Annotated in this window: 53 protein-coding genes and 1 pseudogene (2 of these 54 cut by a window edge); 34 read left to right on the top strand and 20 right to left on the bottom strand. The window is 51.7% G+C overall.

What is annotated here, in order from left to right; translation table 11 throughout:
• From ravA to phoU, 23 genes and pseudogenes are all read left to right on the top strand, one after another.
• Positions 1 to 436: the final stretch of an ATPase RavA gene (ravA, locus tag ACMV8I_RS17465; protein ID WP_498866468.1), read on the top strand. 1,073 nt of this gene lie to the left of the window's left edge; 436 of the gene's 1,509 nt are visible here — the last part of the coding sequence; its start codon lies beyond the left edge, outside the window; the stop codon is at positions 434 to 436.
• 3 nt (positions 437 to 439) lie between these two features.
• Positions 440 to 1,909: an ATPase RavA stimulator ViaA gene (gene viaA / locus ACMV8I_RS17460; RefSeq protein WP_498866467.1), complete on the top strand. Its 1,470-nt coding sequence runs from the start codon at positions 440 to 442 to the stop codon at positions 1,907 to 1,909.
• Between the two features lie 148 nt (positions 1,910 to 2,057).
• Entirely contained in the window at positions 2,058 to 2,519 is a 462-nt protein-coding gene (gene asnC, locus ACMV8I_RS17455) for a transcriptional regulator AsnC (protein WP_140475459.1), read from the top strand.
• A gap of 89 nt (positions 2,520 to 2,608) precedes the next feature.
• Entirely contained in the window at positions 2,609 to 3,052 is a 444-nt protein-coding gene (gene mioC, locus ACMV8I_RS17450) for an FMN-binding protein MioC (RefSeq protein WP_498866466.1), read from the top strand.
• 379 nt (positions 3,053 to 3,431) lie between these two features.
• Positions 3,432 to 5,321: a tRNA uridine-5-carboxymethylaminomethyl(34) synthesis enzyme MnmG gene (gene mnmG, locus ACMV8I_RS17445; RefSeq protein ID WP_498866465.1), complete on the top strand. Its 1,890-nt coding sequence runs from the start codon at positions 3,432 to 3,434 to the stop codon at positions 5,319 to 5,321.
• Positions 5,322 to 5,453: 132 nt separating this feature from the next.
• Positions 5,454 to 6,074 (top strand): 16S rRNA (guanine(527)-N(7))-methyltransferase RsmG, encoded by a 621-nt coding sequence (gene rsmG, locus ACMV8I_RS17440; protein WP_498866464.1) that lies wholly within the window; start codon positions 5,454 to 5,456, stop codon positions 6,072 to 6,074.
• Between the two features lie 648 nt (positions 6,075 to 6,722).
• Positions 6,723 to 7,121 carry a F0F1 ATP synthase subunit I gene (atpI, locus tag ACMV8I_RS17435; RefSeq protein WP_498866463.1) on the top strand — a complete coding sequence of 133 codons (399 nt, stop codon included), beginning with the start codon at positions 6,723 to 6,725 and terminating at the stop codon, positions 7,119 to 7,121.
• Positions 7,122 to 7,143: 22 nt separating this feature from the next.
• Positions 7,144 to 7,926: a F0F1 ATP synthase subunit A gene (gene atpB / locus ACMV8I_RS17430; protein ID WP_498866462.1), complete on the top strand. Its 783-nt coding sequence runs from the start codon at positions 7,144 to 7,146 to the stop codon at positions 7,924 to 7,926.
• Between the two features lie 49 nt (positions 7,927 to 7,975).
• Positions 7,976 to 8,215: a F0F1 ATP synthase subunit C gene (gene atpE, locus ACMV8I_RS17425; RefSeq protein WP_004093904.1), complete on the top strand. Its 240-nt coding sequence runs from the start codon at positions 7,976 to 7,978 to the stop codon at positions 8,213 to 8,215.
• A 65-nt stretch (positions 8,216 to 8,280) separates the two neighbouring features.
• The gene (gene atpF / locus ACMV8I_RS17420) at positions 8,281 to 8,751 is read left to right on the top strand and encodes a F0F1 ATP synthase subunit B (RefSeq protein ID WP_498866461.1); all 471 of its coding nucleotides are present in this window, start codon (positions 8,281 to 8,283) and stop codon (positions 8,749 to 8,751) included.
• Between the two features lie 15 nt (positions 8,752 to 8,766).
• The gene (gene atpH, locus ACMV8I_RS17415; RefSeq protein WP_498866460.1) at positions 8,767 to 9,300 is read left to right on the top strand and encodes a F0F1 ATP synthase subunit delta; all 534 of its coding nucleotides are present in this window, start codon (positions 8,767 to 8,769) and stop codon (positions 9,298 to 9,300) included.
• Between the two features lie 12 nt (positions 9,301 to 9,312).
• On the top strand, positions 9,313 to 10,854 hold the full coding sequence (atpA, locus tag ACMV8I_RS17410) for a F0F1 ATP synthase subunit alpha (RefSeq protein ID WP_498866459.1): 1,542 nt from the start codon (positions 9,313 to 9,315) through the stop codon (positions 10,852 to 10,854).
• Between the two features lie 71 nt (positions 10,855 to 10,925).
• A complete protein-coding gene (atpG, locus tag ACMV8I_RS17405) occupies positions 10,926 to 11,789 on the top strand; it encodes a F0F1 ATP synthase subunit gamma (protein ID WP_498866458.1) in 864 nt (287 codons plus the stop codon).
• 32 nt (positions 11,790 to 11,821) lie between these two features.
• Positions 11,822 to 13,204, top strand: coding sequence for a F0F1 ATP synthase subunit beta (gene atpD / locus ACMV8I_RS17400; RefSeq protein ID WP_498866457.1), 1,383 nt, complete (start codon positions 11,822 to 11,824; stop codon positions 13,202 to 13,204).
• A gap of 27 nt (positions 13,205 to 13,231) precedes the next feature.
• The gene (locus ACMV8I_RS17395; protein WP_498866456.1) at positions 13,232 to 13,654 is read left to right on the top strand and encodes a F0F1 ATP synthase subunit epsilon; all 423 of its coding nucleotides are present in this window, start codon (positions 13,232 to 13,234) and stop codon (positions 13,652 to 13,654) included.
• Between the two features lie 272 nt (positions 13,655 to 13,926).
• The gene (gene glmU, locus ACMV8I_RS17390; RefSeq protein ID WP_498866455.1) at positions 13,927 to 15,297 is read left to right on the top strand and encodes a bifunctional UDP-N-acetylglucosamine diphosphorylase/glucosamine-1-phosphate N-acetyltransferase GlmU; all 1,371 of its coding nucleotides are present in this window, start codon (positions 13,927 to 13,929) and stop codon (positions 15,295 to 15,297) included.
• Between the two features lie 132 nt (positions 15,298 to 15,429).
• Positions 15,430 to 17,259, top strand: a complete 1,830-nt coding sequence (glmS, locus tag ACMV8I_RS17385) for a glutamine--fructose-6-phosphate transaminase (isomerizing) (RefSeq protein WP_498866454.1) — start codon at positions 15,430 to 15,432, stop codon at positions 17,257 to 17,259.
• A gap of 110 nt (positions 17,260 to 17,369) precedes the next feature.
• Positions 17,370 to 18,095: pseudogene (gene rluF / locus ACMV8I_RS17380) on the top strand (23S rRNA pseudouridine(2604) synthase RluF); the annotation flags it as partial.
• Between the two features lie 195 nt (positions 18,096 to 18,290).
• On the top strand, positions 18,291 to 19,331 hold the full coding sequence (gene pstS / locus ACMV8I_RS17375; RefSeq protein ID WP_498866453.1) for a phosphate ABC transporter substrate-binding protein PstS: 1,041 nt from the start codon (positions 18,291 to 18,293) through the stop codon (positions 19,329 to 19,331).
• 94 nt (positions 19,332 to 19,425) lie between these two features.
• Positions 19,426 to 20,382: a phosphate ABC transporter permease PstC gene (pstC, locus tag ACMV8I_RS17370; RefSeq protein WP_498866452.1), complete on the top strand. Its 957-nt coding sequence runs from the start codon at positions 19,426 to 19,428 to the stop codon at positions 20,380 to 20,382.
• Complete coding sequence (gene pstA / locus ACMV8I_RS17365) at positions 20,383 to 21,270, top strand: phosphate ABC transporter permease PstA (RefSeq protein ID WP_498866451.1); 888 nt, start codon at positions 20,383 to 20,385, stop codon at positions 21,268 to 21,270.
• Between the two features lie 107 nt (positions 21,271 to 21,377).
• Positions 21,378 to 22,145 carry a phosphate ABC transporter ATP-binding protein PstB gene (gene pstB / locus ACMV8I_RS17360; protein WP_498866450.1) on the top strand — a complete coding sequence of 256 codons (768 nt, stop codon included), beginning with the start codon at positions 21,378 to 21,380 and terminating at the stop codon, positions 22,143 to 22,145.
• Positions 22,146 to 22,155: 10 nt separating this feature from the next.
• Positions 22,156 to 22,887, top strand: a complete 732-nt coding sequence (phoU, locus tag ACMV8I_RS17355) for a phosphate signaling complex protein PhoU (protein ID WP_498866449.1) — start codon at positions 22,156 to 22,158, stop codon at positions 22,885 to 22,887.
• Between the two features lie 58 nt (positions 22,888 to 22,945).
• Here phoU and yieH read toward each other — a convergent pair whose 3' ends face one another.
• Positions 22,946 to 23,611, bottom strand: coding sequence for a 6-phosphogluconate phosphatase (gene yieH / locus ACMV8I_RS17350; RefSeq protein ID WP_498866448.1), 666 nt, complete (start codon positions 23,609 to 23,611; stop codon positions 22,946 to 22,948).
• A 173-nt stretch (positions 23,612 to 23,784) separates the two neighbouring features.
• Here yieH and ACMV8I_RS17345 point away from each other — a divergent pair, with 173 nt between their 5' ends.
• Positions 23,785 to 25,122 carry an NCS2 family permease gene (locus ACMV8I_RS17345; protein WP_498866447.1) on the top strand — a complete coding sequence of 446 codons (1,338 nt, stop codon included), beginning with the start codon at positions 23,785 to 23,787 and terminating at the stop codon, positions 25,120 to 25,122.
• Between the two features lie 65 nt (positions 25,123 to 25,187).
• Here the strand turns inward: ACMV8I_RS17345 and ACMV8I_RS17340 are convergent, their stop codons facing one another.
• Together ACMV8I_RS17340 and ACMV8I_RS17335 are read right to left on the bottom strand one after the other, a co-directional pair.
• Positions 25,188 to 25,760, bottom strand: a complete 573-nt coding sequence (locus tag ACMV8I_RS17340) for an NADPH-dependent FMN reductase (protein ID WP_498866446.1) — start codon at positions 25,758 to 25,760, stop codon at positions 25,188 to 25,190.
• Positions 25,761 to 25,858: 98 nt separating this feature from the next.
• Positions 25,859 to 26,584, bottom strand: a complete 726-nt coding sequence (locus ACMV8I_RS17335; protein WP_498866445.1) for a 4'-phosphopantetheinyl transferase family protein — start codon at positions 26,582 to 26,584, stop codon at positions 25,859 to 25,861.
• A gap of 322 nt (positions 26,585 to 26,906) precedes the next feature.
• Here ACMV8I_RS17335 and ACMV8I_RS17330 point away from each other — a divergent pair, with 322 nt between their 5' ends.
• A complete protein-coding gene (locus ACMV8I_RS17330; RefSeq protein ID WP_498866444.1) occupies positions 26,907 to 28,802 on the top strand; it encodes a methyl-accepting chemotaxis protein in 1,896 nt (631 codons plus the stop codon).
• Between the two features lie 110 nt (positions 28,803 to 28,912).
• On the top strand, positions 28,913 to 30,199 hold the full coding sequence (locus ACMV8I_RS17325; protein ID WP_498866443.1) for a c-type cytochrome: 1,287 nt from the start codon (positions 28,913 to 28,915) through the stop codon (positions 30,197 to 30,199).
• A gap of 74 nt (positions 30,200 to 30,273) precedes the next feature.
• Here the strand turns inward: ACMV8I_RS17325 and mnmE are convergent, their stop codons facing one another.
• From mnmE to rpmH, 5 genes are all read right to left on the bottom strand, one after another.
• Positions 30,274 to 31,638: a tRNA uridine-5-carboxymethylaminomethyl(34) synthesis GTPase MnmE gene (mnmE, locus tag ACMV8I_RS17320; protein ID WP_498866442.1), complete on the bottom strand. Its 1,365-nt coding sequence runs from the start codon at positions 31,636 to 31,638 to the stop codon at positions 30,274 to 30,276.
• 128 nt (positions 31,639 to 31,766) lie between these two features.
• Entirely contained in the window at positions 31,767 to 33,401 is a 1,635-nt protein-coding gene (yidC, locus tag ACMV8I_RS17315) for a membrane protein insertase YidC (RefSeq protein ID WP_498866441.1), read from the bottom strand.
• Positions 33,402 to 33,403: 2 nt separating this feature from the next.
• Positions 33,404 to 33,661: a membrane protein insertion efficiency factor YidD gene (gene yidD, locus ACMV8I_RS17310; RefSeq protein WP_072009927.1), complete on the bottom strand. Its 258-nt coding sequence runs from the start codon at positions 33,659 to 33,661 to the stop codon at positions 33,404 to 33,406.
• The gene (gene rnpA, locus ACMV8I_RS17305) at positions 33,625 to 33,984 is read right to left on the bottom strand and encodes a ribonuclease P protein component (protein WP_034794314.1); all 360 of its coding nucleotides are present in this window, start codon (positions 33,982 to 33,984) and stop codon (positions 33,625 to 33,627) included. Before rnpA ends, yidD begins: the two co-directional genes overlap by 37 nt.
• 18 nt (positions 33,985 to 34,002) lie before the next feature.
• On the bottom strand, positions 34,003 to 34,143 hold the full coding sequence (gene rpmH / locus ACMV8I_RS17300) for a 50S ribosomal protein L34 (protein WP_140475521.1): 141 nt from the start codon (positions 34,141 to 34,143) through the stop codon (positions 34,003 to 34,005).
• Between the two features lie 699 nt (positions 34,144 to 34,842).
• Between rpmH and dnaA the strand changes: the two genes are divergently transcribed.
• The 6 genes from dnaA to ACMV8I_RS17270 all read left to right on the top strand — a co-directional run bounded on the left by dnaA (position 34,843) and on the right by ACMV8I_RS17270 (position 43,408).
• A complete protein-coding gene (dnaA, locus tag ACMV8I_RS17295) occupies positions 34,843 to 36,240 on the top strand; it encodes a chromosomal replication initiator protein DnaA (protein WP_498866440.1) in 1,398 nt (465 codons plus the stop codon).
• Between the two features lie 4 nt (positions 36,241 to 36,244).
• The gene (gene dnaN, locus ACMV8I_RS17290) at positions 36,245 to 37,345 is read left to right on the top strand and encodes a DNA polymerase III subunit beta (protein ID WP_498866439.1); all 1,101 of its coding nucleotides are present in this window, start codon (positions 36,245 to 36,247) and stop codon (positions 37,343 to 37,345) included.
• 149 nt (positions 37,346 to 37,494) lie between these two features.
• Positions 37,495 to 38,583 (top strand): DNA replication/repair protein RecF, encoded by a 1,089-nt coding sequence (gene recF / locus ACMV8I_RS17285; RefSeq protein WP_498866438.1) that lies wholly within the window; start codon positions 37,495 to 37,497, stop codon positions 38,581 to 38,583.
• A 19-nt stretch (positions 38,584 to 38,602) separates the two neighbouring features.
• Complete coding sequence (gyrB, locus tag ACMV8I_RS17280) at positions 38,603 to 41,017, top strand: DNA topoisomerase (ATP-hydrolyzing) subunit B (protein ID WP_498866437.1); 2,415 nt, start codon at positions 38,603 to 38,605, stop codon at positions 41,015 to 41,017.
• Positions 41,018 to 41,288: 271 nt separating this feature from the next.
• Entirely contained in the window at positions 41,289 to 42,104 is an 816-nt protein-coding gene (yidA, locus tag ACMV8I_RS17275) for a sugar-phosphatase (RefSeq protein WP_498866436.1), read from the top strand.
• Positions 42,105 to 42,133: 29 nt separating this feature from the next.
• Positions 42,134 to 43,408 (top strand): YidR family protein, encoded by a 1,275-nt coding sequence (locus ACMV8I_RS17270; RefSeq protein ID WP_498866435.1) that lies wholly within the window; start codon positions 42,134 to 42,136, stop codon positions 43,406 to 43,408.
• 19 nt (positions 43,409 to 43,427) lie between these two features.
• Here ACMV8I_RS17270 and ACMV8I_RS17265 read toward each other — a convergent pair whose 3' ends face one another.
• Positions 43,428 to 43,805, bottom strand: a complete 378-nt coding sequence (locus tag ACMV8I_RS17265; protein WP_498866434.1) for a YceK/YidQ family lipoprotein — start codon at positions 43,803 to 43,805, stop codon at positions 43,428 to 43,430.
• A gap of 418 nt (positions 43,806 to 44,223) precedes the next feature.
• Between ACMV8I_RS17265 and ibpA the strand changes: the two genes are divergently transcribed.
• Positions 44,224 to 44,634, top strand: coding sequence for a small heat shock chaperone IbpA (ibpA, locus tag ACMV8I_RS17260; RefSeq protein WP_498866433.1), 411 nt, complete (start codon positions 44,224 to 44,226; stop codon positions 44,632 to 44,634).
• Positions 44,635 to 44,757: 123 nt separating this feature from the next.
• The gene (ibpB, locus tag ACMV8I_RS17255; protein WP_498866432.1) at positions 44,758 to 45,192 is read left to right on the top strand and encodes a small heat shock chaperone IbpB; all 435 of its coding nucleotides are present in this window, start codon (positions 44,758 to 44,760) and stop codon (positions 45,190 to 45,192) included.
• 108 nt (positions 45,193 to 45,300) lie between these two features.
• Here the strand turns inward: ibpB and ACMV8I_RS17250 are convergent, their stop codons facing one another.
• The 11 genes from ACMV8I_RS17250 to ACMV8I_RS17200 all read right to left on the bottom strand — a co-directional run.
• A complete protein-coding gene (locus ACMV8I_RS17250) occupies positions 45,301 to 46,554 on the bottom strand; it encodes a valine--pyruvate transaminase (RefSeq protein WP_498866431.1) in 1,254 nt (417 codons plus the stop codon).
• A 153-nt stretch (positions 46,555 to 46,707) separates the two neighbouring features.
• Positions 46,708 to 47,685: a glyoxylate/hydroxypyruvate reductase GhrB gene (gene ghrB, locus ACMV8I_RS17245; RefSeq protein WP_498866430.1), complete on the bottom strand. Its 978-nt coding sequence runs from the start codon at positions 47,683 to 47,685 to the stop codon at positions 46,708 to 46,710.
• A gap of 42 nt (positions 47,686 to 47,727) precedes the next feature.
• Positions 47,728 to 48,996: an MFS transporter gene (locus ACMV8I_RS17240; RefSeq protein WP_498866429.1), complete on the bottom strand. Its 1,269-nt coding sequence runs from the start codon at positions 48,994 to 48,996 to the stop codon at positions 47,728 to 47,730.
• A gap of 66 nt (positions 48,997 to 49,062) precedes the next feature.
• On the bottom strand, positions 49,063 to 49,812 hold the full coding sequence (locus ACMV8I_RS17235) for a sugar phosphate isomerase/epimerase family protein (RefSeq protein ID WP_498866428.1): 750 nt from the start codon (positions 49,810 to 49,812) through the stop codon (positions 49,063 to 49,065).
• Positions 49,813 to 50,032: 220 nt separating this feature from the next.
• Positions 50,033 to 51,067, bottom strand: a complete 1,035-nt coding sequence (locus ACMV8I_RS17230) for a LacI family DNA-binding transcriptional regulator (protein ID WP_498866427.1) — start codon at positions 51,065 to 51,067, stop codon at positions 50,033 to 50,035.
• An 81-nt stretch (positions 51,068 to 51,148) separates the two neighbouring features.
• The gene (locus ACMV8I_RS17225) at positions 51,149 to 52,435 is read right to left on the bottom strand and encodes an MFS transporter (RefSeq protein ID WP_498866426.1); all 1,287 of its coding nucleotides are present in this window, start codon (positions 52,433 to 52,435) and stop codon (positions 51,149 to 51,151) included.
• An 81-nt stretch (positions 52,436 to 52,516) separates the two neighbouring features.
• The gene (locus ACMV8I_RS17220) at positions 52,517 to 54,640 is read right to left on the bottom strand and encodes an alpha-galactosidase (protein ID WP_498866425.1); all 2,124 of its coding nucleotides are present in this window, start codon (positions 54,638 to 54,640) and stop codon (positions 52,517 to 52,519) included.
• Between the two features lie 139 nt (positions 54,641 to 54,779).
• Complete coding sequence (locus ACMV8I_RS17215; RefSeq protein WP_498866424.1) at positions 54,780 to 55,787, bottom strand: substrate-binding domain-containing protein; 1,008 nt, start codon at positions 55,785 to 55,787, stop codon at positions 54,780 to 54,782.
• 98 nt (positions 55,788 to 55,885) lie between these two features.
• Complete coding sequence (locus tag ACMV8I_RS17210) at positions 55,886 to 56,548, bottom strand: OmpA family lipoprotein (protein WP_498866423.1); 663 nt, start codon at positions 56,546 to 56,548, stop codon at positions 55,886 to 55,888.
• Positions 56,549 to 56,771: 223 nt separating this feature from the next.
• The gene (locus ACMV8I_RS17205; protein ID WP_498866422.1) at positions 56,772 to 57,215 is read right to left on the bottom strand and encodes an N-acetyltransferase; all 444 of its coding nucleotides are present in this window, start codon (positions 57,213 to 57,215) and stop codon (positions 56,772 to 56,774) included.
• Positions 57,212 to 57,671, bottom strand: partial view of a DNA-3-methyladenine glycosylase I gene (locus ACMV8I_RS17200; protein ID WP_498866421.1) — the 3' portion only. The gene runs 110 nt beyond the window's last position; 460 of the gene's 570 nt are visible here — the last part of the coding sequence; its start codon lies beyond the right edge, outside the window — the gene reads right to left on this strand; the stop codon is at positions 57,212 to 57,214. Before ACMV8I_RS17200 ends, ACMV8I_RS17205 begins: the two co-directional genes overlap by 4 nt.

Here is a 57,671-nt window from a genome sequence, read left to right as displayed (position 1 = left end):
GGCCACCAACCTGACTTTATTGCTGCAAATGCCACTACATCTGCATGATATCCAGGTCTCTCATTTACTGGTCGAGCGGCCGGTGCTGGAAGAGTGGCTCAATAAAGGTGGCGCGCTGAAAGCGAAACTCAACGGTATAGGGTTTGCACAAAATATTGATGCTGAAGTCGATGAAAAACTACAGCTGGTGGTGAGGGATATCAGCCGCCAGGCAACTCCGCTGACACTGCCGGGTAAAGAGCATATTGCCGTACCTGATGAGATGAAAAATACCCTTGAAGCGCTCACAGCTAAACTCAATCAGCAGAGGCATGAATTTGGCCAGCAGCAGAACTGCCTGTTTGTCGCCGCTACCTGGACGGCAAAAGTTGAAGCCAGTCTGGTCGCTGTCTCCGAACAATTACTTCACCAGCAACAGCTGTTCAGCGGGCACTGACCGATGCTCAGCCTGGAGTCTCTCGATATTTTACTGTCGATCAGCGAAGGCGAACTGATCGACGAGTTAATCATTGGTTTATTGGCGACGCCACAGTTGGCGATTTTCTTTGAAAAATTTCCACGGCTTAAGCGGGCACTAACCAAGGATCTCCCCGAATGGAAATTCCGCCTGCGCCAGAGGATCCATGAAACTACGGTTCCGCCAGATCTGGCCAAAGAGTTCTATCTTTATCAGCATTGTCAGCAAATAGATGCTGCCACTTTTCAGTCTGAACTGGCAGGGCTGGTGGATTCACTCGATACGCTGAACTCTCCTTTTATTACCGAAGCCCGCACGCTGCAGCAAAATGCCGATGAGAGGCGCAGCCCGCGAACCGGAAACAGCTTTCACACGCTGTTTCTACAGCGTTGGCGGCTGAATCTTACTTTCCAGACGGTGACCGTTCATCATCATCTGCTCGAACAGGAGCAGGAACAACTGCAGGAAGAGTTACAGCAGCGGTTGGAACTGAGCGGCGAACTCTCCCCTTTATTGGCCGAAAATGATGCAGCTGCCGGACGTCTCTGGGACATGAGTAAAGGACGACGTCAGCACGGTGAGGTGCAATCACTGGCGCGTTATGGCAGCTTTTTGCAGCAACAACCTGAACTGCAAAGGCTGGCAGAGCAACTTGGGCGCAGCCAGAGAACCAAAACCAGCACGCAGGATGACGCAAAAATGGAAGAGCACCGGCTGATGGTGCGTGAGCCCGCCACCGTGCCAGAAGAGGTCAATGGCATCCATCAAAGTGATGACATTCTGCGTCTGATGCCAACCGAGCTCGGCACGCTGGGCATCCCGGAATTGGAGTATGAGTTTTACCGGAGATTACTGGAAAAGCGCTTGATGACTTATCGCCTGCAGGGGGACGTTTGGCGGGAAAAAGTGGTTAAACGCCCGGTAGTGCATCAGCAGCAGGAACCCCAACCGCGCGGGCCGTTTGTCGTGTGTGTGGATACCTCGGGATCGATGGGTGGGTTCAACGAACAGTGCGCCAAGGCGTTCTGTCTTGCGCTACTGAGGATCGCGCTGGCGGACAACCGCCGCTGCTACATTATGTTATTTGCCAGCCAAGTCATTCACTACGAGCTGACCTCTTCCAGCGGTCTTGACCAGGCGCTGCGCTTTCTCGGTCAACATTTTCGCGGAGGCACCGATCTGGCAGCCTGCCTGAATGCCACCCTGGATAAGCTCTCTTCACCGGAATGGCAAGATGCAGATGCGGTGATCATTTCCGACTTTATCGCGCAAAGGCTCCCGGAGGAGGTTAAGAAGAGGGTGAAACAGTTGCAGCAGGATAAACATCACCGCTTTCATGCGCTGTCCATGTCGCAATATGGCAAGCCGGCTATTATGCGTATTTTCGATCATATCTGGCGTTTTGATACCGGAATGAAAAGCCGCGTCCAGCGCCGCTGGCAACGTCCCTAGACCTGCTGATGGAAAGTACGTCTTGTGATTGTTCCATCAACAAAACCATCCTTACACACAATATTCAACAATAAATATTGCCTCGAGATTCTTATTCCTTCATTTTCAGGATGAAATTGTTATGAAATAAGAATAACTGAGGATAAAAATGACTGAAATTTATCAGATCGATAATCTCGATCGCGCCATTCTTAACGCCTTGATGGAAAATGCCCGCACAGCCTATGCCGAACTGGCGAAGGTGTTTGCCGTCAGTCCCGGAACTATTCACGTTCGGGTAGAAAAAATGAAGCAGGCTGGGATTATTACCGGTGCCAACGTCACGGTGAACCCGAAACAACTGGGCTATGACGTATGCTGCTTTATCGGCATCATTCTCAAAAGCGCCAAAGATTATCCGTCCGCGCTAAAAAAGCTGGAAAGCATTGAAGAAGTGGTCGAAGCCTATTACACCACCGGGCATTACAGTATCTTCATCAAGATAATGTGCCGCTCTATCGATTCACTGCAACACGTACTTATCAACAAGATCCAAACCATCGATGAGATCCAGTCGACAGAGACGCTGATCTCCCTGCAGAACCCCATTATGCGCACCATCAAGCCATGACGGCCAATTTCTATACCCCTATTATCCACAGGTAGATCCCAGCTGATTCACAGCGTACAATGCCGTTTCTTTTATCGGGTGAGAGCATTATGTCTGACATTACCCTGATCAGTGGCAGTACGCTTGGCAGTGCTGAATATGTAGCAGAACACGTCGCAGAGAAATTGGAAGATGCGGGTTTCAGCACCCAAACGTTTCATGGTCCTGAGCTGTATGAAGTGCCAACTGAGGGCATTTGGCTGGTGGTGTGTTCAACACATGGTGCCGGTGATGTTCCCGATAACCTTCAGCCTTTCCTGGAACAGTTGGAAGAACAGCAACCGGACCTATCAAAAGTCCGTTTTGGTGCTCTGGGATTAGGCAGCAGTGAATACGACACGTTTTGTGGTGCGATCCGATCTTTGGATCAAAAACTGATCTCGTTAGGAGCAAAACGTATCGGTGATCGCGTGGAGATCGACGTCACTCAACATGAGATTCCTGAGGATCCCGCAGAGATTTGGGTGCTCGATTGGATTAATTTGCTCAAATAAGTGTAAATTTCAAGCGATCAGATGTGGATAACTATGCTTATAAGCAGGGTAAAAGCAGTAGTTACCCCTCTAACAACTGATGGTGGCAATTCATGCTGTGGATAACTCTCTATTTTGATCCCAGCTTATACTGAACAGGATCACCGATCATTCACAGCATTCGATCGTCAGTAGTACTTTGATCCTTATAGTGAATAATCACTTATGCACAGAGGATCGCGATCTTAATAGAAGTAATAGTAAGGGATCTTTAAATAAAAAAGATCTTCTTTTTATTAGTGACGATCCCCCGGGACTTGTGGAACCTCTAAACTTGAGTAGAATCCTTCATCCCAACACCACACATCATTTCATCGCATGAACTCCGAGGTGCAGTACCATGTTTTATCCGGAACAATTTGACGTCATCATCATCGGTGGAGGCCATGCGGGCACAGAAGCCGCGATGGCTTCTGCCAGAATGGGACGTCAAACCCTGTTATTGACCCACAATATCGACACGCTTGGGCAAATGTCGTGTAACCCTGCGATTGGCGGGATCGGGAAAGGACATCTGGTTAAAGAAGTGGATGCACTCGGTGGATTAATGGCGACAGCCATCGATCACGCAGGGATACAGTTTAGGATACTAAACGCCAGCAAAGGTCCTGCCGTCCGTGCCACCCGAGCCCAGGCTGACCGAGTACTCTATCGACAGGCGATCCGAACGGCACTGGAGAACCAGCCAAACCTGATGATCTTCCAACAGCCGGTTGAAGACCTGATCATGGAAAATGATCGTGTCGTTGGCGCAGTGACTCAAATGGGTCTTAAATTCCGTGCCAGGGCAGTTGTACTGACAGTCGGTACCTTCCTGGATGGCAAAATCCATATAGGCCTGGAAAATTACAGCGGCGGCCGTGCAGGGGATCCTCCAGCGATCTCGCTTTCACAGCGTCTGCGTAAATTGCCATTGCGGGTCAATCGCCTCAAAACCGGTACACCACCGCGTATTGACGCTCGCTCTATCGATTTCAGCTCCCTGGCGCCACAGCACGGCGACAGTCCGGCTCCAGTATTCTCTTTCATGGGCAACCGGTCTCAGCATCCACGTCAAATCCCGTGTTACATGACCTATACCAATGAAAAAACGCATGATGTGATCCGCGAAAATCTGGATCGCAGCCCAATGTATGCCGGAATTATCGAAGGGATCGGCCCGCGCTACTGTCCGTCGATCGAAGATAAAGTTATGCGTTTTGCCGATCGTACTTCTCACCAGATCTTCCTTGAACCTGAAGGACTGACCAGTAACGAAGTCTATCCAAACGGGATCTCCACCAGCCTGCCTTTTGACGTACAAATAAAGATCGTGCGTTCAATGCAGGGTTTGGAAAATGCGGTGATCGTTCGACCGGGCTATGCGATTGAGTATGATTTCTTTGACCCACGTGATTTAAAACCAACCCTGGAGAGCAAATTTATTCCAGGTTTATTCTTCGCCGGTCAGATTAACGGCACCACAGGATATGAAGAGGCAGCAGCGCAGGGGTTACTCGCCGGTCTGAATGCTGCTCGTCATGCATCAGAACAGGAAGGATGGGCACCACGTCGTGATCAGGCTTATCTCGGTGTTCTGGTTGACGACCTTTGTACTCTTGGAACCAAAGAACCGTACCGCATGTTTACATCACGTGCTGAATACCGACTGATGCTGCGTGAAGACAATGCTGATTTGCGACTGACTGAAAAAGGTCGTGAGCTAGGTCTGGTCGATGATGCCCGCTGGGAACGCTTCAATCAGAAGCTGGAAATGATCGAGCTAGAACGTCAACGTCTGCGCGGAATTTGGGTAAATCCTCGCTCTGAGCAGGTCGAACTGGTAAACGCCAATCTTTCAGCTCCGCTTTCGAAAGAAGCCAGTGCTGAAGAATTGCTGCGACGCCCTGAAATGACTTATGCGCTGTTGACCAGTCTGACACCGTTCGCACCCTCAGTACCTGATGTTCAGGCTGCCGAGCAGGTGGAGATACAGGTTAAATACGAAGGTTATATCGCTCGCCAGCAGGATGAGATCGAAAAACAGCAGCGTAACGAAAATACGTTGTTACCGCTGGATCTGGATTATCGCCAGGTAAATGGCCTGTCAAACGAAGTGATCGCCAAACTTAACGATCACAAACCAACGTCAATCGGCCAGGCTACGCGTATCTCCGGTATTACACCCGCCGCTATCTCTATTTTGCTAATCTGGTTGAAAAAACAGGGTTTGCTGCGCCGCAGCGCCTGAATGATCTCGCCTTCTGGCCGCTGAATGATTTCTGTTCAGTGGCCAAATCCCCCTTTTTCCGCCTGTCAGGCTGTTTTATTATTACCATTCCGGGCTTCTCCGGGACTTCGTTTTCGTCAGAGGACCTTAACTGTGCATAAGAAATTAGACTCGCTGCTTGCTGCGGCAGAATTAACGCTACCCGATCAGCAAAAACTGCAGTTAGTCGCTTACGTCGAGATGCTGCACAAGTGGAATAAGGCCTATAACCTCACATCAGTCCGTGATCCCATGCAGATGCTGGTACGTCACATCATGGACAGCATCGTAGTGAACGCTCACCTGACCGGTTCACGCTTTATTGATGTTGGGACCGGGCCTGGCTTACCGGGTATTCCGCTGGCTATCGTACGCCCTGACTCACATTTCACTCTGTTGGACAGCCTGGGCAAGCGCGTACGTTTTCTGCGCCAGGTGCAGCACGAACTGGGGCTGACCAATATAGAACCTGTGCAAAGCCGCGTTGAAAAGTTCATTCCAGAACTTCCTTTCGATGGTGTCATCAGCCGGGCCTTCGCCTCGCTGCAGGACATGCTGTCCTGGTGTCATCACTTGCCCGCGAAAGGTCAGGGACGTTTTTATGCCCTTAAAGGTGTGCGTCCGAATGACGAACTAGAGTCACTTGGGCAAGATGTTGTATTGGAAAAAATCGTAAAATTGCGGGTGCCAGAACTTGATGGAGAGCGTCATTTGGTGATCCTTAACGCAAAATAAGTTTGCGGTGAGTCAATAAATATTCAGAATTCAGATGTGTGCGAAAAGTAAAATAAGCACGCTAAGTGAATGAGCAATTTGCTTGTTAATTCACCTAATTACTACATCTTGATAGCATTTCAATGACATTTTTTTATTTTATCAGGTCCGAAATAATGACTTTTGAGAATGAATTGCTCTTCACACCACATTAATCAATATGTAATGAAAATGTTGTTATTTGTTGGGTTATTGTTTCACATGAGTTCCACTATTTGCCTTTCTACTCTAATAATCAATATGGTGAAGTTATCTTAATGATTATTAAGGTTTTTAAAAGGCTTCTTTAGCTTAAGAGAATCCATGCTACTGGGGTATAGGGGATTAAAAAGAGCAATTTTGTGATCGGGCGCACGCTTCTTTGTTTATCGACAAAATACTAAGACAAGTGCGCGGGGTCGATTCTTGGCTATAGTTTCCTTACAAAAATAGCGATAAATGGTAAAATTTAAATAATTGTTCACCTTTTCGCTACTTATCCATTGAATTCGTTTGAGTGGCCCGTATAATTTGCTCGTTTTTTGCTGCTTGACTCAAAACCGTAAAGGCTATGATATACGGCACTCAGCATACCTCTAGCTAGGTACTTGAACCGAGAGAACAAACGTCATGTCTGTACCGGGTATTTTGAACAGTAAGAACGGCGCGAAGATGGCCAGAAAACTGTTAATACTGCAGTTACTGACCTTTGTTCTGCTCAGTGTGCTACTTGGCTTTAAAAGCCTGACATGGACGACGTCAGCCTTGATGGGAGGGATGGCCGCTTGGCTACCCAACGTACTGTTCATGCTATTTGCATGGCGTCATCAGGCGCAAACAACGGTATCTGGACGAGTTGCCTGGACTTTTGCCATCGGAGAAGCGCTGAAGGTTCTGATAACGATTATCTTGATGATTATCGCGCTGGGCCTGTTCAAGGCGGTTTTTGCTCCGCTGGGTTTTGCTTATTTATCGGTGTTGATAACACAGATTTTAGCACCGGTCGTTATTAACAGTTACCGTACTTAACTACTAAAGGGTAAGAGGCATCATGTCTGCATCAGGAGAAATCTCTACTCCACAAGAGTATATCGGTCACCATCTGACTCAGCTTCAGGTAGGGACGGGATTCTGGTCGATTAACATCGATTCGATGTTTTTCTCCGTGGTCCTCGGGGTACTCTTTCTGGTTATCTTCCATCGCGTCGCTAAAAACGCCACTAGTGGTGTCCCAGGAAAGCTGCAGACGGCCATCGAGCTGGTTGTGGGCTTTGTTGATAGCAACGTGCGTGACATGTATCACGGCAAAAGCAAGGTCATTGCTCCTTTGGCTCTGACTGTCTTCGTCTGGGTGTTCATGATGAACATGATGGATTTGCTGCCAATCGATTTGCTGCCTTACATAGGCGAACATCTCCTTGGTCTGCCGGCTCTGCGTGTTGTACCAACGGCTGACGTGAACATCACGTTATCCATGGCGCTCGGCGTATTCATTCTGATTCTTTTCTATAGCATTAAGATGAAAGGTATTGGCGGTTTCGTTAAAGAACTGACAATGCAGCCATTCAATCATCCGGTTTTCATTCCGATTAACCTGATTCTTGAAGGTGTCAGCCTGCTGTCCAAACCAGTTTCACTCGGTCTGCGACTGTTTGGCAATATGTATGCGGGTGAGTTGATCTTCATCCTTATTGCTGGTTTGCTGCCGTGGTGGTCACAGTGGATCCTAAGTGTGCCTTGGGCCATTTTCCACATCCTGATCATTACGCTGCAAGCTTTTATCTTCATGGTTCTGACGATCGTCTATCTCTCGATGGCATCTGAAAAACACTGATTTTCTTTCAACACTACTGCGTTTTAACTGAAACAAACTGGAGACTGTCATGGAAAACCTGAGTATGGATCTGCTGTACATGGCTGCCGCTGTGATGATGGGCCTGGCGGCAATCGGTGCTGCAATCGGTATCGGCATCTTGGGTGGTAAATTCTTGGAAGGTGCTGCACGTCAGCCTGACCTGATCCCTCTGTTGCGTACACAGTTCTTTATCGTTATGGGTCTGGTCGATGCAATCCCAATGATTGCTGTTGGTCTGGGTCTGTACGTGATGTTTGCTGTCGCTTAACTCCGGGCTTGCTCGCGGTTAAACGAACTACATCAAATATTTCACTTTGAAAGAGGCATTGTGCTGTGAATCTTAACGCAACAATCCTCGGCCAGGCTATCGCGTTTGTCCTGTTTGTCTTGTTCTGCATGAAGTACGTATGGCCGCCAATTATGGCTGCCATCGAAAAACGTCAGAAAGAAATTTCTGAAGGTTTGTCTTCCGCAGAACGTGCCAAAAAAGAGCTGGATTTAGCGCAAGCCGATGCGACCGACCAACTGAAGAAAGCCAAAGCTGAAGCTCAGGTAATCATCGACCAGGCGAACAAGCGTAAAGCCCAGATCGTCGACGAAGCGAAAACCGAAGCCGAGCAGGAACGTAACAAGATCGTAACGCAAGCTAAGGCAGAGATTGACGCCGAACGCCAACGCGCACGTGAAGAGTTACGTAAACAAGTCGGGATTTTGGCTATTGCTGGCGCCGAGAAGATCATCGAACGTTCCGTAGATGAAGCTGCTAACAGCGACATCGTTGATAAACTGGTCGCTGAACTGTAAAGGAGGGAGGGGCTGATGTCTGAATTTGTAACTGTAGCTCGCCCCTACGCCAAAGCAGCTTTTGACTTTGCCGTTGAGCACCAAAGCTTAGATCGCTGGCAGTCCATGCTGGCGTTCACTGCTGAAGTCACGCGCAATGAACAGATTGAAGAACTGCTTTCCGGGGCCCTGGCACCAGAAACAATGTCTCAAACTTTTATTGCGGTATGTGGTGACCAACTCGACGACGCAGGCCAAAATCTGATTAAGGTTATGGCTGAAAATGGGCGTTTACGCGTTCTTCCGGAAGTGCTGCAACAGTTCATTGAACTGCGGGCCTCTTTAGAGGCTACTACTGAAGTAGAAGTTACTTCAGCGGCGCCACTGTCCGAAGCGCAGCAGGCAAAAATTGCTGCTGCCATGGAAAAACGTCTGTCTCGCAAAGTTAAGCTGAATTGCAAAATTGACAAGTCTGTACTTGCCGGTGTCGTAATACGTGCAGGTGATATGGTGATTGATGGCAGCGTTCGCAGTCGTCTTGAACGCCTGGCAGACGTATTGCAGTCTTAAGGGGACTGGAGCATGCAACTGAATTCCACCGAAATCAGCGAACTGATAAAGCAGCGCATTGCACAGTTCAATGTAGTGAGCGAAGCTCACAATGAAGGTACTATCGTTTCCGTCAGTGACGGGATCATCCGCGTGCACGGCCTGGCCGATGTCATGCAAGGCGAAATGATTGCGTTGCCGGGTAACCGTTACGCGATCGCCTTGAACCTGGAGCGTGACTCTGTAGGTGCCGTTGTCATGGGCCCTTACGCTGACCTCGCCGAAGGGATGAAAGTAAAATGTACTGGCCGTATCCTGGAAGTTCCAGTTGGCCGTGGCCTGTTGGGTCGCGTTGTTAACACCCTGGGTGCGCCAATTGACGGCAAAGGTCCGGTAGAGCATGACGGCTTCTCTGCTGTTGAAGCAATCGCACCTGGCGTTATTGAACGTCAATCCGTAGACCAGCCTGTGCAGACAGGTTACAAATCCGTTGATGCCATGGTCCCAATCGGTCGTGGTCAGCGTGAATTGGTCATCGGTGACCGTCAAACCGGTAAAACTGCTCTGGCAATTGATGCGATCATCAACCAGCGCGATTCCGGCATCAAATGTATCTATGTGGCTATCGGCCAGAAAGCGTCCACCATTTCTAACGTGGTTCGTAAACTGGAAGAGCACGGCGCACTGGAAAATACCATCGTGGTGGTTGCTACTGCATCTGAATCTGCTGCACTGCAATACCTGGCACCGTACTCCGGCTGCGCAATGGGTGAGTATTTCCGTGACCGCGGTGAAGACGCACTGATCGTTTATGATGATCTGTCTAAACAGGCTGTTGCTTACCGTCAGATTTCCCTGCTGCTTCGTCGTCCACCAGGTCGTGAAGCTTACCCAGGCGACGTTTTCTATCTCCACTCCCGTCTGCTCGAACGTGCTGCGCGTGTAAACGCTGCCTACGTTGAAGCATTCACTAAGGGTGAAGTGAAAGGCAAAACCGGTTCTCTGACTGCGCTTCCGATCATCGAAACGCAAGCGGGCGATGTTTCCGCGTTCGTTCCGACCAACGTAATCTCTATTACCGATGGTCAGATCTTCCTGGAATCGAACCTGTTTAACGCCGGTATTCGCCCTGCGGTTAACCCGGGGATTTCCGTATCCCGTGTTGGTGGTGCCGCTCAGACCAAAATCATGAAAAAACTGTCCGGTGGTATTCGTACCGCACTGGCGCAGTATCGTGAATTGGCTGCGTTCTCCCAGTTTGCTTCCGATTTGGACGAAGCAACGCGTAAACAGTTGAACCACGGTCAGAAAGTGACCGAACTGCTGAAACAGAAACAGTACGCGCCAATGTCTATCTCTGCGCAGTCACTGATTATCTTTGCAGCAGAACGTGGTTATCTGGAAGACGTTGACTTGTCTAAAGTGGGTAGCTTTGAAGCTGCGCTGTTGGCTTATGCTGACCGCGAGCACTCAGAGCTTCTGCAACAAATCAACCAAACTGGTGCGTACAACGATGAGATCGAGGGGAAATTCAAAAATATCCTCGATACCTTCAAAGCAACCCAGTCCTGGTAACACTAAGCGGTCCTGCTGCCCTGCTTAATGCAGATAAGCAGCAGGCCGTTTGGTAATGAGGAGAAGCAGAGATGGCCGGCGGAAAAGAGATACGTAGTAAGATCAGCAGCGTGCAAAACACGCAAAAGATCACTAAAGCGATGGAGATGGTCGCCGCCTCCAAAATGCGTAAAACGCAGGATCGCATGGCGGCCAGCCGTCCTTATGCAGAAACTATTCGTGAAGTGATCGGTCACCTCGCGTTAGGTAATCTGGAATACAAGCACCCGTACCTGGATGAGCGTGAAATTAAGCGCGTCGGGTATCTGGTGGTGTCTACCGACCGTGGTCTTTGTGGTGGTTTGAACATTAACCTGTTCAAAAAACTGCTGTCAGAGATGAAAGGCTGGTCCGAAAAAGGTGTTGAGGTCGACTTAGCCCTGATTGGTTCCAAAGCAACCTCTTTCTTCAGTTCCGTGGGTGCCAATGTTGTTGCCCAGGTCACTGGCATGGGAGATAACCCTTCTCTGTCAGAGTTGATCGGACCGGTGAAAGTGATGTTGCAGGCTTTCGACGAAGGTCGTTTAGACAAGCTATGTGTTGTCAGCAATAAATTCGTCAATACCATGTCTCAGGAGCCACGCATCGTTCAGCTGTTACCTCTGCCACCGGCAGAAGATAGCGAGCTGGCGAAAAAGTCCTGGGATTACCTGTATGAGCCAGACCCTAAAGCACTGCTGGATACTCTCTTGCGGCGCTATGTGGAGTCTCAGGTTTATCAGGGCGTCGTAGAAAACCTGGCCAGCGAACAGGCCGCGCGAATGGTAGCGATGAAAGCCGCAACCGATAACGGCGGCAGCCTGATCAAAGAGCTGCAGTTGGTTTACAACAAAGCTCGTCAGGCCAGCATCACTCAGGAACTCACCGAGATCGTCGGGGGAGCCTCCGCGGTTTAAGCTAGGTTTACGAATTACGTAGAGGATTCAAGATGGCTACTGGAAAGATTATCCAGGTAATCGGCGCCGTGGTGGACGTCGAGTTCCCTCAGGATGCAGTACCGCATGTGTACAATGCTCTTGAGGTAGAAAACGGTACCTCCACATTGGTGCTGGAAGTTCAGCAACAACTAGGCGGCGGTGTTGTTCGTTGTATCGCAATGGGTACCTCAGACGGCCTGCGTCGCGGTTTGAAAGTGAATAATCTGGAACACCCAATTGAAGTACCAGTGGGTGTAGCAACACTGGGTCGTATCATGAACGTATTGGGCGAACCAATCGACATGAAAGGCCCTATCGGCGAAGAAGAACGTCGTGGGATCCACCGTCCAGCCCCTTCTTACGAAGAGCTGGCAAACTCCCAGGAATTGCTGGAAACCGGTATCAAAGTTATGGACCTGATGTGCCCGTTCGCTAAGGGCGGTAAAGTCGGTCTGTTCGGTGGTGCGGGTGTGGGTAAAACGGTAAACATGATGGAGTTGATCCGTAACATCGCGATCGAACACTCCGGCTATTCCGTGTTTGCAGGCGTGGGTGAACGTACTCGTGAGGGTAACGACTTCTACCACGAAATGACTGAGTCCAACGTTATCGACAAAGTTTCCCTGGTTTATGGCCAGATGAACGAACCACCAGGCAACCGCCTGCGTGTTGCACTGACTGGCCTGACCATGGCGGAGAAATTCCGTGATGAAGGTCGTGACGTGCTGCTGTTCATTGACAACATCTACCGTTATACCTTGGCAGGTACTGAGGTGTCAGCACTTCTGGGCCGTATGCCATCAGCGGTAGGCTACCAGCCAACGTTGGCGGAAGAGATGGGCGTTCTGCAAGAACGTATCACCTCAACCAAAAGTGGTTCCATCACTTCCGTACAGGCCGTTTACGTCCCTGCGGATGACTTGACTGACCCCTCTCCAGCCACCACTTTCGCCCACTTGGACGCGACCGTGGTACTGAGCCGTCAGATCGCGTCACTGGGTATTTACCCGGCTGTGGATCCACTGGACTCCACCAGCCGTCAGTTGGATCCACTGGTTGTTGGTCAGGAACACTATGATGTGGCTCGTGGCGTGCAGTCTATTTTGCAACGCTACAAGGAACTGAAAGACATCATCGCGATTTTGGGTATGGACGAGCTGTCAGAAGACGACAAGCTGGCTGTATCACGTGCGCGTAAGATCGAACGCTTCCTGTCCCAGCCGTTCTTCGTGGCCGAAGTCTTTACCGGTTCTCCGGGCAAGTTCGTATCGCTGAAAGATACCATTCGTGGTTTCAAAGGCATTATGGACGGCGACTACGATCACCTGCCTGAACAAGCGTTCTACATGGTTGGCGCCATTGAAGAAGCAGTGGAAAAAGCCAAGAAACTGTAACGCTAGTTTGTTGTGAGAGAGGATGACATGGCTGAAAAAGCTTACCATCTGGATGTAGTCAGTGCGGAAAAGAGAATGTTTTCCGGCATGGTGCAAAAGATCCAGGTGACGGGTAGCGAAGGCGAACTGGGTATTTTCCCGGGGCATGCTCCGCTGCTCACCGCCATCAAGCCTGGCATGGTGCGCATTGTTAAAGAACACGGTGAAGAAGAGTATATCTATCTCTCCGGCGGCATCCTTGAGGTGCAACCGAGCGCTACGACCGTGTTAGCTGACACTGCAATCCGTGGGCAAGACCTCGACGAAGCACGCGCGCTTGAAGCTAAGCGTAAAGCTGAGGAACACATCAGTGGTTCTCACGGCGATGTCGACTACGCTCAGGCTTCTGCTGAACTGGCTAAAGCGATCGCGAAACTTCGTGTTATCGAGTTAATCAGAAAAACGATGTAACGACATCAGTTGAAAAGGCGACCTTAGGGTCGCTTTTTTTTTACCTTTAAAAAAGCCCTATTTTCATCCCTATTCTCATGACATTGACCCGTATTAAATGAAATACTAGCAACCAAAGTAGATGCTTTGTGTTCGATTTACTCGCTATAGCCCATGAAGTGTTCATCCCTTGTGGGCTAAGGCTTGCAGGCGGTTTTTGATGCGAAATATGTAGTAATCCTGTTAGCTAACAGGTTACTTTTGTCCCTCAAATTGGATTTGTCAGGTTACCTATGTCTAACAGCGCACTGAGTGTTGTGATCCTTGCCGCAGGCAAGGGAACTCGCATGTATTCCAACCTTCCTAAAGTTCTTCATTCATTGGCCGGTAAACCGATGGTTCAACACGTTATTGATGCGGCTACTCAGGTTGGCGCGAAGAACGTGCATCTGGTCTATGGCCACGGTGGCGATTTACTGAAGAAAAATCTGGCAGGCAGTGATCTGAACTGGGTATTACAGGCGGAACAGTTGGGTACCGGCCATGCGATGCAGCAGGCGGCGCCTTACTTTGCTGATGATGAAGACGTACTGATGCTTTATGGCGACGTGCCGCTGATCAGCGTTGAAACGCTGGAAACGCTGCTCAAAGCGAAACCGGAAGATGGCATTGGTTTACTGACGGTTGTTCTGGATAACCCGACCGGCTATGGCCGTATCGTACGTGAAAATGGCGCGGTGACGGGTATTATCGAGCAAAAAGATGCCAGTCAGGAACAGCTTAAAATTCAAGAAATTAATACAGGTATCCTGGTCGCCAACGGTGCGTCATTCAAACGCTGGCTGAATCAGCTCAACAACAATAATGCACAGGGTGAATATTACATCACTGACATTATTGCTATGGCACATGCCGAAGGGCATCAGATTGCTACCGTTCATCCGGCGCGTAATAGTGAAGTTGATGGCGTGAACAACCGCCTGCAACTTTCCCGCCTGGAGCGCGTTTATCAGAGCGAGCAAGCCGAACGGTTGCTGCTTGCTGGTGTGATGTTGCTTGATCCGGCACGTTTTGACCTGCGCGGTGAACTTTCCCACGGCATTGATGTGCAAATTGATGTCAACGTGATCATCGAAGGTCATGTGACGCTCGGTAATAGGGTCAAAATTGGCGCAGGCTGCGTGATTAAAAACTGTGTGATCGGCGATGACTGCGAAGTCAGCCCCTACAGCGTCTTTGAAGATGCCGTGTTGGACAACGGTTGTACGGTCGGGCCATTCGCCCGCCTGCGTCCTGGCGCTGAGCTGGCAGAAGGTGCTCACGTGGGCAATTTCGTTGAAATCAAAAAATCGCGTCTGGGCAAAAACTCTAAAGCGGGTCACCTTTCCTACCTCGGCGACGCTGAGATTGGCGATAACGTGAATATCGGCGCGGGTACCATCACTTGTAACTACGATGGTGTGAATAAACACAAGACCGTCATCGGCAACGACGTTTTCGTGGGTTCTGATACCCAACTGGTGGCGCCGGTGACACTGGGCAACAACGTGACAATAGCTGCGGGTACCACGGTAACTCGCGACGTTCCCGACAACGGCCTGTTGCTGAGTCGCGTGCCGCAGGTACATAAACCTGATTGGCAAAAACCAGTGAAGAAAAAATAAGCATTACATAATAATCCCCAACTTCTACAAGGCTCGGGGAACCGCAGGTACACCAGAAAATGGGGCTTGCGGATAAATCAGGTCAGGCTTCAAACAAGATCTGTTAACAGATCTTAAATAGGAATAAAACTGATGTGTGGAATTGTTGGCGCAGTAGCGCAACGTGATATTGCAGAAATTCTGTTGGAAGGGTTACGCCGCCTCGAGTACCGCGGTTATGATTCGGCCGGTCTGGCCGTAATTGATGAGCAGGGAAAAATGGGGCGCTTGCGTCGTCTGGGTAAAGTCCAGATGCTGGCTGACGCGTTGGATCAACATCCCCTGCACGGTGGCACCGGTATTGCTCACACCCGCTGGGCAACGCACGGCGAACCTTCTGAAGCGAATGCGCATCCGCATGTGTCTGATTATATAGCTGTTGTGCATAACGGTATTATCGAAAACCACGAACCACTGCGGGAGTTGTTGATCGAACGCGGTTACCGTTTTGACTCCGAAACGGACACCGAAGTCATTGCGCATCTGGTGCATTGGGAACAACTTCAGGGCGGCACGCTGCTGGAAGTGGTTCAGCGCGTCATCCCGCAACTGCGTGGCGCCTACGGTGCCGTGGTGATGGACAGCCGTGACCCCAGTGTTCTGGTTGCTGCGCGTTCTGGTAGCCCGCTGGTGATTGGCCGTGGCGTAGGTGAAAACTTCATTGCTTCCGACCAACTGGCACTCTTGCCTGTCACCCGTCGTTTCCTGTTTCTGGAAGAAGGCGATGTGGCGGAAGTGAAACGTCGTTCAGTCAGCGTGTATGACAAAAATGGTCATGCAGTTGAACGCGAAGAAATTGAATCCAAAGTGCAGTATGACGCCGGTGATAAAGGCGAATACCGTCACTATATGCAGAAAGAAATCTACGAACAGCCTTTGGCGATCAAAAATACCCTGGAAGGACGTTTCAGCCACGGTGAAGTGAACCTGAGTGAGCTGGGCGAAAAGGCTGACGATATTTTGTCGCGCGTTCAGCACATCCAGATCATCGCCTGCGGTACGTCTTACAACTCTGGCATGGTAGCGCGCTACTGGTTTGAGTCTCTGGCCGGTATGCCGTGTGATGTGGAAATCGCCTCTGAATTTCGCTATCGCAAATCCGCTGTTCGCCCCGGCAGTTTGATCATCACGTTGTCGCAGTCTGGCGAAACCGCAGACACACTGGCAGCGCTGCGCCTGTCTAAAGAACTGGGATATCTTGGTTCTCTGGCGGTATGTAACGTTGCTGGCTCTTCTCTGGTACGTGAATCCGATATGGCATTGATGACCAAAGCGGGCACCGAAATCGGTGTGGCGTCGACTAAAGCGTTCACCACGCAATTGACCGTTCTGCTGATGCTGGTGGCACGTATGGGCCGTCTGAAAGGCATGGCGCCGCAGGTCGAGCACGACATCGTTCATGCACTTCAGGCTTTGCCTGCGCGTATTGAGCAGATGCTGTCGCTGGATAAGACCATCGAATCTCTGGCTGAAGGTTTCTCTGACAAGCATCATGCATTGTTCCTCGGTCGCGGTGATCAATACCCGATCGCGATGGAAGGCGCGCTGAAGCTGAAAGAGATTTCCTATATTCATGCAGAAGCCTATGCGGCCGGCGAGCTGAAACACGGCCCGCTGGCATTGATCGATGCTGATATGCCGGTGATCGTGATTGCGCCAAACAACGAACTGCTGGAAAAGCTGAAGTCGAATATCGAAGAAGTGCGCGCTCGTGGCGGCCTGCTGTATGTCTTTGCCGATCAGAACGCCGGTTTCACCGACAGCGAAGGCATGAAGATCATTCAGCTGCCGCATGTCGAAGAAATTGTCGCACCGATTTTCTACACCGTTCCATTGCAGCTGTTGTCCTACTATGTGGCGCTGATTAAGGGCACCGACGTCGATCAGCCGCGTAACCTGGCGAAGTCTGTGACGGTAGAGTAAAACTCTCAGCGGTATCACAAAGCCTCTAAGCGCCCTCCGTGGGCGCTTTATTTTTTCTGCGCTGCCAGTGGATAAGGTATAGTCCGCCTTTTACGAAGGTGCTCTGCTGAATGCTGACCAATTCATCCATTCGAATTAATAAATACATTAGCGATAGCGGCATCTGTTCCCGTCGTGATGCCGATCGTTACGTTGAGCAGGGAACGGTTTTCATTAACGACAAACAGGCTGGATTTGGCGATCAGGTATTTGCCGGAGATGCGGTGAAAGTGAATGGACAGCTTATTGGGCCGCGTGATGAAGAAGGCCTGGTGTTAATGGCACTCAATAAGCCTGTTGGTATTATTACGACGATGGAAGAGGGAGAGCGGGATAACATCAGTGGGCTGATTAACCACAGCAAACGCATTTTCCCTATCGGACGTTTAGATAAAGACTCGCAGGGGCTGATTTTACTGACTAATCACGGCGATTTGGTCAACAAAATCCTGCGTGCCGGCAACGATCACGAAAAAGAGTACGTGGTCACGGTTAACAAGCCGGTGACTGACGAATTTATTATCGGTCTGGGTGCGGGTGTGCCAATGTTAGGTACGGTGACCAAAGCATGCAAAGTGGAGAAAGAATCGGACTTTGTGTTTCGTATTACGCTGGTGCAGGGGCTTAATCGTCAAATACGCCGCATGTCTAAGCATTTTGGCTATGAAGTGACCCGGCTTGAACGCATACGCATCATGAACATCAGTCTGGAAGGATTGCCGCCGGGAGAATCGCGGGATTTGAACGCTCAAGAACTGCTTGAGTTATTTAAACGCATTGAAAATTCTGTGTCCGAATAATAGCCGGCAAAATAGTGTAGATAAATAAGCCCGCCCTGCCTGAATTGTGACGTTTGTCATAAAACTGTCATATAAAGTACATTTCACTGTCACCTAACTGTCCTATTTTCCTCCTGTGCCAAACACTTTATAAATCTCGACCTGGGTCGAATATCTTTGCTCGAACAAATAAGAAACCACTAGGAGTGGAACATGAAATTGATGCGTAACACCGTCGCCGGTATTGTGGCAGCGACTTTCTCCCTCACAGCAATGTCTGCTTTCGCTGCTAGTAATTTGACTGGCGCTGGCGGTACTTTCCCTGCTCCTGTCTATGCCAAATGGGCTGATGCTTACCAGAAGTCGACCGGCAACCAGGTGAACTACCAGGGCATCGGTTCTTCCGGTGGCGTAAAACAGATCATCGCAAAAACGGTCGACTTCGGTGCATCTGATGCGCCAATGAAAGAAGAAGACCTGAATAAAAACGGCCTGTTCCAGTTCCCTACTGTGATCGGTGGCGTGGTACTGGCTGTAAATCTGCCGGGTATCAAATCCGGTCAGCTGACGCTGGATGGCGCAACGTTGGGTGATATCTACCTCGGCAAAATTAAAAAGTGGAACGATGCGGCGATTGCTAAATTGAACCCCGGCGTGAAACTGCCAGATACCAACATTGCGGTTGTGCGCCGTGCTGATGGTTCAGGCACCTCTTTCGTGTTCACCAGCTACCTGGCTAAAGTCAGTCCTGAGTGGAAAGAAAAAATCGGTGCTGGTTCAACCGTTAACTGGCCAACGGGTCTGGGCGGTAAAGGTAATGACGGCGTTGCAGCATTTGTACAGCGTCTGCCTGGTTCAATTGGTTATGTCGAATATGCTTACGCTAAACAAAACAGCCTGGCTTACACCAAACTGGTTGATGCAGATGGTAAAGCGATTGCCCCGACTGAAGCATCCTTCAGCGCAGCGGCTAAAGGCGCTGACTGGAAAAGAACCTTCGCTCAGGACCTGACCAATCAGAAAGGTGATAACGCGTGGCCAATCAGCTCCACCACCTTCATCCTGATTTACAAAAACCAGCAAGATGCAGCGAAAGGCACTGAAGTGCTGAAGTTCTTCGACTGGGCTTACAAAAATGGCAACAAGCTGACGACCGATCTGGATTACGCAGCACTGCCTGAGTCCGTGGTTGAACAAATTCGTGCAGCCTGGAAAACCAACATTAAAGACAGTAATGGCAAAGCACTCTACTAGGATCTGACCTCCCGTCTGATATAGAGTACAAGTCTTCTGCTTCATTCCCTCTCCACCCGGAGAGGGAATTAAATCTGAATTAAAAGAGAGTGGTATGGCTGAATACAAGCCGTCTATCAAAGCACCAAGTAAAAACGGTGACATCATTTTCGGCGCAGTGGTTAAGCTGGCTGCGCTGATTGTGCTATTGCTACTGGGCGGTATTATCGTCTCGCTGTTTATTGCTTCGTTACCCAGCATTGAAAAATTTGGTTTTTCTTTTCTGTGGAGCAAAACCTGGGACGCCCCGAACGAGCAATTCGGTGCGCTGGTGCCTATTTACGGTACGGTCGTCACCTCGATTATCGCCTTGCTGATTGCAGTACCTGTCAGCTTTGGTATCGCACTGTTCCTGACTGAACTGGCGCCAAACTGGCTGCGTCGCCCGTTGGGTATTGCCATTGAACTGTTGGCGGCTATTCCCAGCATCGTTTATGGCATGTGGGGTCTGTTCGTTTTTGCCCCGCTGTTTGCTACCTATTTCCAGACCCCAGTCGGTGATGTGCTGTCCGGTATCCCGATTGTCGGCGCGCTGTTTGCCGGTCCGGGTTTTGGTATCGGTATTCTGGCTGCTGGCGTGATCCTTGCCATCATGATCATCCCGTATATTGCTTCCGTCATGCGTGACGTGTTTGAGCAGACGCCGGTGATGATGAAAGAGTCGGCTTACGGCATCGGTTGTACGACGTGGGAAGTTATCTGGCGAATCGTGTTACCGTTCACCAAAAATGGCGTCATCGGTGGCATTATGCTGGGTCTTGGTCGCGCACTGGGTGAAACCATGGCGGTGACCTTTATCATCGGTAACACCTACCAGCTCGACAGCGCCTCACTCTATATGCCGGGCAACAGTATTACTTCGGCGCTGGCCAACGAATTCGCTGAAGCCGAAGCCGGTCTTCATACCGCTGCGCTGATGGAGCTGGGGCTTATCCTGTTTGTGATCACCTTTATCGTATTGGCCCTGTCCAAAGTGATGATCCTTCGTCTTGCTAAGAAAGAGGGCCGCTAAATGACGACGATGGAAATGCAAAGTAACCAGGCTCTTTTAGAGTCTCGCCGCAAACGTCAGGCCTGGCGCCGTCAGAAAAACCGTCTGGCGCTGCTACTGTCGATGGCAACCATGGCTTTTGGCTTGTTCTGGCTGGTATGGATCCTGTTTACCACGGTAGTGAAAGGCGTCGATGGCATGTCGCTGGCGCTTTTTACCGAAAACACACCGCCACCGAATACCGCAGGCGGCGGGTTGGCGAACGCTATTGCGGGCAGCGGTTTATTGATTTTATGGTCTACGGTGATTGGTACTCCGCTCGGCGTTCTGGCGGGTGTGTATCTGGCAGAATATGGCCGTAAATCCTGGTTTGCCGAAGCGGTCCGCTTCATCAATGACATTCTGCTTTCCGCACCGTCGATTGTTGTTGGCCTGTTTGTTTACACCATTATGGTGGCGAAAATGGGGCACTTCTCCGGTTGGGCCGGTGTGCTGGCGCTGGCGCTGCTGCAAATTCCTATTGTTATCCGTACTACGGAAAACATGCTCAAATTGGTGCCTGACAGCCTGCGCGAAGCGGCGTACGCACTGGGAACGCCGAAGTGGAAGATGATTTCGGCGATTACGCTGAAAGCGTCGGTTTCCGGCATCATGACGGGCATCCTGCTGGCGATTGCCCGCATTGCCGGTGAAACCGCACCGCTGCTGTTTACGTCGCTCTCCAACCAGTTCTGGAGCACCGACATGATGCAGCCGATTGCCAACCTGCCTGTGACCATCTTCAAATTTGCAATGAGTCCGTTCGGTGAGTGGCAGCAGCTGGCGTGGGCGGGTGTACTGCTTATCACCGCCTGTGTACTGGTGCTGAATATTTTGGCGCGTGTGATTTTCGCCCAGAAGAAACAGTAAATCCTGACTGAAAACAGTAAACATTAATTGAAGGTGGCTTTGGCCGCCATCACCGTTACCCGGCGCCGCAGCTGCGGCGCGCGAAAGATAAAAGAGAGATGTATTGAATGACTGACGCATCCAACAGCAAAATCCAGGTTCGCGACCTGAACTTTTATTACGGCAAATTCCACGCGCTGAAAAATATTTCCCTGGATATCGCAAAAAACGAAGTCACGGCTTTTATCGGCCCGTCGGGCTGCGGTAAATCGACGCTGCTGCGCACGCTAAACAAAATGTATCAGCTTTATCCCGATCAGCGTGCTGAAGGCGAGATCTTGCTTGATGGCGATAATATTCTGGTCGATAAGCAGGACATCGCGCTGCTGCGCGCTAAGGTCGGCATGGTGTTTCAGAAACCCACGCCTTTCCCTATGTCGATTTACGACAACATTGCGTTCGGCGTGCGTTTGTTCGAGAAGCTGTCACGTACCGACATGGATGAGCGAGTACAGTGGGCGTTGACCAAAGCGGCACTGTGGAATGAGTCCAAAGATAAATTGCACCAGAGTGGCTACAGCCTGTCTGGTGGTCAACAACAGCGTCTGTGTATTGCGCGCGGTATTGCTATCCGCCCAGAAGTGCTGCTGCTTGACGAACCTTGCTCGGCGCTGGACCCGATTTCTACCGGCCGTATTGAAGAGTTGATCACCGAGCTGAAGTCTGACTACACCGTGGTTATTGTTACCCACAACATGCAGCAGGCGGCGCGTTGTTCTGATCGTACGGCGTTTATGTATTTGGGCGAACTGATCGAATACAGCGATACCGACTCCCTCTTTACTTCTCCTGCCCGTAAGCAGACGGAAGATTACATCACTGGCCGCTACGGTTGAGGTAAGAAAAATGGATAACCTGAACTTAAACAAACATATTTCCGGCCAGTTCAATGCAGAGCTTGAGCACATCCGGACCCAGGTTTTGGCGATGGGTGGGCTGGTGGAACAGCAACTGACTGATGCGATCACCGCGATGCACAATCAGGACCCTGAGCTGGCACAGCAGGTCATCAAAGGCGATGACAAAGTGAACATGATGGAAGTGGCGATTGACGAAGCCTGTGTGCGTATTATTGCCAAGCGTCAGCCCACCGCCAGTGATTTACGTTTAGTTATGGCGATCATCAAAACCATTTCTGAGCTGGAACGCATCGGCGATGTAGCGGACAAAATCTGCCGCACGGCGCTGGAAAAATTCTCGCATTTGCATCAGCCTCTGCTGGTCAGCCTTGAGTCTCTGGGGCGCCACACCGTGCAGATGTTGCATGACGTGCTTGATGCCTTTGCGCGCATGGATCTCGACGAAGCGGTGCGTATTTACCGTGAAGATAAGAAAGTTGATCAGGAATATGAAGGCATCGTGCGTCAGTTGATGACCTACATGATGGAAGATCCGCGTACCATCCCAAGCGTGCTTACCGCGCTGTTCTGCGCGCGTTCGATTGAGCGCATCGGTGACCGTTGCCAAAATATTTGTGAATTTATCTTCTATTTCGTCAAAGGCCAGGATTTCCGCCACGTCGGCGGCGATGCGCTGGACAAATTACTGACTGAAAATAAAACCGGCAAAAAAGAGTAAATTTTTTGTTCGCGTTAAAAAAGCAAAAGGCCTCGGATGAGGCCTTTTGCTTTTGCGCTTATCGGGTGATCTGGTAACCCTTCTCACGCCACAGTTCGGGCAGTTCCTGCATATCATAGAACACGGTGACTAACGGATGGTCAATCGACTGATTATGCGGATCCGCGCAGTAGTAAAACACCGGGATCCCGGCGGCGATACCCGCCTGTGCGCCTGCGGCGGAATCCTCTACCAGAATGCAGCGATCGATATTAACCTGCATCACTTCTGCTGCTTTATACAGTACCGCCGGGTCTGGCTTCCAGCGCTGCAAATCGTAGCCACTGAATAGGTTATTACCCATAAAGTGCAGCAGACCGGTTTTCCCGAGCGACTGCTGCATTTTGCTTACGGGGCCATTGGAGACTACGCACATCGGGATAGTGATTTGTTCCAGCAGTTCGTGTGCACCGTGTATCGGTTCTAATTTGCTGTCGAAGAGTCGTGCGACATGCTGACGGAACACGACCTCCATCTCCTCTTTGGCGACTTCCAGCCCGTGTTCTTTATTGATAATGGCGATGATCTCGTAAAGTTTGACGCCCTTATAGGTTTTGTACATCTCATCAAAAGAGACCGTGACGCCGAAGTGTGCGAACATTTCTACATAGGCTTCACAACACAGCAATTCGCTGTCGACCAGAGTACCGTCGCAGTCAAAAAGGACACATTCGATCCGGGGCATAGTTCCTCCGTAGTGAGATTGAGTAAATTGGGCCAGCTCACCTCAACTTTACCCCACGACGATCAAAACATGGGCTTTAATTGCCATAAAAAAGAGCGTGACCCACGTCAAAAAGTGTACTTTTTGGTATAGGATAGCCTTCGACCGTTATTTCCCTTTTTCGGAACTCACTAATGAACCAACCACACAGCAATGTCTCCAGCGGACAGGGCCTGTTCGAGCGTCTATTTAAACTGACGCAACACGGCACTACCGTTCGCACTGAAACTATCGCCGGGCTGACCACGTTCCTGACTATGGTCTACATCGTGTTCGTGAATCCGCAGATCCTTGGGGTAGCGGGCATGGATAAGTCGGCCGTTTTTGTGACTACCTGCCTGATTGCCGCCTTTGGCAGCATCCTGATGGGACTGATTGCTAATCTGCCGGTCGCACTGGCACCGGCGATGGGCCTGAATGCCTTCTTCGCGTTTGTGGTGGTGGGTGCGATGGGTATTTCATGGCAAATCGGTATGGGTGCTATTTTCTGGGGCGCAATCGGTTTCCTTTTACTGACAATTTTCCGCATCCGCTACTGGATGATAGCTAACATCCCGGCAAGCCTGAGGATTGGGATCACCGCCGGTATCGGTCTGTTTATCGGCATGATGGGGTTGAAAAATGCCGGCATCATTGTGGCGAACCCTGACACCATCGTCACTATTGGTAATTTAACGTCGCATAATGTTCTGCTCGGCGCGCTGGGCTTCTTCATCATTGCCGTACTGGCGTCGCGTAACATTCACGCTGCGGTCCTGGTGTCTATCGTGGTGACCACGGTGATCGGGCTGGCGATAGGTGACGTGCATTACAACGGCACTTTCTCGATGCCGCCAAGTGTGATGTCAGTCGTTGGACAGGTTGATATTAAAGGGGCGTTAAATATTGGTCTGGCGGGCGTGATTTTCTCCTTCATGCTGGTCAACCTGTTTGACTCCTCCGGTACGCTGATCGGCGTGACCGACAAAGCCGGGCTGACGGATGCCCACGGCAAGTTCCCGCAGATGAAACAGGCGTTGTACGTTGACAGTATCGCATCAGTTGCCGGTGCGTTTGTCGGTACTTCCTCGGTAACGGCCTATATCGAGAGCTCTTCCGGTGTTTCCGTCGGTGGCCGCACCGGACTCACTGCGGTGGTGACCGGCATTCTGTTCCTGCTGGTGATCTTCATCTCCCCGCTGGCCGGTATGGTGCCCGCATACGCAGCTGCCGGTGCGCTGATCTACGTCGGGGTACTGATGACCTCAAGCCTGGCCCGTGTAACCTGGGATGATCTAACCGAAGCTGTTCCTGCGTTCGTCACTGCTGTGATGATGCCGTTTAGCTTCTCGATCACCGAAGGTATCGCGCTGGGCTTTATCTCCTACGTGGTGATGAAACTCGGTACCGGTCGCTGGAGAGAAATCAGCCCTTGTGTGGTGGTGGTTGCGCTGTTGTTCGTGCTGAAAATTGCGTTTGTCGATAGCCACTAATTTCTTCGACTGATGGCCTAAAAAAAACCGCAAAATCTGCGGTTTTTTTTATCTGTGCGGTGGCGTTATTTGAGTGCCACTCGGCGGGTATAGTCAGCGAACGCGGTCAGTTGACCGCTCAGGAAGTCGAGCGTGCCCTGTTCGATGACTTCTCCAGTCTGCTCATCTACTTTGTTCTGAATCACGCCGCCCATAAATTCAGGACGGTTCATGACCATTGCATCGAGAAATACCAAAATTTGGCGCAGATGATATTGACAGCGCGCGCCGCCAATGGGTCCCATTGAACTGGTCTGGATTAGCACTGGTTTGCCCGCCAATGGCTGACCAGGCAAGCGAGATATCCAGTCGATGGCATTTTTCAGACCACCAGGGACTGAGTAGTTATATTCCGGGGTGACGATAATCACGCCATCGGCCTGGCGTATTTGTTCAGCAATTGCTTCGATATCAGCCGGGAAACCCTCTTCCTGTTGAATATCCGCATCGTATAACGGCAGGCTTCCAATCGATGGCAGGGCTTCAATGCTCACGCCTTCGGGGGCAAGTTTAGGCAGGGTACGCGCGATCATCGCGTTGTAAGAGCCTTTACGCAGGCTCCCTAGCAGTGTGACAAACTTGAGTGGTTTAGTTGACATTGGCTACTCCTGTGATGGATGAGTACTGAAATGAGGTTTGTATTAATCTGGCCCGGAGTGGGATGAACGGAATAGTTCAGGGCACACTGGCAGAAAGGTTATTTCGCCGGAGGCAGACTGGTGAATCTCATAAAATGAGGCGAATCAGGCTGCTGTTGCGGTGACAATGTTTGTGTGCGAGTGAAACCGTTGTTCGGGTCATAGCGCCAGCACAGCAGCCGCATGATAGTGGGAGTATGCGCGCATGCCCAAGTCAGGGAACCATCGATATCACTCATCACCTGCGCTTCGGGCGTGAGGACGGAGCGCAGGCGGCCCGATGCCGGGTTCAGGCTCAGGTTCTTTTCGCCATACTCAGTCAGGCCGGATAATTTCAGCATACTTTGGCGAATACACCAAAGCTGAAGAGCCGACTCCACCGGATCGCTTTGCTGGGTGATCCACGTTTGTTCAACGGTTGACAGCTGTGCCTGCTGTTGCGGATTAATCAGCGCGCTGCGGGCATGGATGATCTCCAGATCCAACCCAACCTTACCTTCACTGCTGAGCATGACGCCTGCTGTGCTGCCTGCGAAGGCCAGGCTGAAATCCGGCAGGTTGGGCGATTCAAAACTCGGGCGGCCGCTCGGCAAAATAATGATAGTGGGTAGCTCAGTGATGCCGTAAAGATAAAACATCATTTCTGCCAGCAGAACGCGACCCGTCAGAAAGCGCTTGCGCTGTTTTTCAGAAAGAGTTCTTGCGGATAATATTACGTCGGCGGGAAGGCGGTGAGTATCCGTCTCAGGATCCGCAGTTACCCATTTAGCAAAGTGGCACGCCATTGTTCACTCCATGATTAATGGTTCGGCTTATTTTCTCTCAGGGCTGTGAGAATAACATTAAGAGAAATCATTAAGAACAGCTTAAAAGCTGGCAAAAAATGCTGTTTACCGGCTTAAAAAAAACGTTATGAGCATAAAAAGGTGAGCCAATTCACATCCTCATATTTTTGTTGAGAATAATCACATGCTGAGCCCTCTTTCACTCGTGGGTTTGATCCCCAGGCAACAAGATATATCTACTACAGGGGCATAAAGAAACGCAGAAAAATGCCGTTAGTAGTAGAGCAGCGATCTCGCTGCTTTGCCTGTGAGCACCGCGAAAATGTTAAAAACAACGCAATCACGCTTTATCGCTTTAATCAGCTTATTTTTCATTTTACTGATTATCTGTACGCTCATTGTCATCCAGGTGTTTATCTCTCCCAAACTGAAACAGGCTGAAAGCATGCTGGTCGCCGATCAGGTGGGAGATGTTGCCGTGGTCATTAACGCCCGTCTGAGTAACGTTGAATCTCAGGTTCGCAGCATTACCCAAAGTGTGGCGCAGATGGACAGCGCATCAATCGATACTCTGTTACCCTCGTTGGTGGATCAGTACGGCGACAGCGCAGTGTTTGGCGGCGGTATCTGGCCATTACCCAATCAGCGTGATCCCTCTAAGGTCAAGTTCAGTACCTTCTTTGCCCGCAACAGCAACAATGAACTGACCGTCAATACATTCTGGAACAGTACAGAGTCGCCAAACTATTTTGAACAATCATGGTACTTGGCTGCGCTAAAAGGCGAAAAGGGGCAGTGTATTTGGGCCCCTGCTTACTTTGATGACGCCAGTACTCAGCCGCGAACCAACTGCGCTATGGCCATTTATAAAGGCGATAAGCAGTGGGGCGTGGCAACTATCGACGTGACTCTGGGTTTCTTCAACCAACTGGTTACCGATATTGAGAAAAAGGTCCACGGGACAATTTATATCGTTGAACAAAATGGCACCATCGTCGGCACCAGCCACAGCAGCTCCGAAAAATTGCCTAAGCTGGCCTCACTTGGTGAGCAGTCACCGCTGGTGGCACAGATCCGCAAAAGTCTCGATCAGATAAAAGACAGCGGTAATCTGGAAGCTGAGTACAGTAATGACGGCATAGATCACACCCTGTTTATGAGCAAAATTCAGGGGCCCTGGTACATCGTGACTGATATGCCAACCAGCCAGCTATTGCAGCGTACCCACAGTATTCTTGCCAGTCTTGGGCTAGTGCAAATCCCGATGGTATTACTGTTGTTGCTGATTCTGGTTATCGCTATCAAAATCTTCATGCGTCAGCTTGCAGCACTTAATAAAAATATCAGTCAGCTTTCAGTCGGCGGTGCCGATCTGACGCAGCGTTTACCGCAAAGCCGTAGTCCGGAGTTTGACGCGGTGAACCGCAGCTTCAACAACTTCCTCGACTTTCTGCAGTCTATCCTTAAACAGGTGGGAGACAGCACGTTGGCCATCGCTTCGGCTTCACGGCAGATTGCCAGCGGTAACCTTGATCTCTCGGCACGAACTGAGGAGCAGGCGAGTTCCATTGAACAAACCGCAGCGTCAATGGAGCAGTTGACCAGCACCGTGAAGCAAAACGCCGGAAATGCCGAAGGGGCAAACCAGTTGGCACGTGATGCTTCGGCAGTAGCAGAGAAAGGTACGCGGGTCGTGCGGCAGGTGGTGGAGACAATGGGTTCCATCAACGGGTCATCGAAGAAAATCGTCGATATCATCAGTGTGATCGACGGTATCGCTTTCCAGACCAACATTCTGGCGCTGAACGCAGCGGTCGAAGCGGCGCGTGCTGGTGAGCAAGGGCGTGGTTTCGCGGTGGTTGCCTCTGAAGTGCGTAGCCTGGCCCAGCGCTCTGCGACGTCTGCGCGCGAAATCAAGAAGCTTATCGAAGACTCCGTTGCCAATATCACCACCGGCAGCCAACTGGTCGCCACCGCAGGTAACACCATGGATGAATTGGTGGTTGGCGTTAATAACGTGGCAACATTAATGAGTGAGATCATGTCGTCAAGCCAGGAGCAAAGCCTCGGGATTGAGCAGGTAAACATAGCGATCACCCAGCTCGATAACACCACACAGCAAAACGCCGCGCTGGTGGAACAGGTTTCCGCAGCGGCGCAAGCTATGCAGGAGCAGACGTTGCAACTGGAAACTGTAGTGGCAGGCTTTAAACTCTGACTTTTTGCATACATACTCAGGCCCGGCAGGGTAACCGCCGGGCTTTTTCGTTTTAGCTCGATATATCCCGCCAGCCTGACATAAAAATCTCACACTTAACGGATGGCTGAATGAAAACGAGAATGGGAGGGTACGCCAGTCTGGTACTGGGAAGTTTTCTGAGCTGCGCCGTCGTCCAGGCTGCGAGGGTGGATCCCGCACAAATCAAAGCGGGAGAATATTTGTCGCGTGCGGGGGATTGCGCCGCTTGCCATACCGCAGCGGGTGGCAAGCCGTTCTCTGGCGGCCTGAAAATGAGCACGCCGGTGGGTGCTATCTATTCGACCAACATCACGCCTGACGTTGAAACCGGCATTGGCAACTATTCTGAACAAGACTTCAGCCGGGCTTTGCGCGAAGGTATCGCTAAAGACGGTCATCGTTTATATCCCGCCATGCCATATCCCTCATTCAGCAAAATTACCGATCGCGATATTCATGAGCTCTATGTTTATTTCATGCATCAGGTTCCGGCGGTCCGCCAGCAAAATCGCAGCAGCGACATACCGTTCCCCCTTAATTTGCGTTCCCCGCTGGCGCTGTGGGATAACGTTTTTGCGGTACCACAGCTCTATTATTCCAATCCGCAAAAAACCGCTGACTGGAACCGGGGGGCTTATCTGGTTCAGGGATTAGGGCATTGCGGCAGCTGCCATACGCCCCGTGGTGTGGGTTATCAGGAAAAAGCGCTGGATCAGACATCAAAAGATTATCTCTCTGGTGGGACACTGGAAGGCTGGCATGCGCCAAACTTGCGTGGCGACGCCACAACCGGTCTGGGGCAGTGGAACCTACAGGAAATCAGCCAGTTTCTGAAGACTGGACACACGGAAAGGGCGACGGCGTTTGGCTCCATGACGGAGGTCATCCACAACAGTACCCAATATCTCAGCGATGCCGATCGGCAGGCGATGGCGGTCTACCTAAAGTCTTTCCCGGCAGACGGGAATTTCCGGGTGCAGGTTAACGACAGTGGGACTACCAACGTGCTGAATAGCGCAAGCGTTTCAGCACCCGGCGCGCAGCTTTATCTGGACAACTGTGCTGACTGTCATCTTTCCAGCGGACAGGGCGAGGAAAGCCGCTATCCAGCGTTGGCGCAAAACCCGGTAGTGGTAAGTGCAGATCCGTCTTCCCTGATTAACCTGGTGCTGAATGGTTCACATGCTCCGGTGACGCAATATGCTGCCAAACCGGCCAAAATGCCGGGCTTCTCCTCAGAGCTGAACGATCAGCAGGTTGCCGAAGTGGTGAACTTTATCCGCAATGGCTGGGGGAACAAGGCACCGGACATTCGTGCCTCGCAGGTGAAAGAGATGCGGAAAATGACCGACGCGGCACCGCCCGAAAAACCCTAACACATAGATATTCGGCAATAAAAAAGGGGAAGTGAGCGATTACTTACCCTTTATCATTACTCGCTTAGCCGGGCTTACTTCCCAATACAAAAACTGGAGAAAATACGGCCCAGCAGATCGTCGGAGGTGAACTCACCGGTGATTTCACTCAGGGCGAGCTGTGATATGCGTAGCTCTTCGGCCAGCAGTTCCCCTGCGCGGGCACCGAGAAGTTGGTCTTTACCCTGCAGAAGATGCTCGGCCGCCAGTTCCAGCGCCTGTAAGTGACGGCGACGAGCGAGAAAACCGCCTTCCATGTTGTGGTTGAAACCCATGATCTGTTTCAGGTGCTCGCGCAGCAGATCGATACCGTCGCCGGTACGGGCGGAAAGACGAATAAGTGAGTGGCCATTCACTTCCATCTGACCCAGTGCTTCGCCGGTAATATCGGCTTTGTTGCGCACCACGACGATAGGTAAAGCGGCCGGAAGACGTGCCATAAACTCCGGCCAGATTTGTGCAGGCTCAGTGGCGCTGGTGGTGGTACCGTCAACCATGAACAGCACTAAATCTGCTTGTTCGATCTCATTCCATGCACGCTCGATACCGATACGCTCAACTTCGTCACTGGCTTCCCGCAGGCCCGCAGTATCAATGATGTGCAAAGGCATACCGTCGAGGTGAATATGTTCGCGCAGGACATCACGCGTGGTCCCGGCAATATCGGTGACGATGGCTGCTTCACGACCCGCTAAGGCGTTCAGCAGACTGGATTTTCCGGCATTCGGTCGACCGGCGATCACCACTTTCATTCCTTCACGCAACAGGCTGCCCTGACGCGCTTCGGCACGCACAGCATCGAGATCGCTAATCACCGTATTAAGCTGGGCTTCAATTTTTCCATCCGAGAGAAAATCAATTTCTTCATCGGGGAAGTCGATCGCTGCTTCCACAAAGATACGCAGGTGAGTGAGTGCTTCCACCAGATGATGAATACGCTTCGAGAAGGCACCCTGCAAGGAGTTAACCGCCGAACGGGCAGCCTGCTCGGAACTGGCGTCAATCAGGTCAGCGATGGCTTCGGCCTGGGCCAGATCCAGTTTGTCATTGAGGAACGCGCGTTCGGAGAATTCACCGGGGCGTGCAATACGTACGCCATCCAACGATATAATGCGTTTTAGCAGTAAGTCCAGGATCACCGGGCCGCCGTGACCTTGCAGCTCCAGCACATCTTCGCCAGTGAAGGAGTTGGGGCCGGGGAACCACAGCGCTATACCCTGATCGAGCGTTGAGCCATCAGCATCACGAAACGGCAAATAATCGGCGTAACGGGGTTTCGGCAACTTACCTAAGATTTCCTGCGCAATCTGGCTGGCCGCACGGCCTGAAACGCGCAGAATGCCGACTCCGCCACGGCCGGGAGGTGTGGCTTGTGCAACGATGGTTTCTGAGGTGCTCATAGCGGATGATCTCTTTTGGTCTTTTTACTGATATGCAAAAGGCGGTCAAATGACCGCCTTTTTTATTTGCTTCACAAGTTCAGTTTCACAAGTTTAGCTGTCAGGGCTTAAAAAGCCCTGACGTTAACTTATGCTTTTTTCTTGTCGCGGCTGTGCAGGCCACGTTTTTCCAGCCCGCGATAAATCAGCTGCTGCTGGAGAATGGTCACCAGGTTACTGACGATGTAGTACACCACCAGACCAGACGGGAACCACAGGAAGAACACGGTGAAGATGACCGGCATGAAGGTCATGATCTTCTGCTGCATCGGGTCAGTGACGGTAGTTGGCGACATCTTCTGAATGAAGAACATCGTGATACCCATCAGAACCGGCAGAATGTAGTACGGGTCTTGCGCTGACAGGTCATGGATCCACAGGGCGAACGGCGCGTGGCGCAATTCAATGGAGCCAGACAGCATGTAATACAGCGCCAGGAAGATTGGCATCTGGATAACCAGCGGCAGACAACCTCCCAACGGATTCACTTTCTCAGCTTTATACAGCGCCATCATCTCCTGACTCATGCGCTGTTTGTCATCACCAATACGCTCACGCATAGCGGCTAGTTTCGGCTGTAGCATACGCATTTTGGCCATCGACGTGTATTGAGCGCGGGTCAGTGGGTACATGATGCCGCGGACAATAAAGGTGATGATGATGATGGAGAAGCCCCAGTTACCGATGAAACCGTGAATGAACTTCAACAGTTTGAACAGTGGCTGAGAAATGAACCACAACCAGCCATAGTCTACGGTCAGATCAAGGTGTGGCGCGATAGCGGCCATTTTGTCCTGAATTTCCGGGCCAACCCACAGGGTCGAAGCAACTTGTTGCTGCGCACCAGGCTGGACAACAAAAGGCGAACCTTTAAAGCCTACTGCTGAGATGCCGTTATTGGTGGTGGTGTAGAAGTGGTTGGTATCGTTCGCTGATGGGATCCACGCCGTTGCAAAATACTGCTGCAACATGGCAACCCAGCCGCCTTGCGTCGTCACATTCAGCGCATCGCTCTTATCGAACGCATACTTCTGATATTTGTCATCACTGGATGAGTACGCTGCGCCGCGGAAAGTATGCAGGGCGAAGTTATTGCTTCCGGTGTCTTTGTGTTTCGGCAGCTCAGTGGTTTGACGCAGCTGGCCGAACATGGTCATTTCGAGCGGGGCAGAGGTCGTGTTGTTGATGTTGTACTCAACGTTGACCGCGTAAGAACCACGCTTGATAACGAAAGTTTTGGTGATCACTACGCCATTCTCAGCCGTGTAGGTCAGAGGAATGCGCAATTCGGCCTGGCCTTCACCTAAAGTGAAGTCATCCTGGCTGGCTTTGAACAGAGGACGTTCGCCGTTTGCCGGGTTATCAGGACCGTTTTTACCTGTCAGACCGCTTTGAGCCTGATAGATGAAATTAGGTGTTGTTTCCAGAAGTTGGAACGGTTGGTTTGAACCCAGAGTTGTTGGGTAAGCAGTCAGTAACGCCTGGTCAATGTCGCCACCACGAGTATTGATGCTTAATGAAAGCACGTCAGTATTAACCGTGATCATTTTGCCCTGTCCGCTGCCAGGAACAACCTGGTTAGCAGCATCGCCGTTAGCAGTATTCGCTGTCTGTTGCGTGGTCTGGTTGGCTGGTTGCGGAGCGTTGTCCGTCTGCCAGGCCTGCCAGATCATGAAGGACACGAACAGCAGAGCGATGAGAAAAAGATTGCGTTGCGAATCCATCGTTAGAGTTCTCTGTTATTGTCGGTTTTCGGCGGTACGGGGTCATCACCACCTGGGTTCAAAGGATGGCATTTTAATACGCGTTTCAATGTCAACCAACTGCCTTTTAACATGCCAAAACGACCAATTGCCTCAATACCATATTGAGAGCAGGTTGGTCGAAAACGACAATGCGGCCCAAGCAAAGGACTGATAAAAAGCTGATAACCACGTATCAGCCCGATCAGGATGCGGGAGCCTGCCGGCAATGTCGACGCCATAATTTCTCCAACGCTTCCGTCAACGCACGATTATCTAAATCGGCGACACCCTTTTTGGCAACCACCACAAAATCCATCGAAGGCAACTTATGTTGAAGTAGCCGGAAACTTTCGCGGGTAAGGCGTTTGATCCGGTTACGCTCATGAGCGCGTTTGACGTGTTTTTTGGCGACCGTGAGACCCATGCGGGGATGCCCCAGCTCGTTCAGGCGGCCGAGTATAGTGATTTGCGGCGTGCCAGCCCGTTGTGGCTGCTGGAAGACAAAAGTGAAATGACGGGGAGTTAACAAGCGTAACTCCCTGGGAAAAGCGAGCTTAACCACTAAATAGGTTAGCTTTTATTACTTAGACGCTGACAGACGGGTACGGCCTTTCGCACGACGGCGGGCCAGAACCAGACGACCATTTTTGGTTGCCATACGAGCACGGAAACCGTGGCTACGGTTGCGCTTCAATACGGACGGTTGGAAAGTGCGTTTCATAGCGATTTCTACCTAAACTTAAATTATTACTGATTTAGTAAACGCGTTGGCTGTCGGCGAAAAAACGACCGATACCTTTATCGCAACATATAAAGAAGCGGGATTGTAATAACTGTACAGTCCTGAGTCAATTTACATTACCAGAAAGTCGCCAGATCTATTTACCAGAGATGCCATAATGGCCCGTGGTCACCGCTTAATCCCATCTGGCTATGACCATCAGGAACACAGGCATCACACGTAGGGCTGAGGATTATACGGACTCCACCATAAAGCGCAAGGATCCGCGGTTGATCCTTGCAAATTTCTCCCGTGATCTTGCGGCCAACACACTCAGAAATGCGTCAGTGCAATCCTATTTTTTCGCCATCGTGACGATAACGTCGCCTAATTATTTTAGGATCGGCTAAGCTTGTGCACTTGTCGATCGTAGCCTGTGGATAAAAAGGATCTAATCTGTCAGGAAGGGGAGGATCTCTGTGCCGGATTACGTTATGATCCGCCATTCCGATCGCGATCCCAACCGGGCCTGCCGTCGACAAATCCGCAAAAAGCGGTTCGCACGTTGCTTCACATTGCTGACAGGGTGATGCGAAGACTTTTACTCCGCTATGCCTGGTGGAACGTGTGCCAAAAATCATGATTTAAAAAATATCCTGATCCTTTTCTTTTTTTGATCTTGTTCGAGTGGAGTCCGCCGTGTCACTTTCGCTTTGGCAGCAATGTCTTGCCCGTTTGCAGGATGAGTTACCTGCCACAGAATTCAGTATGTGGATACGCCCTTTGCAGGCGGAACTTAGTGACAATACTTTGGCGCTTTACGCACCGAATCGTTTTGTCCTGGACTGGGTGCGAGATAAATACTTAAACAACATCAACGGATTGCTCAACGATTTCTGTGGGGTAGATGCGCCATTGCTGCGTTTTGAAGTGGGCAGTAAGTCACTTATTCAGCGTGTGAATCAGCCGGTCACCACCGCGAGCGTCAGTTCACCGGTAGCCCATCAACCGGTGCCACGCCTTGCGCCTTCGCGTCCCAGTTGGGACAGCTCAGCGGCGCAGCCAGAATTGTCTTACCGTTCAAACGTCAATCCTAAGCACACTTTTGATAACTTCGTCGAAGGTAAATCGAACCAGCTGGCTCGTGCTGCGGCACGCCAGGTGGCTGATAATCCGGGTGGTGCTTACAATCCTTTATTCCTTTATGGCGGTACCGGTCTCGGTAAAACCCACTTATTGCACGCTGTGGGCAACGGCATCATGGCGCGTAAAGCCAATGCTAAAGTGGTGTACATGCACTCCGAGCGTTTTGTTCAGGACATGGTAAAAGCCCTGCAAAATAACGCCATTGAAGAATTTAAGCGCTACTACCGTTCAGTCGATGCATTGCTTATTGATGACATCCAATTTTTTGCCAACAAAGAGCGTTCTCAGGAAGAATTTTTCCACACCTTTAATGCCCTGCTGGAAGGTAATCAGCAGATCATCCTGACCTCGGATCGCTACCCGAAAGAGATCAACGGCGTAGAAGATCGTCTGAAATCCCGTTTCGGCTGGGGTCTGACCGTGGCGATCGAACCGCCTGAGCTGGAAACCCGCGTAGCGATCCTGATGAAGAAAGCCGACGAAAATAATATTCGGCTGCCGGGTGAGGTGGCGTTCTTTATTGCTAAACGTCTGCGTTCTAACGTCCGCGAACTTGAGGGCGCGCTGAACCGGGTTATCGCCAATGCCAACTTTACTGGCCGGGCGATCACCATCGACTTCGTTCGCGAAGCGCTGCGCGATTTATTGGCGCTGCAAGAGAAGTTGGTCACCATTGATAATATTCAGAAAACGGTGGCCGAATATTATAAGATTAAGATCGCTGACTTGCTTTCCAAACGGCGTTCCCGTTCGGTTGCCCGCCCCCGTCAAATGGCGATGGCGCTGGCAAAAGAGCTCACCAACCACAGCCTGCCAGAAATCGGCGATGCGTTCGGTGGTCGCGATCATACAACGGTGTTGCATGCCTGCCGGAAAATTGAGCAGTTGCGTGAGGAAAGTCACGACATCAAAGAAGATTTCTCCAATTTAATCAGAACATTATCCTCCTAGCGCTATGAAATTTATTGTTGAACGTGAGCATTTGCTAAAACCGCTGCAACAGGTCAGTAGCCCGCTGGGTGGACGACCAACGCTGCCTATTCTCGGCAACCTGTTATTGCAGGTTACTGAGGGTTCGCTGTTGCTGACCGGAACCGATCTGGAAATGGAGATGGTGGCGAAAGTGGCCCTGTCCCAACCCCATGAAGCGGGCGCGACCACCGTACCGGCGCGCAAATTCTTTGATATCTGCCGTGGTTTGCCAGACGGTGCGGAAATTTCCGTGGCACTGGACGGCGACCGGATGCTGGTTCGTTCCGGCCGCAGCCGTTTCTCGCTATCGACCTTACCAGCAACGGATTTCCCTAACCTCGACGACTGGCAAAGTGAAGTCGAATTCACACTGCCCCAGGCAACGTTAAAACGTCTGATAGAAGCCACTCAGTTTTCCATGGCGCATCAGGACGTTCGTTACTACTTAAATGGCATGTTGTTCGAAACCGAAGGTGAAGAACTGCGTACCGTTGCTACCGATGGTCACCGTTTGGCGGTCTGTTCTATGCCTATCGGCCAGTCTTTGCCATCGCATTCGGTGATCGTGCCGCGCAAAGGTGTGATGGAACTGGTGCGTCTGCTCGACGGCGGTGAAGCCCTGTTGCAGCTGCAAATCGGCAGCAACAACATTCGTGCTCACGTCGGTGACTTCATCTTTACATCCAAGCTGGTTGATGGTCGTTTTCCTGATTATCGCCGCGTATTGCCGAAGAATCCCGACAAAACTTTGCAAGCCGGTTGCGACCTGCTTAAACAGGCTTTCGCCCGTGCAGCGATCCTCTCTAATGAGAAGTTCCGCGGTGTGCGTTTATATGTCAGCCACAACCAACTGAAAATCACGGCGAATAATCCTGAACAGGAAGAAGCGGAAGAGATTCTGGACGTGGGTTACGATGGCACCGAAATGGAAATTGGCTTCAACGTCAGTTATGTACTGGATGTCCTCAATGCACTGAAGTGCGAAGACGTTAATCTGCTGCTGACCGATTCCGTATCAAGCGTGCAGATCGAAGATGCGGCCAGCCAGTCTGCGGCCTATGTCGTCATGCCAATGAGGCTGTGATCGGGCTATCTTACTTGTCATTTTGCGATTGGGCAGTGCTCGTCTTTTTTATAAAAAATAAATGGCTCACGTACTTGAGTACGCTCCGTTTACTGCGCGCTGTCCGCACGCAAACTGACTGCGACGATTACGCCCTGGAATTGGTTTAGATGGCCTTAACGCGCTTACTGATAAAAGATTTCCGCAACATCGAGGCGGCGGATGTAGATCCGTCCCCCGGTTTCAATTTTCTGGTCGGCCCCAATGGCAGCGGTAAAACCAGCGTGCTGGAAGCGATATATACGCTTGGGCACGGGCGTGCTTTTCGCAGTTTGCAGGCCGGCCGGGTTATCCGTCACGATCAGGCTGAATTTATTCTGCATGGCCGTATTGATGACGGCGGCGAGCGTGAAATTTCTGTGGGCTTAAGTAAAAGCCGGCAAGGAGACAGCAAGGTACGTATTGATGGCAGCGACGGGCATAAAGTCTCGGAGCTGGCGCAGATGCTGCCAATGCAACTTATTACACCCGAAGGCTTCACCCTGCTCAATGGTGGACCGAAGTACCGGCGGGCGTTTCTCGACTGGGGTTGTTTCCACCATGACCCCGGTTTTTTTATCGCCTGGAGCAATCTGCGAAGATTACTCAAGCAGCGCAACGCCGCGCTGCGTCAGGTGAGTCGTTATGCGCAAATTCGTGCCTGGGATCAGGAGTTGATTCCGTTAGCCGAGCGCATCAGCGAATGGCGGGCGGCTTACAGCGATGCAATCGCGGCTGATATCAGCGCGACCTGTGCGCAGTTCCTGCCGGAGTTCGCCCTCAGCTTCTCTTTCCAGCGTGGATGGGACAAAGAGACTGAATACGGCGAGCTGCTGGAACGTAATTTTGAACGTGACAGAGCCTTGACCTATACCGCATCTGGCCCGCATAAAGCCGATTTTCGTATCCGTGCCGATGGTACGCCGGTGGAAGATTTGCTGTCACGCGGCCAGTTGAAATTATTGATGTGCGCGCTTCGGTTAGCGCAGGGTGAGTTTCTCACCCGACAGAGCGGGCGGCGTTGCCTGTATCTTCTTGACGATTTTGCCTCCGAGCTGGACGCCGACCGACGTCGGTTGCTGGCTGATCGCCTAAAAGCCACCCAGGCACAGGTATTTGTCAGCGCTATCGGCGTTGAGCAAGTTACCGATATGATGGGTGAAAAGGGCAAGATGTTCCGCGTGGAACAGGGTAAAATAGCCGTTCTATCACAGGACTAAAAATGAGCGAGAAACGTTGATGTCGAATACTTATGACTCCTCAAGTATCAAGGTATTAAAAGGGCTGGACGCGGTGCGTAAGCGCCCCGGCATGTATATCGGCGATACCGATGACGGCACTGGTCTGCACCACATGGTATTCGAGGTTGTGGACAACGCTATCGACGAAGCCCTGGCTGGCCACTGTAAAGAGATTCAAGTCACGATCCACGCAGATAACTCTGTCTCCGTTCAGGATGATGGCCGTGGTATTCCAACCGGTATTCATGAGGAAGAGGGCGTTTCCGCTGCCCAGGTCATCATGACCGTTCTGCATGCCGGCGGTAAATTTGATGATAACTCGTACAAAGTGTCTGGCGGTCTTCATGGCGTGGGTGTTTCCGTCGTTAACGCCCTGTCGGAAAAACTTGAGTTGGTTATCCGCCGCGAAGGCAAAGTGCATGAGCAAACTTATATGCACGGCGAACCGCAGAATCCGTTAAAAGTGGTCGGTGAAACCGAAGCAACCGGCACCACCGTGCGCTTCTGGCCTAGCTTTAACACCTTTACCAATAACACAGAATTTGAGTATGAGATTCTGGCTAAGCGCTTGCGCGAACTGTCATTCCTGAACTCCGGCGTGGCGATCCGTCTGCTGGACAAGCGTGACGGAAAGAACGATCACTTCCATTACGAAGGCGGTATCAAAGCGTTCGTAGAGTACCTGAGCAAGAACAAAAACCCGATCCATCCTACAGTGTTCTATTTCTCCACCGTGAAAGACGATATCGGTGTGGAAGTGGCGCTGCAGTGGAATGATGGTTTCCAGGAAAATATTTACTGCTTTACCAACAATATCCCTCAGCGCGACGGCGGCACCCATCTGGTCGGTTTCCGTTCTGCGATGACCCGTACGCTCAATGCGTATATGGATAAAGAAGGCTACAGCAAAAAATCCAAAATCAGCGCCACCGGTGATGATGCCCGTGAAGGTCTGATCGCCGTTGTTTCGGTAAAAGTGCCGGATCCTAAGTTCTCTTCTCAGACCAAAGACAAACTGGTTTCTTCCGAAGTGAAGACCGCCGTTGAGTCATTGATGAACGAGAAACTGGTTGATTATCTGTTGGAAAACCCGGGCGACGCGAAAATCGTAGTCGGGAAAATCATTGATGCGGCCCGTGCCCGAGAAGCAGCACGTAAAGCCCGTGAAATGACCCGCCGCAAAGGTGCGTTGGACCTGGCAGGTTTGCCGGGCAAACTGGCTGACTGCCAGGAACGCGACCCGGCCCATTCCGAACTGTACTTAGTGGAAGGGGACTCAGCGGGCGGCTCAGCAAAACAGGGCCGTAACCGTAAGAACCAGGCGATCTTGCCGCTAAAAGGTAAAATCCTCAACGTTGAGAAAGCGCGTTTCGACAAAATGCTCTCTTCGCAGGAAGTTGCCACGCTGATCACTGCGCTTGGTTGCGGCATTGGCCGTGACGAATACAACCCGGATAAACTGCGCTACCACAGCATCATCATCATGACCGATGCCGACGTCGATGGTTCTCACATCCGTACTTTGCTGCTGACTTTCTTCTTCCGTCAGATGCCTGAAATTATTGAGCGTGGCCACGTGTATATCGCCCAGCCACCGCTGTATAAAGTCAAAAAAGGCAAGCAAGAACAGTATATTAAAGATGACGAAGCGATGGACCAGTACCAGATCTCCATCGCAATGGACGGCGCCACGCTGCACACCAATGCCCACGCTCCGGCGCTGGCGGGTGAAGCACTGGAAAAACTGGTTGCCGAACATTACGGTGTGCAGAAAATGATTGGCCGCATGGAGCGCCGCTTCCCGCGTGCTCTGTTGAACTGTCTGGTTTACCAACCAACGCTGAAGGGAGCCGATCTCAACGATCAGGTTGTCGTTCAGGCTTGGATGGAATCCCTGGTGGCTATGCTGAACGAAAAAGAGCAGCACGGCAGCAACTACAGTGCGATTGTGCGTGAAAACCGCGAACGTCAGATATTTGAACCGGTTCTGCGCATTCGTACACACGGTGTGGATACCGATTACGATCTCGACTTCGACTTCGTTAACGGTGGCGAATACCGCAAACTCTGTACGCTGGGTGAAAAACTGCGCGGCCTGATCGAAGAAGATGCCTTCATCGAACGTGGTGAACGCCGTCAGCCAATCCTCAGCTTTGAACAAGCACTGGAATGGCTGGTGAAAGAGTCGCGTCGCGGTCTTTCGGTACAGCGTTACAAAGGCTTGGGCGAAATGAACCCCGATCAGCTGTGGGAAACCACCATGGATCCGGAACAACGCCGTATGCTGCGCGTAACCATCAGAGATGCTATTGCTGCGGATCAGCTGTTTACCACCCTGATGGGTGATGCCGTTGAACCTCGTCGCGCCTTTATCGAAGATAACGCATTGAAAGCGGCCAACATCGATATCTAATACCCGTCATCCTTCAAGCTGTCACTGCGTTGGTTGCTTTCATTTACCCCGGTCACTTACCTGTGTAAGCTCCCGGGGTTCATTCAGTGGCCGCGTTGATATACTAAAAGTAGGCGCCTCTAGGCGACTCGAATGATTTTGGGTAGTAATGGATCCGGAGTGAGAAATCGCTTCGGATTTTTTTTATCCGCGGTCTGTTGCGAATCAGGCTGGTTTTGCCGTAGTAAGTCGCGTTAGCATTGAGAAAGATTATTTAAACTTTGAGGATGCTATGGCTATTGAATTAATTGCAATTGATATGGATGGCACGTTGCTCAATCCGCAGCATGAAGTTACTCCCGCCGTGAAACAGGCTCTCGCAGCGGCCCGCAAAAAAGGGGTGCAAATTGTACTGGCGACTGGCCGCCCTTTTATCGGCGTGCAGCGTTATCTACAAGAGCTAGATCTGCAACAAGTGGGCTGTTATTGCATTACGAATAACGGTGCTTTGGTACATGATGCGCAAGATGGCGGCGTGATTGCCGAAATAGCTCTCAAGATTGACGATTATCATTACATGGAAAAGTTATCACGTGAGCTTGGTGTACACTTCCATGCGCTGACTAAAACCGATCTTTTCACCGCCAACCGCGACATCAGCCAGTACAGCGTGCATGAATCTTCCATCACCGGCATCCCGCTGCATTTCTGCCCGGCAGAGGAAATGGATGCGTCGTTAATCTTCCCGAAAGTGATGATGATTGACCATCCTGAATTGCTCGACCAGGCTATCACGCAAATCCCTGCCGAGGCGAAAGAACGTTATACCATCATGAAAAGCTCGCCTTATTATCTCGAAATCCTCGATAAACGAGTGAATAAAGGGGAAGGCGTTAAAACGCTGGCCACCAAACTGGGGATACCACGCGAAAATGTGATGACCTTGGGCGATCAGGAAAATGACATTGCTATGCTCGAGTACGCCGGTATGGGTGTGGCGATGGGCAACGCGCTGGACAGCGTAAAAGCGGTCAGCCAGTTTGTGACCAAAACCAATATGGAAGACGGTGTGGCTTTTGCGATTGAGAAATTTGTTCTGAACGTTTGAACGGTGCCCAAAAGGAGAAGGTTGTAGCGATGGAAAAACAACTCACTTTCGACGCCCGCGGGCATCAGTTAACCAACATCAATGTCTGGACGCCGGACAGCCAGTGGCTGGTCTACGATGTCCGTCCGCATGGCGGTTCATTTACCGGTTCAACCATCGAGCGGGTGAATGTGGAAACAGGCGAAGTGCAGGTGATTTACCAGGCTACACAGGGTGCGCACGTTGGGGTGGCGACGGTCAGCCCAGACCAGCCTGCCCGTTACGCGTTTATTCATGGCCCGGAACATCCTGATAGTACCTGGCAGTACGACTTTCATCACCGTCGTGGCGTGATTGTCAGTGAGCCGCTTTGTTCACCGGCCGTCACGCTGGATGCCCTTGATATCACCGCTCCTTTTACGTCCGGTGCGCTGCGCGGCGGCACGCACGTTCATGTTTTTAGCCCGGACGGTTCGCGCCTCAGTTTTACCTATAATGATCACGTTTTGCGTGAACGGGATCCGGCGCTAGACCTGCGTAACGTCGGCGTGGCGATTTCTGGTCATCCGGTGGTGCCTCCAAAACATCATCCGCGCGAATACGACGGCAGCCACTTCAGCGTGCTGGTCAGCCAGACCACACCCGAACCTCAGGCGGGTAGCGACGAGATTAACCGTGCCTATGAAGAGAGCTGGATCGGTCGGGAAGGCTATCAAAAACCGGATGGCCGGCGTCAGCGCTGGGCGCTTGCATTTATGGGCGATACGCAATCTGCTTCGGGTGAAAAACACCCGGAAGTTTTTGTGGTGGACTTACCCGAAAATGACAGTGACTACCTGCAGGCCGGGGCGAAACCGCTTGAGGGAACCGCCGTAACGATGCCTTCCTCACCGGCTGGCGTAAAACAACGACGTATTACGTTCACTGAAAAAGGTATCGCGCAGCAGCCGCGACACTGGTTGCGTGCTTCGCCCGACGGTGCGCAGATTGCATTTTTGATGAAGGATGAACGGGATGTGGTCCAGTTGTGGACGGTTTCACCGAACGGGGGCAGACCAACACAAATCAGCCAAACGATGACCGGCATTCAGTCTGCGTTCAGCTGGAGTCCTGACGGAAAATCGCTGGCACTGGTGTGTGACAACAGCGTGATGCGCGTTGAATTGAACAATGGGGGGATGCAGCGGCTGACGGAAAGAACCTACATCGCACCCTGTGCGGATGCCGTGGTCTTTTCGCCCGACGGCAAAAAGGTGGCCTTTATGCGTCAGTACGGAGAGTTTGCCCAGATTGCCATCACGTCCAGTCGCCAGGGCCAGGATTGACCAGCCAAATGGCGACTGACTATTTTTTATGGGTCGACGATTTTTGCGAATGTGTCGTCGCTGACATCGGCGGGATGTGGTCGATATCCACACCGTTGCTCAGCGCCAGGTTATGTTCTTCACTGGCTTTGATTCGATCCCGCGTGTTCTGATTTCCCTGACGGTAATAGTCATAAGGTAATAGCAGCGTATCGAGTAGCGCACTGAAAGGCAGATCGATAATTAGCAGCGGCGTCATTGCCCAACTGGTGTCATCGCTTGTAATCATCGTTACGTCAGCGCGTGACCCGGGATAGTATCCCTGATGCCCACCGGTATGAGTCATTACGCTGGAGCAGCCGCTGGTCGATAAAAAAGCGCATCCTGTCACGAGCGGCAGTAAAACTGTTTTCATCATGGTCGGACTCATCTCATGCTGTCGGACTGAGGATTTATCGTCAAAGGTGACTTATATCACTCAGCCAAAAAAATTAACAAAGCAAGACTTGGCTCTGTGGTGGTCGTCTCAATTATTCGCTTTGTGCCTGAAGTTACTGCCTTAGCTAAACTCCGGTGACACTGAATGATAGTGTAAGAGACGACGGATAGCCTGCTGTGAAAGATCTAAATATCTTATACGGCGCTATTGTTTAGATTCCCCGACATTTTCATTAGTCGGCATGATTTTTTCTTGTGCTGACTTGAAATTCTTTTTTCTACCACCATTTTTATCATACGACGCAGGAAAGCATACGCCGTAAGGGTATGACGCGTCACCGATCTGTCCCGAGGGAAGGTCATAACAATCGACTCGCTGCATGTCAGGAGAAGCACTCATGCGTAATTTTGATTTATCCCCATTATACCGCTCTGCTATTGGTTTCGACCGACTATTCAATTTAATTGAGTCCGGACAAAATCAGGGTGGTGGTTACCCTCCCTATAATGTCGAATTGGTGGATGAAAACCATTACCGCATTGCTATTGCGGTGGCCGGTTTTGCTGAATCCGAGTTGGACATCACCGCCCAGGATAATATGTTACTGGTTAAAGGTGCTCATAAAGACGCAGCAGCAGAACGTACCTATTTATATCAGGGCATCGCCGAACGCAATTTCGAGCGCAAATTCCAGCTGGCTGAACATATTAAAATTAAATCCGCCAATCTGGCGAACGGTTTGCTTTACATCGATCTTGAACGCGTCGTGCCGGAATCATCCAAGCCGCGTCGCATCGATATACGTTAATTCGGCCCGCAGATAACAGAGAACGTTTTTGATAAAACATTGCTCGCCGTCAGGGAGCAGTAATGCCACGCCTTTGAAACAGTGGCGACTTCATTTATCTCGCTTCATAGAAGGAGTTACACCATGCGTAATTACGATATTTCCCCATTACTGCGTCAGTGGATTGGCTTCGATAAACTTGCCAGCTCAATGCAGGGCGTCGATCAGGCCTTCCCTCCGTATAACATTGAGAAATCAGACGATAATCATTATCGCATCTCACTGGCGCTGGCAGGTTTCCAGCAAAGCGATCTGAATATTGAGGTAGAAGGCCCGCGCCTGACCATCAGCGGGACGCCAGCGCAGCCGGACACCAAAGTGGAATACCTGCATCAGGGATTAGTGATCAAGCCTTTTAGCCTGAGCTTTACGCTGGCTGAGCACATGCACGTTTCTGCCGCTGAGTTTACCCACGGCCTGCTGCACGTTAGCCTGGTCCGCGACGTACCGCCCGCGCTGCAACCGCAGAAAATCGCTATCGGTACGGATAAACCTGCGTTAGAAAATCAGCCGACTTAAGACATCTCGTTTTAAACTCATCTTTAAAACGCATAAAAAGAAAGCCGGGGCCCATGTTGCCCCGGCTTTCTTATATCTCTGTCGTTCAGAACATGATGACGGGTTTTATTAAAGATTTTCTGCGTGTGCTTTTTCCACTTCTTCCGCCAAAATTTTCACGCCGCGCTCAATCTGCTCAGCATCAGGCACGTAGTTCATCCGCATACATTGATGAGTATGCGGCCAAGGATGTTCCAACCCAGGGAAGAAGTAATGGCCAGGCACCATTAGCACGCCGCGCTGCTTAAGGCGCTGATACAGTACTTCGGTGGTGATAGGCAGATGTTTAAACCATAACCAGAGGAAAATCGCCCCTTCAGGTTTATGAATCAAACAGCGCTCTGGCGGCAGATAGCGGCGTAGCGTGGCGATGGTTTCCTGCACTCGCTGATAATAGAAGGGTTTAATTACGTCTTCTGACAGGCGCAGCAGGTCACCACGAACAATCATTTCATTGGCGATGGCGGGGCCGACGCTGCCCGGTGACAAGCTGATGATGCCGTTCATATTGCTGATGGCGGTAATAACTTTCTCGTCAGCAATCACGATGCCGCAGCGTGAGCCCGGCAGGCCGAGCTTCGACAAGCTCATGCACAAAATAATATTCGGATTCCACAACGGCGTGGCGTCAGTAAAGACGATGCTGGGGAAAGGTACGCCGTAGGCGTTGTCGATCAGCAGCGGAATGTCATGCCGTTGCGCCAGTGCATCCAGACGCTGTAATTCCTGATCGGTTATCACATTGCCGGTCGGGTTGGTCGGGCGTGACACGCAAATCAGGCCGATATCGTCCGTGATGTTGAGATGATCGAAGTCGACATGATATTTAAACTGGCCTTCAGGCAGCAATTCAATATTAGGTTTGGCAGAAATGAACAGATTTTCGTCCAGTCCGGCATCGGCATAACCGAGATACTCCGGTGCCAGCGGGAACAACACCTTCGCCATCGAGCCGTTGGCGCGACGGCCAGCATACAAGTTGAACAGGTAGAAGAAAGCGCTCTGGCTGCCGTTGGTCAGCGCGATATTTTTGGCGTCCAGCTCCCAACCCAGCTCTCTCTTCAGCAGATCAGCCAACGCATGGCGCAGCACATCTTTGCCTTGCGGCCCGTCATAGTTACACAGGGCTTCGGTCAGCTTACCTTCTGCTAACATCTCGCTTAACAGCGTTTGGAAATAGTCCTGCATTTCCGGTATTTGCGCAGGGTTCCCACCGCCGAGCATGACTGCCCCGGGCGTGCGCAAGCCATCATTCATATCGCCCATCAGGCGGCTAATGCCTGTGAAACGGGTAAATTTATCGCCGAAAACAGAAAACGTCATAGAAAGATTTGTGTGTTATCAGAATGTGACGCCCACCATAACGTCTGCTGTAAAACAGTGCAATCGCCCCCGATGCGTTGAAACGTACCATTACCGCTATCATGGATAAAAAATACCGCCACCTGGCGGCATTTTACACACTCTCTTTCCGATCTATTGCTTCAAAATCTGTGGATTAACACAGTTCTCTTTCACTTCATCGGTAAGTGCGGCGATAAGGTTATCCACTGCGCAGGCGGCCATGCCATAACGGGTTTCATGGGTGGCAGAGCCGATATGCGGCAGCGCTACAACGTTTGGCAAGCTGAGCAGCGGGGAGTCTTTCGGCAAGGGTTCAGTTTCAAAGACATCCATTCCTGCGGCATGGAGGGTGCCGTCTTTTAGGGCGGCAATCAGCGCTTTCTCGTCGATGACCGGACCACGGCCTGCGCTGATCAAAATGGCGCTGGACTTCATTTTGGCCAGTTGTTCTTTGCCGATGGTGTGGAAGGTTTGATCGGTCAGCGGCAACAATACGCAGACGAAATCTGACTTAGCCAGCAGTTCGTCCAGTTCACACTTCTTCGCGCCGAAGCGCTCCTCGGCGGCCTTATGCTGGCTGCGGGCGTTGTAAAGCACCGGCATGTCGAAGCCGAAATGCGCACGCTGCGCCAGCGCGAGCCCGATACGGCCCATACCGATAATCCCTATAGTCTTGTGATGCACATCGACACCAAACCAATCTGCACCAATGTTGCTGGTCCATTCACCGGCTTTGACACGTTCGGCGATATTCACCACGCGGCGCGCGGTAGCAAGCACCAGCGCCATCACGGTGTCGGCTACCGTATCGGTTAGCACGGTTGGGGTATGCATCAGCGGGATCTCGCGGCGGGTCAGTTCATCGACGTCAAAATTGTCGTATCCCACTGAGATAGTCGACACGCCCCGCAGACACGGTGCGTGATCCAGCAGTTCTTTGTTCACCGCGCCGCCCGCGCCAATTAGCCCTTCCGCTTGCTGCAGGGCATCAAACACTTTCGGACGGTTCTCTTCGGTAATACCGTCGAACTCGACGATTGAGAAGTGTTTTTCCAGGCGCTGATGCAGGTCTGCGGGTAGCTCTTTATATAAAACGATCGATGGCTTCATTACACACTCCAGGATAAAGGATTGATTAACACTGACATAAGATTAGATCGATGGCGGTTTCGCCGATGTTTGCTCAGGTTTCACCATCAGCGTCAGTACGACAGAAACCAGCAGAGACGCGGCCATGAATATAAACGAGGCCGCCGGGCTGCCGGTATTACCGTTGAGATAACCGACAAACCACGATCCGAAGAACGAACCGAGTGCCCCAAGACTGTTGATCAGCGCCATCGCGCCGCCGGCGACATTTCTTGGTAGCATCTCAGGAATAATGGAGAAGAACGGGCCGTAAGGGGCATACATGGCAGCGGCGGCGATCACCAGCAGCGCGTACGAGACCCAGAAATTATTCGGGCCGACGGCCCACGAAGCGAAGAATGCCAGCGCGCCAACCAGCAGCAGCGGCCAGACGAAAATCTTGCGGTTCTGCAATTTATCCGACGCCCATGACACGATGATCATCGCGACAGTCGCCGCAAGATAAGGGACCGAAGAGAGCCAGCCCGCTTTCACCATGCCCATCTGCATACCGCTGCGCAGAATCGACGGTAGCCACAATACGAAACCGTAGACCCCAATACTCCAGGCGAAATATTGCATACACAGCAGGATCACATTACGCGATTTAAACGCTTCGGCGTAGTTATGCACCGCCTTAATACCTTCTTGCTCTTTCGCCAACCGATCGGCCAGCGCTTTCTTCTCCTCCTGCGTCAGCCAGTTAACCTGTTCCGGTTTGTCTTTCACCAGGAACCACCAGCAGACTGCCCAGATCACCGCCGGAATGCCTTCGAAAATAAACATCTCACGCCAGCCGAAGGCGTGGATCAAATAACCGGACAACACCGACATCCATAGCACCGTGACCGGATTCCCGAGGATCAGGAAAGTATTGGCCCGCGATCGCTCAGATTTGGTGAACCAATTACTGATATACACCAGCATGGCGGGCATCACGGCAGCCTCAACGACCCCAAGTGCGAAGCGGATCGCGGCCAGCATGGGGATGTTATGGACGACGCCGGTCAGGGAGGCAAAACCGCCCCATAACAGCAGGCACCAAAAAATCAGCGTCCTGACGCTGCGGCGTTCGGCGTAAATAGTGCCGGGGATTTGGAAGAAGAAATAACCGAGGAAAAACAGTGCACCGAGCAGTGATGACATCCCTTTAGTAATACCGAGGTCATCATTGATACCCGCCGCCGATGCAAAGCTAAAGTTCGAGCGATCGACATAAGCCAAGCTGTAAGTGATAAACACGATCGGCATGATGTACCACCAGCGGCGGGGCGAACTCCCGGACGGGTTCATAACTGTTCTCCTGATTATTCTTCAGAATTCCTTACGCCACGTTCTGCGGCATGACTTACCGGCAGGTTATTGTCGTAATAAATCGACATAGTGACGGGTCACGGCGGTCAGGTCCTCACCTTCTAGTGGGAACTCAATCCCCCGCGGCACGTCCTGCGGCAGTTTTGCCAGCAGCGGCTTCCAGCTGCCATCGGAATCGTCCAGCGCCACGGCGTGCCATTTCTCGCCGCGCTTTTCTGCGGCTTTAACGTGAACATAACCAACATGCTGCGCTACCCGATCGGCAGCAGCCATCGGATCCTGCCCGACCCACAGCCAGTTGGCCATATCGAAGGCCATCGTCAGCGGTAAATGCAGCGATTGTGCCGCGAACATGAACGCGTTTAACTGCGATAAAATGCCGCAGTCTGAGGTCTGGTCATTCTCCACCACCAGTTTGACCGGGTTCGATCCCAGTATGACTTTTAGCGGCGTGAGGTCTTCACCGGCTTTGAAATAACCCAGCGCCAGTTTCAGTGAGCGTGCACCGAGTGTTGCCGCTTCCTCTAAAAATGTTGTCAGCGATGGATTAACCTTCCCGCCCTCAATAAACAGCGATTCTGGTGCGGAATAAACGGTAAATAGATCTTTCTGGCGAATTTTTTCCGCTAAATCGGGCAAATTACTCAACTCAGCGGTTGTAAACAATTCGCGGCGAATTTCTACGCCATCCGCACCCGCATCTGCAATCACCTGAAGCAGTGCAGCCTGACCGCCCAGCGCCTTCACGTTGTCATTACCATAAGCCGCCATGACCACTACAATCTCTTTTTTCATCTCGATATCCTTGTAAAAATTGGCCCGCTATCGGGGGCAATATTCAATTTTAGACGGTTAAACCGGGCGCGGATTTTTGTTAATCGTTTTTTGCCTCTACACTCACGCTAACTGGGACCGATTCCATTGAAAAGTGGCAAGGCTAAAAAATATGATCCTGCTCACGAAGAAATGGAGCGGCAGGGGAGGCCTCAGAAGGGAATTATCGAGTTCGGTAAGCTTAATGCTTTGATGTTGACCCGCGCACAACCAGTTCGCCGGAAAACGCTTGCTCGCGGATCGGTTCCTGGCTGCCCTGAATACGGGTCACCAGTTGTTCAAGTGCCGCGACGCCCATGTCGTAGGTCGGCTGTTTCAGTGTTGTGATGCCCACGCCTGCCAGCTCCGCCCATTCCAGTTCGTCAAAGCCCAGCAGGCCGATGTCCTGTCCCCAAACCAAATCTATCCGGCGCATGGCGCGTGCTACCTGCAGCGTCAGAGCACCATTGACGGCCAGCACCGCTTTACGTTTATCCGGGTAATGCGCGACGAAATCGCGTAGCAATTTTTCCAGCCCGGCGGTATCGCTAAGTTCAACTTCACCCTGTTCAGCGACGCGCTGTGGTTCACGCTGCATACGCTGTAAGAACGTCTGCAGACGGTCGAAACGGGTGTTGATGGTCATCGGTTCGCTGAGGAACAAGATGGCCTCGAAACCTTGATTCAGAAGATGATCGGTCACCATCGTTGTGGCCTGAGCATTGTCCAGACCGACCACATCACAGGAGAAGTTCGCCACTTTACGGTCGATCAGCACCATCGGTAAATTGGCCTGTTGCAGGGTAGAAATAGCCGCCTCACGCATGCCGACGGCGTTAACCACCATGCCATCGACGCGGTAGCTACTAAGCAGCTGCAGATAGTGTTTTTCCTGATCGAGCTGATTATTGGTGTTACACACCAGCAGCGTCAGCCCCTGCTGGCGGCAGGCGGCTTCAACACCGCGCATGACGTCAACGGAATAAGGATTGGTGATATCGGCGAGAATCAGCCCAATGAGCCGCGTATGGCCGCTTTTCAGGCTGCGAGCCATCTGGCTCGGCTGGTAATCCAGCAGAGTGATGGCCCGCTCGATTCGTTCCTTCAAATCGTCGGAAAGCAGATGTTTCTCGCCGTTCAGATAGCGAGAAATACTGGTTTTACCGGTTTTGGCGGCACTGGCGACATCACGTATTGTGGCGCGGACAGCGTTGCCCGGAGCCTGTTTTTTGCTCACAACCTTTCTCCCTTTATGCTTATCTCACGGAGACTAGCACAGAGTATGCAAAGGCTGTAACCGCGGGTCACATAAAGTCAATCAGCGCACTCCCTCCACCGTTCTCGTCGCCGGAACGGCCTGTTGTCTTGGGTGGTTGCTCAGCGTGAAGGCCGAAATAATGGTCACACTAAATGCAATACCGCCGAGGATCAGATAGGTATCACTGAATCCGATGCGGTCATACAAACTGCCCGCGAAGGCGGAAAGGAAAATCGCCGCCAGCTGTTTGGCGAAGTTAAACCCGATCAGATAAATGGTGGCCGAGAACCGGACATCAAAAATCTGTGTGATGTATTTGAACACGCCAACCAGCAGGAATGGCACTTCCAGCGCATGCAGCATTTTCAGCATAATCACTTCTACGGCAGTGGTGGCAAATGACGAGCCGACGATACGGATCGACATAATCGTTCCTGCCAGCAGCAGGGTATTTTTCGCGCCGATGCGGTTAATGATCCATGGCGAACAGAACATGATCAGCGCGTTGCACAGCTCCCCGGCGGTGGTGACGTAGCCAAACATTTCGGTGCCGTGCTGCGGTGAGGCGAAGAAGGATTTAAAGAACGTGGCGAACTGCTGATCGAAGACGTCATACACGCAGGCAACGCCGACAACGTACAAAATCAGCATCCACAGTTTGCGCTCTTTCAGCAACAAGGCCGCCGTTTTCAGCGAAAATTGTGATTGATTGGCACCGAGTTTATCCAACACCTGCGCATTTTTGTTTTCCTGTGGACGGGCTATCAGCAGTAACACCATCAGAATCAACGCGGCGGCGGACCCCATCCAGAACACGATATTTGGGTTGATGTTAAACAGCACGCCTGCGGTGGAGGCACAAATGCCCCAACCGAAGCAGCCGAACATCCGCGCTTTGCCGTATTCAAACGCACTGTTGCGGCTAACCCTTTCGATATACGCCTCGGTCGCCCCCGAGCCGCCAGCAAATACGAAACCGATGTACGCACCGCCCAAAATGGCACCGGCCACGATATTGATTTTCAGCAGCGGGGCGAACACATAAATAAAGAACGGCGCGAACATAAACAGCAGAATGGCAATGATCCACAGAAGATGTTTCTTCAGGCCGAGCTTGTCAGAAATAATGCCGAAGAACGGCTGAAACAGAATCGCAAACAGCGACATGCTTGAAAATACAATACCGGTTTCCGTTTTGGTCAGGCCGATAACGTCAGACAGCCAGATGGGTAAAAACGGATAACAGGTAGCCATAATGAAGAAATAGAGGAAGAAATAGCTGCCGAATATCCAGAAGTTAGTGTTGTTTTTATAGAAGCAACGATCGCCAGTTTTTGTCGCGTTCATAGTGATTTCCTTGCCGAAACCATCAAGACCGGCAACGAAGCACCGGCGTTTTTATATTCATCTACTTTTCAAATCAACCGATTAAACGCGTTCAAAATTCAACAACAGCGCGCTTTCCGGGTCCAGCACCGGCAGTGTCAGCCCGGCATTCGCCAGCCATTCACCGCTCAGCACCGGCGATTGATGCAGCCACGCGGGTTGCACTCGCATAGTGTGGCCGCTGCCACCACCGTCCAGCAGCGCCGGTTGGTCCAGTACTGTGACGCGATAACGGCCATTCGGTTTTAGCCCCGGGATACGCAGCGAGCCGGGCAGTGACCAGGTGGGCATCGCCAGTTGGCTGACTAAAAACACGGCGCGATCGCGCTTTTGGCTCACTACACCGTTAATCAACATGGCGTCGTCATGGCTGTCCACGCGGAACACGTTTCCGCTGTGCAGTAACGAACGCAACTGCTGATGCAGACGGGTATATTTGGCGAAACCGGCACGCTCTGCGTCGCCTTCTTTGACCGGATCCAGCTCAATGCCCATATGGCCAAACAGCGCCGTCAGCCCCCGGAATTCAATGCTGTGCTGGCGTGAGGTGGCATGGCACAGCTTGCTGCCGATGTGCGACCCCATGACTTCTGGCGGGAAGAAATAGCTCATGCCGCGCTGAATTTTCTGCCGCTCCAGCGCGTCGTTGTTGTCTGACGTCCAGAAGCGGTGGCTGCGTTTCAACACTTCATAGTCGATGCGCCCGCCGCCGGAAGCGCAGGACTCAAACTCAATCTGCGGGAAGCGTTCACCCAGTACGTCGAGCAGGCGGTAGAACTGCTGCGTTTGCGCCGTCAGGGCGGCGCGGCCTTCATGCCCCGGCTGAACGATTTCGCGGTTCATATCCCACTTCACGTAATCGACGTCATGCTCACCGAGCAGCCAGCTCATACGGTCCACAAGATAATCAAACACCTGCGGATTATTCAAATCGAGTACGAACTGATGACGACCGCTCGGCTGCTGATAACCCGGCAACGCCAGTAGCCAATCTGGGTGGGCACGATAAAGATCGGAGTCCGGATTAATCATTTCCGGCTCGACCCAGATACCAAACTCCATACCGAGATTTTTAACGTGGCTGATCACCGGTTCCAGCCCGTTTGGGTATTTCTTCTCATCGAGATACCAGTCGCCGAGCGCAGCGCGGTCATGGTCGCGGCCGCGGAACCAACCGTCGTCGATAATGAAGCGTTCTACGCCCAATGCGGCAGACTCGGTTGCCATCTGCATAATGTAATCGGGATCGTGATCGAAATAGATGCCTTCCCAGGTATTCAGATGCACCGGGCGCGGTTTCCCGGTCGGAAAACGTAAAATTTGTTCGCGCACGAAGCGGTGGAATTGCTGGCTCATGCGGTTCAGTCCGCAGGCGGAATAGCTGGCGTACAGCCACGGCGTTTCCAGTGTTTCACCTTGTTCGAGACGCTGCTCGCCCGGCAGATAGAGCGCTTCGGCCTGCACCAGACGGCGACCATCGATTTTGATGTCCGCGCGCAGACGATGATTACCACTCCAGCCCAGGTGTATTCCCCAGACTTCGCCCTGTTCTTCGCTGAAACCCTGATGACCGATCATCATTGCCGGGAAATATTCCGAAGACGTTTTGCCGCGCCGGTTTTCCTGAATAATGCCGCCGTGCTCCAGCAGCGTGCGGTGTGGCTGGAATTCTTTGATCCAGCGGCCATGAAACGCCATCACTTCGGCGGCGCGTTCGGGCAGCGGCAGCGTGACAGCCAGACGCGCCAACTGATAGGTTCCTGGCTTGATATTGGTCAGCGCATTACGCGCCTGCAAAATGCCGCTGTCATCGAGGCGCAGTTCGCTGCGAAATTGCACACCCGCGATAGCATCTTCCGTGGTGATCGTCAGCTGATTTCCCTGCTGTTGCACGTCAATTGTATTGAACACCGGCGACCAGTCCATACCGTCACGATGGCCTTCCAGGCCCGGCGTACCGAAAGAGCCGCGCCCTGAATCGGCGCTGAAATTGACCGGTGCTTCGACATCGATGCGGCCGTTGGGCACTGCTCGGCTGAGGGAAATCATATCGTCAGCCGAAAACTGGCTCAGGCGATTTCCCCAATAAAGGATTTCGGCGAACGGTGTACAGCGTACGATTAGGCTGGTGTGTTCGCTGGTTAAATGAACGATCTGGTTTTCCATGCTGTCACGACTCCACTCGATAGTTGTTTCTATAAAACGCGATCTCGTGGCGTAACTATTAATCCGAAACGTTTCGGATTGGAAATGTGAAGGTGAAAATTTGTGATACAGACGAGATAAATAATCGAAAGAGGAATGATTAGTGTGGAGGATGTGCGGTAACGCCCGCCTGCAGTTCCGGCTGCCACAGCACCTGTAAATGGCTCAAAGGTTCGTTGCGGATCAGCGCCATGGTCATGTCTGCGATTTGCAGGCCAACCGATTCGCGGGTGGCTTGGCGGATGGCGGTGACCGCGACGTCGGGCAGGCTATCAGGAGGTAAACCGTCATAAATAATCAGCGAGATGCCACCGTTGAGCAGCAGCCCGGCGTCGTACAACGCCAGTGCGGCACCCTCGCCGTGCATATTGCAGTCGCAAACAATCGCCGTGGGCGGCAGCGGTAACGCCAGCAGCGCCTGCGTAGCCTGATAACCAGCGCGGCGGCTTGGGCTGACGCTATTCACATACTCCGGGTTAAGCGGCAATCTGTTGGCCACCAGCCCGTCGAGATAGCCCTGATGGCGCTGGCCGATAAAGGATTGCTGATTATTTTCGCCAAGAAACGCGATACGCTGATGGCCCAGTTTAGCGAGATGATCGACCGCCATCTGCATCCCGGCGCGATTATCGAAATCAAACCAGGCGTAATCCTGCGTCAGACAACCGCTGCGCCCGAGTGCCAGAAACGGGAAATTGCGCAGCTGTAAATCCAGCAGACGCGGGTCATTATCTAACGTATGCGCGACCAGCATGGCGTCCACGCGTTTGCTTTCTATCAGCCGTCGCCACGAAAACGTCCCCAGCTCATCCGGCACCAGCAACAGATCGATTTCATGTTTTGCCAGTTCGCGTGTAATACAGCCGACCATTTCGACAAACGCAGAATTACTTAAAGGATGGGAAGTGAAGGGGAAAATCAGCCCAACGGCGTCGATCTTGCCCATTTTCAACCGGCGGGCGAGGGTGTTAGGCCGGTAACCGCGTAAATCCGCCGCTGCCTGTACCCGCGCTTTGGTGTCCGCTGAAACGTCATCGTAACCGTTCAGCGCGCGGCTGACGGTGGTCACAGAGAGACCGAGAACTTTCGCGATAGCTTTCAGAGACATACTGGCATCCGTTACGCAGGGGGGAAGGGCAGAATAACACAGGATGCATGAAAGCGGGGCCATGCGGCGGCCCCGGCGTTATTTTAACTGTGAAGCGATTACTGTAGCGGGCTGAGGGTGATCTCAACGCGGCGGTTTTGCGCTTTGCCTTCTTCGGTGCTGTTGCTGGCAATCGGGTTATCCGGGCCGGCACCGGTGGTGCGCACGCGGCTGCCTGCCACACCCTGAGTGATCAGCGCGCTACCGACGCCGTCGGCACGTTGCTGTGACAGCTTCATGTTGAGCGCTCGTGTACCCGTACTGTCGGTGTAACCGACCACGTTAACTGCCGTTTTCGGATATTCTTTCAGCACCATCGCTACGCCGGTCAGCGTGTTAGCGCCCGCCGGTTTCAACGTGCTGCTGTTGGTGTCGAAGGTCACATTGTTTGGCATATTCAGCACAATATTGTCGCCCTGACGGGTTACGCTGACGCCGGTGCCTTTCATTTTGTCGCGCAGTTTAGATTCCTGCACATCCATGTAATAACCTGCACCGCCGCCCAGTGCGGCACCGGCTGCTGCACCGATCAATGCACCTTTGCCGCGATCCTTTTTGGAAGATGAGAGCATCCCAACGCCCGCACCTAAGGCGGCACCCAGACCTGCGCCAATGCCGGATTTACCCGCTTCGGATTCGCCGGTATAGGGGTTGGTGGTACAAGCTGACAGGCCCATCGTGACGCAAAGTGCGCCTGCAACCACAAGAAGTCGTTTGTTCATCTTATTTCCTTTTTGGATGTTTTCTGTTTCAAGCCGAATCGTTTCCATTATGGCTGCGCCGCACTGGAGTTGTTGCAAATAAAATGGTGTCAAAACATAAAGAAGTGCAACCGGCAGACATCGGCCCTGCGGCGTTCTTGTGCTCTTTATGCGGAATTTCGCGGCGTTAAGCAGTAGGAGAATTCCGGTTATCCATTTTTGTATTTTTACGGGGTTGAGGAACTTATTCAGACAGGGGCTGATGCCAGCGCAGAACCCAGGTAGGAAGAGCGGTTCCGGGATGAACGGTGTCGTTGACCACGAAGAAATCTTCTTTGCGATAGAAAGCCACAGCGCGGTGATTTTGCTGATAAACCTCCAGCAGCAATAGCGGGAAACGCTCTTTGGCTTCTTGCATTAATTGTTGCGCGACCCCCTTGCCGTAGACGCTCTCTTTAACAAACAGCGCACCGATAAATTGCTGGTTCAGCACGCTGATAAAGCCATCGATCTCACCGTCTTCAGCACAGTAAACCCAGGTTCTGGCCTGCGGAAGAAATGTCTCACGCACCATCGACGCACTTTCATACCAGTACGACGCTTCAATAAACGGGTGTGCCGCCAGCGTGCTGCGCAGCCACAACCGCATGATCGCGTCGGTATCGGCAGGTTGCGAAAGTCGGATCATACCGGTTGATTTTTTGGGTGACAGAAACAGTAGGTTTGATGATCGTTCACCAGCCCGGCGGCCTGCATAAATGCATAGCAAATGGTCGAGCCGGTAAATTTAAAACCTTTTTTCTTCAGCGCCTTGGCCATTGCATCAGAGACCGTGGTTTTTGCCGGTACACCTTCGGGTCCCGGCGGATTATTGATGACCGATTGATGCGCAACAAAGCTCCAGATGAAATCAGAGAAATCTTCGCCGGCGGCCTGCATGGCTAAATAAATCTGCGCATTCAGGATGATAGCTTTGATTTTTCCGCGATGACGGACGATCCCGGCATCGAGAACCAGACGTTCTACGTCGTCATCTGTCATTTTAGCGATGCGCACCGGATCGAAATTGTGGAAGTTCTGGCGATAGTTATCGCGTTTTCTCAGGATGGTTAACCACGACAACCCGGCCTGCTGACCCTCGAGG

This window comes from Ewingella sp. S1.OA.A_B6 (genome assembly GCF_049889095.1).
Classification (GTDB): domain Bacteria; phylum Pseudomonadota; class Gammaproteobacteria; order Enterobacterales; family Enterobacteriaceae; genus Ewingella.
This window is presented reverse-complemented; position numbering and strand designations above follow the sequence as displayed.

Bases quoted from the DNA above. Each gene is read 5' to 3' on its own strand.
- viaA (WP_498866467.1), top strand. From the start codon at position 440: ATGCTCAGCCTGGAGTCTCTCGATATTTTACTGTCGATCAGCGAAGGC.
- asnC (WP_140475459.1), top strand. From the start codon at position 2,058: ATGACTGAAATTTATCAGATCGATAATCTCGATCGCGCCATTCTTAAC.
- mioC (WP_498866466.1), top strand. From the start codon at position 2,609: ATGTCTGACATTACCCTGATCAGTGGCAGTACGCTTGGCAGTGCTGAA.
- mnmG (WP_498866465.1), top strand. From the start codon at position 3,432: ATGTTTTATCCGGAACAATTTGACGTCATCATCATCGGTGGAGGCCAT.
- atpI (WP_498866463.1), top strand. From the start codon at position 6,723: ATGTCTGTACCGGGTATTTTGAACAGTAAGAACGGCGCGAAGATGGCC.
- atpB (WP_498866462.1), top strand. From the start codon at position 7,144: ATGTCTGCATCAGGAGAAATCTCTACTCCACAAGAGTATATCGGTCAC.
- atpE (WP_004093904.1), top strand. From the start codon at position 7,976: ATGGAAAACCTGAGTATGGATCTGCTGTACATGGCTGCCGCTGTGATG.
- atpH (WP_498866460.1), top strand. From the start codon at position 8,767: ATGTCTGAATTTGTAACTGTAGCTCGCCCCTACGCCAAAGCAGCTTTT.
- atpA (WP_498866459.1), top strand. From the start codon at position 9,313: ATGCAACTGAATTCCACCGAAATCAGCGAACTGATAAAGCAGCGCATT.
- atpG (WP_498866458.1), top strand. From the start codon at position 10,926: ATGGCCGGCGGAAAAGAGATACGTAGTAAGATCAGCAGCGTGCAAAAC.
- atpD (WP_498866457.1), top strand. From the start codon at position 11,822: ATGGCTACTGGAAAGATTATCCAGGTAATCGGCGCCGTGGTGGACGTC.
- ACMV8I_RS17395 (WP_498866456.1), top strand. From the start codon at position 13,232: ATGGCTGAAAAAGCTTACCATCTGGATGTAGTCAGTGCGGAAAAGAGA.
- glmU (WP_498866455.1), top strand. From the start codon at position 13,927: ATGTCTAACAGCGCACTGAGTGTTGTGATCCTTGCCGCAGGCAAGGGA.
- glmS (WP_498866454.1), top strand. From the start codon at position 15,430: ATGTGTGGAATTGTTGGCGCAGTAGCGCAACGTGATATTGCAGAAATT.
- pstS (WP_498866453.1), top strand. From the start codon at position 18,291: ATGAAATTGATGCGTAACACCGTCGCCGGTATTGTGGCAGCGACTTTC.
- pstC (WP_498866452.1), top strand. From the start codon at position 19,426: ATGGCTGAATACAAGCCGTCTATCAAAGCACCAAGTAAAAACGGTGAC.
- pstA (WP_498866451.1), top strand. From the start codon at position 20,383: ATGACGACGATGGAAATGCAAAGTAACCAGGCTCTTTTAGAGTCTCGC.
- pstB (WP_498866450.1), top strand. From the start codon at position 21,378: ATGACTGACGCATCCAACAGCAAAATCCAGGTTCGCGACCTGAACTTT.
- phoU (WP_498866449.1), top strand. From the start codon at position 22,156: ATGGATAACCTGAACTTAAACAAACATATTTCCGGCCAGTTCAATGCA.
- yieH (WP_498866448.1), bottom strand. From the start codon at position 23,611: ATGCCCCGGATCGAATGTGTCCTTTTTGACTGCGACGGTACTCTGGTC.
- ACMV8I_RS17345 (WP_498866447.1), top strand. From the start codon at position 23,785: ATGAACCAACCACACAGCAATGTCTCCAGCGGACAGGGCCTGTTCGAG.
- ACMV8I_RS17340 (WP_498866446.1), bottom strand. From the start codon at position 25,760: ATGTCAACTAAACCACTCAAGTTTGTCACACTGCTAGGGAGCCTGCGT.
- ACMV8I_RS17335 (WP_498866445.1), bottom strand. From the start codon at position 26,584: ATGGCGTGCCACTTTGCTAAATGGGTAACTGCGGATCCTGAGACGGAT.
- ACMV8I_RS17330 (WP_498866444.1), top strand. From the start codon at position 26,907: ATGTTAAAAACAACGCAATCACGCTTTATCGCTTTAATCAGCTTATTT.
- ACMV8I_RS17325 (WP_498866443.1), top strand. From the start codon at position 28,913: ATGAAAACGAGAATGGGAGGGTACGCCAGTCTGGTACTGGGAAGTTTT.
- mnmE (WP_498866442.1), bottom strand. From the start codon at position 31,638: ATGAGCACCTCAGAAACCATCGTTGCACAAGCCACACCTCCCGGCCGT.
- yidC (WP_498866441.1), bottom strand. From the start codon at position 33,401: ATGGATTCGCAACGCAATCTTTTTCTCATCGCTCTGCTGTTCGTGTCC.
- yidD (WP_072009927.1), bottom strand. From the start codon at position 33,661: ATGGCGTCGACATTGCCGGCAGGCTCCCGCATCCTGATCGGGCTGATA.
- rpmH (WP_140475521.1), bottom strand. From the start codon at position 34,143: ATGAAACGCACTTTCCAACCGTCCGTATTGAAGCGCAACCGTAGCCAC.
- dnaN (WP_498866439.1), top strand. From the start codon at position 36,245: ATGAAATTTATTGTTGAACGTGAGCATTTGCTAAAACCGCTGCAACAG.
- recF (WP_498866438.1), top strand. From the start codon at position 37,495: ATGGCCTTAACGCGCTTACTGATAAAAGATTTCCGCAACATCGAGGCG.
- gyrB (WP_498866437.1), top strand. From the start codon at position 38,603: ATGTCGAATACTTATGACTCCTCAAGTATCAAGGTATTAAAAGGGCTG.
- yidA (WP_498866436.1), top strand. From the start codon at position 41,289: ATGGCTATTGAATTAATTGCAATTGATATGGATGGCACGTTGCTCAAT.
- ACMV8I_RS17270 (WP_498866435.1), top strand. From the start codon at position 42,134: ATGGAAAAACAACTCACTTTCGACGCCCGCGGGCATCAGTTAACCAAC.
- ACMV8I_RS17265 (WP_498866434.1), bottom strand. From the start codon at position 43,805: ATGATGAAAACAGTTTTACTGCCGCTCGTGACAGGATGCGCTTTTTTA.
- ibpA (WP_498866433.1), top strand. From the start codon at position 44,224: ATGCGTAATTTTGATTTATCCCCATTATACCGCTCTGCTATTGGTTTC.
- ibpB (WP_498866432.1), top strand. From the start codon at position 44,758: ATGCGTAATTACGATATTTCCCCATTACTGCGTCAGTGGATTGGCTTC.
- ACMV8I_RS17250 (WP_498866431.1), bottom strand. From the start codon at position 46,554: ATGACGTTTTCTGTTTTCGGCGATAAATTTACCCGTTTCACAGGCATT.
- ghrB (WP_498866430.1), bottom strand. From the start codon at position 47,685: ATGAAGCCATCGATCGTTTTATATAAAGAGCTACCCGCAGACCTGCAT.
- ACMV8I_RS17240 (WP_498866429.1), bottom strand. From the start codon at position 48,996: ATGAACCCGTCCGGGAGTTCGCCCCGCCGCTGGTGGTACATCATGCCG.
- ACMV8I_RS17235 (WP_498866428.1), bottom strand. From the start codon at position 49,812: ATGAAAAAAGAGATTGTAGTGGTCATGGCGGCTTATGGTAATGACAAC.
- ACMV8I_RS17225 (WP_498866426.1), bottom strand. From the start codon at position 52,435: ATGAACGCGACAAAAACTGGCGATCGTTGCTTCTATAAAAACAACACT.
- ACMV8I_RS17220 (WP_498866425.1), bottom strand. From the start codon at position 54,640: ATGGAAAACCAGATCGTTCATTTAACCAGCGAACACACCAGCCTAATC.
- ACMV8I_RS17215 (WP_498866424.1), bottom strand. From the start codon at position 55,787: ATGTCTCTGAAAGCTATCGCGAAAGTTCTCGGTCTCTCTGTGACCACC.
- ACMV8I_RS17210 (WP_498866423.1), bottom strand. From the start codon at position 56,548: ATGAACAAACGACTTCTTGTGGTTGCAGGCGCACTTTGCGTCACGATG.
- ACMV8I_RS17205 (WP_498866422.1), bottom strand. From the start codon at position 57,215: ATGATCCGACTTTCGCAACCTGCCGATACCGACGCGATCATGCGGTTG.